Consider the following 57,671-nt stretch of genomic DNA (forward strand, 5'->3'; position numbering starts at 1 on the left):
AATCAGGTACATTTAATGGTCTGAAATATCTTGATTTTCAGCTCTTCATCCTCAAAAATCAGGTACAAGGAAGAAAGAAGAGGAAAAAAAAATTGTCAGCATTTGTGGAAAAAAAATGTAGGGGTTTGGTCTCCAAATCTCCCTATTTTTACTAGGAAATTGCTGATTAAATCTCAAAGCATTTACAATAAATCAGGTACATTTAATGGTCTGAAATATCTTGATTTTCAGCTCTTCATCCTCAAAAATCAGGTACAAGGAAGAAAGAAGAGGAAAAAAAAATTGTCAGCATTTGTGGAAAAAAAATGTAGGGGTTTGGTCTCCAAATCTCCCTATTTTTACTAGGAACTTGCTGATTAAATCTCAAAGCATTTACAATAAATCAGGTGAATTTAATGGTCTGAAATATCTTGATTTTCAGCTCTTCATCCTCAAAAAGAAGGAAGAAGGAAGAAAGAAGAGGAAAAAAAACTGTAGGGCTTTGGTCTCCAAATCTCCCTATTTTTACTAGGAAATTGCTGATTAAATCTCAAAGCATTTACAATAAATCAGGTGAATTTAATGGTCTGAAATATCTTGATTTTCAGCTCTTCATCCTCAAAAAGTTAGCATTTTAGCCAAGATTGGCAAAAAAATTACTCCCCTACTCCCCATTCCTTAAAAAAGACTTTTTCAGCAAACCCAAGTAGGGTTTGGAGACCAAACCCCTACAATAAAATATTACCGAAAAATTAAGGTATAAAGCCTTCTATTTCAAGAGAAAAAAGAAAAACAAATCCTTTTAGTCAATCCTTCTATTACAGAAGAGGTAATTATTAATTGTTGAAGACTTATTTAGAATTGCTATATTCGCCCTCACAAAATTCTCCTACTCTCATAAAATAGTTTGGTCTGTCTTCTAAAAATCTACAACCTTTACTCAAAAGCTCCTCCAAATTTTCCACAGACCTTAACCAAATTTGACCATTACTATCAGCTACAGCAATTTTTTTACCATCTAAACTAAAGGCTATATCAATCACATTTTCTGAAAATTCAAATTGGCTTATCTGTCGCCCTGATAAATTCCAAAGTCGCACAATACTATCAATTCCAACAGTACCTATTAATTCTCCATCAGGACTAAAATTAACTAGCTTAGTATCCAAATGTAAACTTTGAAAATTATTGACTAATCTACCTGTATAAATCTGCCACATTTCTACTACTCCATTTGATGTTGCTGTTAGTAACATCTGAGGTTTATTGATGCTAAAGTTCATACTAATAGCTTCTACATCTAGGGTTTGAAATTTATTTTCAGATATATCCCATAACCTAATAGTAGATTTGCCATCTAATGTTGCTAAAAAATTGCTATTAGGACTAAAACGAACACTTCTAATTAAACCATTATTATCCAAAATTTTATTAGAGGATATAGTTATGGGCGATGATGATAGGTTCCAAATTTGCACAGGAATATCTATACCAGCAGTTGCTAAATATTTACCATCAGGACTAAAGCTAATACTATTAACTTCGGTTTGAGATATTTCTAATACATATAATTTTTCTCCTAAACTTTTCTCTAATAGACTCCATATTTTTACCGTACCGTTACTACCAGCAGTTGCTAAATATTTACCATCAGGATGAAAAATGAGACTATTAACAGATTTTTGTTCTGTTTGCCATTCTGTAATTTTTTTGCCTTCCAGATTCCAAATAATTACTTTTCCATCTACTCCTGCTGAGGCTAAAAATTCTTGGTTCGGACTAAATTTTACACTGGTAACTGCACCCTGATGACCTTGCAAAATAATTTTTCTTTTCTGAAGTATACTATCTTGAAATTGTTTTTGTTCATCAAGTTTATCAAGAATCATTTGTAAAGCTAATATTGGTCGAGTAGCAGGATATTCTGCTAGAGGAGTATTTTTATTTACTAAAGATTTTAATCTTTGTCCAGCAGAAATAGCTTTGGGTAAAGCTTCTAATAATTCCTGATTTGTTGCCGATTGTTTGATAGCTAATAATAAAGCATCAGTGCCAGTTTGTTCAATTTCCCGACTAGATTTTGCTAGTTTAAATCTTTGATGAGCTAATAGTGAAAAACTTATGGAAAAAATCAAAGATATACCTAAAATAGTGGAACCTATTTGAATCCAACGTTTAGCTTTTTTTTGTGCTTTAACAACTTCTGCTTGAGCTTTTTTAGTTTCGATTTTTGTTGATTCTAAAGTTTCTGTCTGAGCATCTAATACTAATTTCTGGCTAGTAGTCAAAAATTGGAAATCTTGATTCCTTAAACTTTTTCCGGCTGCCCAAATTAAAGCTGATTGTAAATTTTTACCTTGCAATAAATAGCCATTATCTGCACAATTAGAATTGAGCCATGCTTTAATTTCCTCCGAATATGGAGGCAACTTTTCCAATTCCTCAATAATCATTTCTTGATGAAAAACCGTCCCATATATGGGATTAGCAACTATTAACTTACTATCTCGTTTAACTACTAATCCAGATAACCTAAGTTCCATTTGTTCCGGACTATTATCCCCTACTATTCCCGTCAAATTATTCTGTAAAATTTCCTGATATAATCCTAATCTCCTGACTATTCTTTCATCCTTTCTGAAGATTCGATCGCGAATAGTTTTTAAATGTTCTGGTATATCTTGTGCTTCCCAATTATGAATAATTTTCGACCTCACAATTTCTGCTACTCCCTCTGCCGAATTAATAATTAATTCTCCATTTTCAATTAATAGTTTACAGAGCTTTTGAGTTAAAAATGGTTGCCCTCCAGTCCAAGTTAAAACCTCTTGTAAAACTGCCTCCGGTTCCTGACAAATTTCGACTAATCCATCCATCAATGGTAAAGCTTCATCTAATTGAAAACCAGTTAGTTCAATTGCCCTGCCAATATTAAAAGGTGTACTACTTTTATCCTGACATAAATCTTGAGGTGTACTAACTCCCAACAAAGCAAAAGTTAGACGATTATATTCTTGATTATTAGCACGTTTGTTGTAACAAGCTCGAATAAACCCTAAAAAATCATCCACAGGGAAATCTAAAGCAAGAATACTATCAATTTCATCAATAAAAATCACAATATTATGATTAATTTGTGTCAGTAATACAGTTTCAATAAACTCACTTAATCTTTGTACAGGAGCCAGATAATCTCGTTCCCGCCACCAAGTACGAATATTCACATATTCTGATAGATCAAAATTATTTTCTAATATTCTGAGAATACCTGCATACCACTGTTCAATAGTAACACCCCGATTACCAATTTCTGAAATGTCGATCGCCACACAATAAATACCCTCTTTTTGTAATCTTTGAATTGTTCTAACTTGCAAACTAGATTTTCCCATTTGACGAGAATTAAGAACATAACAAAACTCACCCGCTTTTAGACCTTCATAGAAATCTGCATCTGCTCGTCGCTGAACATAATTAGGTGCATTTTTGGGAAGACAACCACCAACTTGATAATAAGATTTTTGAGTTGAAGTATTCATATTATGGAAGTATTTATCGTCTAAGTGAATAGTTATTTTGTAAGCATTCAGCTATTAGCTATCAGTTAGAGCAATCAGTTGTAATTTGTGATAATTTGTAATATTTTATCTAACGGGGTTTGGTTTCCAAACCCCTACATTTTTTTCTCACATCTCATTGCTGATTGCTATATCAGCTATTAGTTATTAACTCATTGTATTGGAAGGAATAATTAATCTCCAAGGAGAATTAAAAGTTACTAATACTATTACAATTATCCCGTGAGGAATTATTAGCAAGATTTAATAGTGAGAATTAATGCTGTTTTCCATAGTAACTTAGAATTAAGTTCAGAATTAGAAGTATAAGATGATTTAACTGAGTATTTCAAGCCTGCAACTAAACTCGGAGGTTCACTGATAACTGATAACTGATAACTGAAAAGAGTGATCGCTTTTTTATCCTCAACTAATTTATAGGTAAATTTATCTAGAAAAATTTGATTAGCATAATTGTAGCTAACATTTGTAAAGATTCTGTAAAGATTTTATCAAGTGAATATGAATAAGCTGATAAATTCATCTGATACTCTAATATTAAACTTATTAAACTTGATGTATTTACACAGATGTGATAAGGTGTTATAGTATAAACATCTAAACCATAAAACCGTAAACAACATTACTGCAGATAAAAAACAATCTTAAGTTGTAACGGTTGATTGGGAGTTTACAGGGTCATCTACATAGAGGAAAGCGATCGCTAACGCTAGCGGAACTTAATCTTGTTGCTTTCCAGAGTTGAACTATTCATATTTCATACCCCTGATAAAGTAGAAAAAGATGCCTAAAAAAGCCTATCTCAAATCCCACCTGAGCGAAGCAGAAATCAAAAATCGCTATCTCCAAATTAGAGATAGAGTAGAATCTCGACGCTGGCACCTGTTGTGGTTAGTGTCTCAAAAGTGGACTATTAAAGAAGCAGCTCAAGCTTTGGGTCTTAACTATGATTATGCTAAGGATATAGTAAAAAGTTATAATCAAAAAGGGCCGGATGCAATTTTAAATCGGCGGAAAACCCGGAAATTTTACCCTTCTCATGCTTTACTCAGTCCAGAACAACAAGAACAATTACGCATAGCACTGAAAAGTCCACCTCAAGACCAAGCAAGCTGGACTGGGCCAAAAGTAGCAGAATGGATTGCTAAGACAATTGGACGCGATCGCGTTTCTCCCCAGCGTGGTTGGGAATATATGAAAAAATGTAGTTCAAGTGTTTAAGAATTTAGAATTTAGAATTTATAATTCAGAATTCAGGAGTCAGAATTTAGAATTCAGTAGTCAGAATTGAGGTACGAAACCCAACTTACAAAACTGATAACTGATAACTGATAACTGATAACTGAAATGGCGCACCGATAAATCCTAAAAACCTAACCCCCCTGCCCCCCTACCCTACCAGGGAATGGGGGTGAATAAGCCTCTTTCCTCGCAGGAGAGAGGTTTTTATAAGTTTACAAACAGCTTCTAATGAGCATTCCTATTTTCTAATCGCTGCAATTTCTTTTTTGCCCACTCCCGCAGTTGTTCGTCTGCGTCATTTTCTGCTCTGTCTTGTAATAGTGGGAGGGTTTGCGGATGGTTTGGATATTGTTCGACTATTGCCTCTAGTGCTATTTGTCGAGGGTTATCTTGAAAATCATATTCACGTTGAAAGGGGTCATTGAGGGCGGTATGATAAAACAATTCAAAAATTCTCGGCTTGTGTTTCCAACCAGTAGCAATTTGTCGCACCGCTTCAACTCGCACATCCCAATTCTCATCAGACTCTACCCATTGTTTGAGTAATTCTAAAATTCCCGACTCGTGTTTCCAACCAGTAGCTATTTGTCGCACCGCTTCACCTCGCACATCCCAATTCTCATCAGACTCTACCCATTGTTTAAGTAAATCTAAAACACCGGGTTCATGTTTCCAACCAGTAGCAATTTGTCGCACTGCTTCAGCTCGCACATAGCAATTCTCATTAGATTCTACCCATTGTCTGAGTAAATCTAAAATTCCCGGTTTATCTTTCCAACCAGTAGCAATTTGTCGTATCGCTTCCCGCCGCACACTCGAACTTTCGTCAGACTCTGCCGATTGTTTGAGTAATTCAAAAATTCCCGGTTTATCTTTCCAATCAGTAGCTATTTGTTGCACTGCTTCAACTCGCAAATCCGAATCTACTCTTTGTTTAAGTAGTTCAAAAATTTCCGGTTTATCTTTCCAAGCAGCAGCTATTTGTAGTACCGCTTCAAGTTCTGCACTTGAACTATTACCAGACTTTACCCTTTGCTTGAGTAAATCTAAAATTCCTGGCTCATGTTTCCAACCAGTAGCTATTTGTAGCACCGCTTCAACTCTCACATCCCAATTCTCATTAAACTCTACCCATTGTTTGAGTAACTCTAAAATTTCTGGTTGCTCTTTCCAACCATTAGTAATTTGTCTCACCGCTTCAACTCTTACACTCAAACTATTGTGAGATTCTACCCATTGTTTGAGTAAATCTAAAATTCCTGGTTCATGTTTCCAACCACTTGCTATTTGTCGCACCGCTTCCTGTCGCACATCCCAATTCAGATTAGACTTTACCCATTGTTTGAATAATTCTAAAGTTTCTGGTTTTCCTTTGCCTAAAGTAGCAATTTGTTGCATCGCTTCCCGTCGTACATCCCAACCATCATCAGACAATATCTGTTGCTTGAGTAACTCTATAATTTCTAGTTTGTCTTTGTCTAAAGTAGCAATTTGTCGCACTGCTTCCTGTCGCACAATCCAATTATTACGAGATACTAGCAATTGTTTGAGCCAGGTGTAGGTTAAAGGATCATCTCTCCAGGTTGCAGCCACTACTTGCACAGCTTGACCACGAATTTTACGACCTAAGGCTACATTTTTCTGATAAATTTCTTCAGATTCACTGTTATAGAATTTATAAGAATAACCACGGATATACTCAGTCAAATCTTTTAACCTTTTTAATAACCGATTTCCCACATCACCAATACTCTGACGACTCCTAACTTCAAACAAACACTTGCCAGCCAAAAATAAATTCTTAAACTCTTCTTCTTCTCCATCTTGTTCCATTAAATAACTAATAATTTCTCCTACAAATCTTGGATCAATCATCCCCGCAATTAACCGCAAAACCTCATGCCATTTTTCATCCCGCCAATGCTTACCAAAAACATCATTTATCAAATCATCTTGAGAAATTTTCTGTTCCTTTTCAAACTGCCAAACAAAACTCGAAGCACAAAAATATTCCAAAAAAGTCCGATGCACAAAAGCATAATACCCAGCGCCGACAAAACATAAAATAAAATTCCGATGCCGTAACTGTTCCATCAACGCCCTAGCCACAGTTCTTGCATCATTAATACCCATAACTTTTAAAGAATTAATGATAGTTTTTTCCAAATCATCTCCATGAATCAAATTACCAGCTAAACCTTCCTTATTCCCCTGCATAAAAAAAGCTACCTGACGCAAAATTGCCTGCTTATCTTTATAATCAATAGTCTTCGGGTTAAGATTCGCATCAACCAGCGTCCGTTCCATATCCCACTGCTGTAATAAAATCCGCGAAGCTTGATTATAAAGTTCAGCCCTATCTCTCGGCAATTCTTGATGACGATTCAAAATAGCCATCATAGTTAATAACAGGGGATTTTCCGACAATTCTTTAATAGCTGAAGAATTTTTAATTGCCAGTTTCAACCTTTCTCTTTTCCTCTCCCTTTCCGCCTCATCTTGATAAGTTAAATTGTGCCAACGTTGAATAAAATCCTCAACTTGTTCCGCTTCTAAATCTTGCAACATAAAATGATAAAACTCAGCATCCCGGAGTTTTTGTGGTTTATAACCAATCACCCGCGAAGTAACAATTACCCGCACATTTTTATAATTATTAGTAAACCGATGAATATCATTTATTACATCCTCTCGCTTGCCAGGGTCAAAAACTTCATCTAACCCATCAAATATCACAATTGCATTGCCATTTTGTAATTTTTCATGGAGTTCTTGTTGAGGAAAATGACAAACAACTCCACTACCTTGTTCCAGAAAATCTAGAAAATTCTTGCACTTATTCCCATCATGGTTCCGCACATAAGTCCGCAGTTCAATTAACAGAGGAATTGGCTTTAACGATAAATCTTTTCGAGGTAATTCAGCCCATTGTAGAGCAATATATTGTAATAAAGTAGACTTACCAGAACCGGGGTCGCCCAGAATAACTAAATATTTATATTTGTTATCTTCTATTAATTCCAAAACCGAGCGAGTTTGCTGTTCAAAATATCTCCGATGGCGACCTTCCAATTGTTCTGGAGAAAAATCTGACTCAAGCTGACCGCTATCTTTTAATTGCTTCAAATATTCTTTAGGAATCTCATGTATTTGAGGCATAAATTCTTGAGATTCTCGGACATTTTGAGGGATAAACATTCGCCATAATTTCAAATTATTATAACCATAACCACTCGTATCTAAACTTTCTAATTTGAGATTTCCATATTGTTCTCGGATTCCCTCTTGATGTTTTCTGAGGTCAAAATCTGGTTTAATTTCCGAGTTTTGATTTGCTAGTTTATCCAGATTTTCAGCATTTAATATTTCCCGTAATTCATCAGACTGCCGGATAATATTTTTAACATTTCTCCGATATTGCTTGGCAAGAAATTCCCAGTCAAAATCATCTGGTAAAGGTGGATTAATTTCGTTCCAGGTAGTAGCCAATTTATTAGTCTCTAAAAGTTTGAGATTATTATCAAAAGCACTAACCAAAACCTCTAAAACAGACCGATTTTTAATAAACTGTTTTAAAGGTTTAATATATTCCTTTAACTCACTTTCACTCAATTCAGCATTTTTTAACTCTTGCTTTCCCAAATCTAAAAAATCTTTAATTGCTTCTGCCGTAGCTTTTTTTAAAGGTTCTTTGTTTGCTATCCTACCAACAATATTAGAAATACCTTCTTTGCCAAAATCTTTAACATAATCTTCAGCAGTACCCTTAGCTAATTCTCCAATAACTTCCTGAGCAATAAATTTAACCGCTTCACTACCCCCCCAAGCAATTAACAATTCAATCATAATTATTCAATCTCTTATATGTTAGTTATTTTTAATTATAGTCATTAAAACTGTTGCTTGTTTGTAGTTGCGCTTTAGCGCCAGTTCATTATTGTAGTGGGATGAAATACCTAAAAATGTAGGTTGGGTAGAAAGAAGTGAAACCCAACAAAGTGTCAGTCCAGTAGGGTGCGTTAGACATCTAAAATATCAGGTTTGACAGAGATTTAACAATTTGTCGTAACGCACCGTTCTAGTAAGTGTTCGCTCCACTTATCTTTAGAATAAACCCAACAAAGCTTTATTAGTGTTGGGTTTGCTACGTCAACCCAACCTACTACAGTGACATATCTAAAATGTTGTAATAGTTCGCAGCAAAACCTAGTAAGTGTTCGCTCCACTTATCCGTAGAATAAACCCAACAAAGCTTTATTAGTGTTGGGTTTCCTACGTCAACCCAACCTACTACAGTGACATATCTAAAATGTTGTAATAATTCGCATCAAAACCTAGTATAGTAAGATAGTTAACCTTATATCAATTCATTTGAGAGATGTCATTTCAGTTATCAGTTATCAGTTATCAGTTAACAGTTAACAGTTAACTGTACCTCTGGTTAAACCCAGAGGCTTGACATAAGGAATATTCTATTTTTTTATCCCCTTAAAAGGGGAGGCTTGATACCTTTTTTTTTGTCAGAAATAGTTCCAAACTTTAGATTTTCAATAATTTCCTGAAATTACTATATTGTCAAAATTTTGAGGCTATAAAATCTAACTTTTGACTTTTGACTTTTGACTTTTAACTTCCGTGAAACGGTTGAATTATCCCCAAAATATATGGCTTCTGATTACCCAAAAAGATTAATTTTAATCACAGCATTTTTATCACTAATTCCATTAAGCGCTGCTCAACATTTACCTAAAGTTAGTCATAATTTTATCTCTACATTTTGGCAAAATACAACACCAAATAATTCCACAAATAATTCAGTTAATACTCCCACTCCTTCCCCCTCACCCTCTAAACCGCTAAAACCACCATTACCAACTTATAAAAACTTTGATATCGTAATTTATGGAGATGAACTTCAAGGAATATGTGCTGCTATTTGGGCTAAAAAAACATTAGGAACTACAGGCAAAGTAGTATTAATCCGTTCTAATTCTGACCGTCAACCTTTAGGTGGTTTATTAACAAGAGGTGGGCTAGCTTATCTCGACTATGATAAAACCCCTGGTTGGCAAAATTAACCTTATTCTCAATGCTTTCGTAACTTTTTGAAAAAGGCAAAAGTTGTTGAAGCTTGTGTTACTCCAGACCTGGCAGCAAAAGCCATGAAAGAAATGTTAGAAGCGGCAGGAATTATGGTTATTTCTAACGCTTCTATTACTCCTTATGTAGAAAATAAAAAAATTAAATTTGTGCAGATAAATGACACAAATATTAGAGTCAAAGCTTCTGCATTTATAGACACAACTCAAGATGCAGAATTAGCCAGAAAAGCAGGTGTACCCTATTCTTTAGGATTTGCATCACAAAACCAGAAATTACAGAATGAAACTATCGCAACTTCTATTGTTCCGACTGTAACTGGTTTAAGTATTTACGATTTCCAAAAATTGGAATCAAAAATACTTTATAACCGCCAACTAATGGGAAAAATTAAGAATAAAATTCAATCTGAACAAACTCCTCTATATGCTAAATTTACCCTGGCTCAGTTTAGATTGCCAATAATTAAAACATATCAAGACGGCTATATAAATCGAAGTATTGCCTTAGCAGGAGCTTATCATCTTCATCGAAAACATTCATTTAATCTAGCTTTTTCATCAAGATTTTTATTTGATAAACTGAATATTTGTCGTCTAGGTAAACGTTCATTATCATTGAATGGATTTTTGTTTAAATATGACAGTAAAAAAGTCAGGCAAATAGAACTAAATGATTTTAAACCAACCCAAGAAATGATTACAGAAATGAAGGAACTTGAGGCTTGGTTAAGGAAAATTTCTGGAAAAGATATCAAAGTAGTTATTCCCTCAGAAGTTTATATTAGACATAGTTTAAATATTAGTGATGTTGTTGACCCATTGACAGGAAAATAAATTATTAAAGGTGGTACTTCAGCAGAGAATTATATTGGTACTTTTTCCTATGAATTTTATTTTCGGGGTGGTGTTAAAGATTTAGGTATCAACTCTTTGCCTCTACCTAAATACAACTTTGGTATTGAGAGTGCTTTAGCTAAAAATGTGAATAGTTTAGCAGTTGTCGGGCGATCGTCTGGATATTTAGGAATTGCTGTAGCAGTATCACGAATTCAAACAATTAGTATTTATCAAGGGCAAGCAATAGGAGTTGCTGCTGCTATGGCTAATCAAAAAGGTATAACTTTAAATCAAATGACCTCTGCTGAAGTTAGAAAAAAATTAGAAAATTTAACAGGTAGGAAGACAAAATTAAAAGGTATAAATAGAAGTGGAAATAGAGATTATAGTCATGTCAAATAATTTTAGGTTCTATAATTCAGGACTTACGCAAAAAATGAAATTATAAACCACCTGTAGGGGCGTTTTGCTATCGCACAACTCCGTTAACGCTGCGCGACATATAAAGCGGAGCTTTGCGTTAGCACATGGCTATTCGCCCCTACTAGATAGCGGTGCGACCCCGCCTTTTATCTCAGATATTTATTGAAAAATTAGGCGTTGCTGAAATTTGGGGATGAATATCAAGTGGGATAGGCATCCTGCCTGTCCGAAAATATCAGGAACGGGCAAGATGCCCATTCCACACAACTATTAAAATCATCCCGCATTTATGCAACGCCAAAAATAATGCTGCATTTTTTGATAATGATGTTTACTTTCTCTTCTTCAAAACACCACTGCCGCCTACAGCACCTAAAGCTAATAAACTGAAAACAGCAGTAGGTTCAGGTGTAGATACTGGGGTATCTTGACGTAAAGTGTATATGATATCTCCTGTACCAACTCCTTCTCCAAGAGTATCATATTCAAAGAAAGCATCTCCAAGGTCAAATAAACCTGGTATAAAAGAGAATACAGCATCTGTTGAAAAATCCAATCCTAGGAATTCACCATCCAAAAATACAACGTCACTAAATATGCCATCATTTTCAGTGTAGTTAACACCCAGAAAATCGAAACTGAGTTCTGATACAGATAACAATTCTTCACCACTTCCAGTTAATGCAGAACCGTCAAATTCAAAATATCCAGAGTATGTTTCGCCTGCTAAAGAACCGTCTAAATTATTAACTTCAAAATCATAAATAATTGAAGCTGCATTAACAGGGTTAGCATTAATTACAGTGATGCCAAGAACTGCACTTGTAGCAACGAAAGATAACTTTTGCAAAATATTAGTCATGGTTTTGTTTTTCGTAATAGAGAGGAAATGTTTGTTGTTTTTATGACAACTTCGGAGTGTTATAAGAAACCGGGTTTATGTAAAACATATATTAGTATGGTGGTATCTAATATAAACCCGGTTTCTGTTCTTCTTAAAAAATGAAATTGTCTGAATTATTTAGAGCTGTAGCCTCAACTCCTTCCACTAACAAGAAAGAGCGAGCGCGACCAGAAGCAGCAGCACCATCAAGATCGATAGTCAAGATAGTATCTGCTCCACGGGAGGTAAAGCCAACGTAACCATCACTAATGGGGTCAACAACTACAGAAATAACATCATCTAATACTTCAACTAAGTCAATTTGATCGCTACCAACTTCAAAGTCAGTGATGATATCACCTGCATCTCGGAGGCCAGTATATACAAATGTATCGTTACCAGCACCACCAGTAAGAGTATCTCGACGTCGCAAACCAGTAATAGTATCATCTCCATCGGTTCCAATCAAATTATCCCGACCAGCAGTACCCTCAATCACTTCTCCAGGAGTTGGTAAATTCAAACTAACAATTAATGGATCGTGGTCGCTTGCTCGTTGACTGGTTTCAGCAAATTCACTGTTCACATTAACAATGTCAAATTCAGCGCCTTCATTCAAGCTATCACTCACCAAAATATGATCCAAAGACTGAGAATTTCCTTGGAAGATGAAGGTATAACGCTCATCCTCATCTAGTATTTCTGTTTCTGTTAAGTTGGTCAGATTTTGTTCCAGGGTATCAAGTGGAGAAACAAACTCAAACTCGTTGAAATCTCCTAGCACTACAAGATTTGCATTGGGGTCAGCAGTTAGAGCATCTGCAACAAATCCCTGGACTGCGTTTGCTTGAGCTTGTCGCTCATCTAGACTACCGTTAACGGTTACGTCTTCCTGACGAGCATCAAAAGGTTGTTCAATACCGAGAATAGGCGCACTACCTCCCTTGGAGGAGAAATGGTTACTAACAACACTAACTTCTTGACCGTTAAATTTAAAGTCGGCAACCAATGGTAAACGAGCGCCTGCAAACGCACTACCAGGATTTTGATCTCCAATGGTTTGAACGGAACCGTCAACTAAATCAACACGAGCATGGTTATACAAGAAGGCATTTCGGATATTTCCACCCGGTTGACCTCCGCTAGCACCATCTGTAATAAAGGTATTGTCAATAAACTGGTAAGTTGGAACACCCGCAGCAGATATCGCATCGACCAAAGTCTGGAGTGTAAGACTTGCAGAAGTAACACCGTCGTTAATCTCGGCTCCTGTATTGTCTTGGATTTCCTGTAACCCAATAATGTCTGGGGCATTTAGGTTATTGACAACTTGATCAGCAATAGCATCAAAGCGACCATTTCCAATATCATCATCAACGTCACGCGGATCATTGTCGTCCACAAGATTAATATCTTCAACTACTGGATCGAGGTTGAGAACATTGTAGCTAGCAACTGTGAGTCGATCACTGCTTCCTACTATGGAACTGACTTCAGGTTGTAAGTTAGCAGAGGTAATGTTGCTAGTGAAGTCTTCAGTAGGCAGAATTTCAAAGTTACCAAAACCATAGCTGACAACCCCCGTTACGTTACCCAGACTATCTCCAACATTAACATTGGGGAAGTCGAAGTCAAAAACTCCTGAATCTTCATCAATTTGAACTTTTTCGGGGTTGAAGTCGTTAGGGCTGATGTTGAGCGTGCCGCGATCGCTAATTCCTGTAGCACCTACACCATCATCAACAACGGTAAAGATTTCACCGAAGCGGTTTGTCGGAGCAACGGCAACTACATTTTGAGCAGTGACTCGCATTCCTTCTAAAGACTCGAAGAAGTCAATACCATCAGTTATGGGATCAAAGCTGGCAAAAGCATCATCATCAATATTTTCTGTTGGAGGTACACGACCACCAGAACCTATTATGACTGCATCAGGAAGAGCATTACCACTGGAAAGATTCGTGACTGTAGCACCACTTATCTGAGTAGTTGATAGGTTGCGAGTAGAAGTACCACCAGGAGTAAACTCAGATACTGTACCATCAACTTGTAGTTCATCACCTACATTGACTCCAGGCGCTGAACCAGTGAATACAAACAAAGCATCAGAGGTAGCAATATCACCATCTCCTGTTGGATCTTGTAGATAGAAACCATTACTATCTACTGCTGTGACAATACCTGTGGTAGTAACTGCTTGACCTTCTAAAGCGGAGGTGTGACCTGCACCTTGAATGTCGTAGATAGCAGTTAAAGTTGGTTCTTCACCACCGCCACCATGATCAAAAGTTCCAGCAGTCGGAGTATTATCGGCACCCAAGAAGAAATCACTAATTACAAAGTCACTAACTGTATCTGTATCGACTCCATCAGTAACTCGGCGGGCACCAGCAGGGAAAAATGAACCATCGGGGCCGATAACAGGAGCATCAAAGAAGAAGGTATCCCCTGCATCACCATCTGTAAGAGCAACAGTATCAATAACAACTTCGTTGTCTGTAACTGAAGTACCAGAAATACTGCCAGTTTCAACTAAAGCAAAAGTCGAACTACTATTTTCTAGGAAATTACTACTAATCTCAACATTCGGAGCAACTGCATAGTTATTTGCTAAACCTGTGGGGTTTCCAATTAAGAAAAAGCCGTTATCGCCGATAGTATGGGTAGAGTCAAAGTCAAATTGAGCGTCAATTGTGCCTGGACCGAAACTATCCCCTTCTACGGCAATGAAACTTAAGCCATCCAATGATGTACCAGGTGTGCCAAATATTTCGATAAATTCAGTGTCATCTACTCCGGCATGACTAACGAATACTTCATTGATAACTGGGTTGGAGGCGCTACTACCAACGCTGAAAGCATCTGTAGGCATTGTTTGTCTGTTGCCATTGTCTCCAGACCAATTAGAGTTATCACTGATGGCTGCTAATAATTCTGCTTGGGTACCAGAAGTGATACCTGTATAAATAGCATTATCAATTTCGTCTAAAGCTACTGCTGTTTCACCATTGACTAAACCTGTGGGTAGGGCAGAAGTATTGGAACTGGTGGAGTCAGACTGCCATACTCCAGGGTTGCCTTCACTATTGAGAGCATAAATAAAAGTGGGGTTGCTACTGTCTCCTTGATAAGCGATAATTTGGTCGCCACTCGCTGAGAATAAAATACTACTGATAGTAGGATTAATTATTGTTCCAGCAGCAATATCTGTGGGTGCTGTCCAAGTAAAAGTGCCTTCAGTCGCTCTGAAAGTACCAGCAGCTTGCCAACCGTTATCGGTAAAATTAATTTCTGTACCTGCACCAATATCTACTAATGGTGTAAACGCAAATTCGTCGGGGTTGTCAAAGTTAAAGCCAACAATGGCTATATCACCTGCTGATAATGTTGTTGCAGCCATTTCTATTTCCTAATTAATTGGATGTATTTCTATTGGACAAAAATGTAAAAATTACCTGTGATTCTCTTTAATGTATGAGTAAGATCACACAAAACTAAGAAAGAATTGCTCAGAAGTTGAGCATCTTCTGAGTAACTACTTAAATTACTTAGTTAATCTAAACAAATCTATCTTGTCTTTTGGTTAAATTCAGGTTAAAATATCAGTATTTTTACAGAAGCTTCATTTGATCTATCAATATTTGTGAAGATTATGTAAAGTCAATAAATTATTGGAAATTATTGGTTGCAAAAACCTTATTGCCATGTTAAAATCAATTCCTTTGATCTGCCTATACAGTACAAAGAAACCGAATTTATTGCCCTAATTATTGGTTTTCTAACTAACTTTTATCAAGAAACCCTATTTCTACCCAAGTCCTCAGCTAGTTAAGACACACCGACTACCATTAACTAATATCGAACACATGATAACTCCATGCAGGCACATCCAAATACAGACCTCGTGAAATTAACTTATCTCCCAAGCGATCATAACTAATATCACTCATTAAATCCTGTAGTCGATACCTTTCACCTCTGAGACTCTCAAAAGGAAGTAAAACATAACATTGACTTTGTTGGGGAGCATAATTAACTGTTATTAATAAAAGTCGATCATCTTTTCCTTTCCAGACAAAACAAATAAAATTATTCCATGTGTAATTTCCTTCCCATGCAGCTATACATTCGAGTAACTGCCAATTTCCCTCACGGACAATATCTAAAGCTAAACAATCTAATAATTGATGATAAAATCTCTCTAGGTTGGGAACAGTAGCTTCTTGAGGAGCGTGACATAAGTGCATCGAAATTTTCTGAGACCAACCTTGTAACTGACCTTGATGGAAAAATTTTAAACCAGGGGTAAAATAACTCAAAATGGCAGCAGCTTGATGAACTCTTGGTGGAAAAGTTCCATTTGCCCTCGGTTCATCGTGATTTTCGATAAACCGTGCTAACTTACTTTGAAAATCAACAGCAGCATAAAGATGCAGTCTAACTGGAATTGCCTGCTGTTCCCGGAGGCGATCGTATAACAGTTTGTCATAAGTATAATCAAATCCTAACTGTTGTAGTTCCCATTCCAAATTCCAATACACTTCTGCCATAAAAGTAAAATCTGGATGTTGCTGTTTAACTTGGGAGATGGCATTAGACCAAAATGGTTCCACTGAAATACCCCAAGTCTTCTCAAAAATAGCTGGTAATATTAGCATTGCCATATCGCAGCGAACGCCATCGCACAAATGAGCAACATTGAATAACTCTGCTAACATCGCCTCCTGTAATTTAGGGTTGCTGTAGTTCAGTTGCAAAGTATCAGGCCAACCTGGAAAATAGAGGTCTCTTCCATGAGCAAATATTTGGCTACCTGCTGGCAATTCTACTTGTATATAATTCTGGGGTTCTCGTTCGATATCAGCTTGGGTTCCCTGAATATAAAAGTCAGGATTTGTTTGTACCCAAGGATGGTCGAGGGCAGTATGGTTGGGGACAAAATCAAGCATAAGTTTTAGCCCTCGTTGATGGAGGCGATCGCGCAGTCGCAGCATAGCTTCATTGTCACCCAGGTTTTCATGGATATGATAACCAGTTACCGCAAAACAAGACCCACAAATATAATCTTCTTGAAAGTCATCACCAAAAAGTTCTATAGCTTCTTTTCGCCAATCAGGATTTGCACGAGAAATATCTCGCCCCATTATTCCTGTTTGCCAAACTCCTAAAAAGTACACCCAGTCAAATCCTATGTTTGCTATTTTATCTAGTTCATCATCGGGAATATCATCTAAGGTGGCATGACGACCTAATTTTTGCGATATTTGGTTTAGCCAAACACGGGTGTTAACTTGATATAGGGAAGGATTAATCATATAATTTTATGTCCGGTTTAATAGACATCTCCAGAAAAGAGGGAACAGGGAGAATTCATTAATTGATAATGGATAATTGATAATTACCTCTGGTTAAAACCTTACGGGAATTGAAGGTCGATAAATATCCTAACACTTTTTTTCCCCTATCCAAGGGGAGGCTTCAAGGCGCGAATTATTTAATTATTAATTATTGATAATTCGGTAATTGATAATTTATGGATCAGAATTGATCTGAAAAAGAGGGAACAGGGAACAGGGAACATGGATGAGTCAGGACTCAGGGAGAAGGTATTAAGAGGAGAAATTTTTTTTATCACTAATTAAGCGGACATGATATAATATCAAGTTATCAAGTAGGGTTACAAATGTTAACTTCTCTTGTTGGGTAGCATTCAGCTATTAGTGGTTAGCAAGCAAGCCTCCTGGGTGGTAACTGCGTTAACAGCAAATAACGAATAATTCTTTCTCAGGTTAAAAGACTATACCTTTAGTCATAACTTTTAATTCTCCTTGAAGACTAATTTCTTCTGACAAGATCATCATATTAGTGAGTTAATAACTTATAGCTGATAGCTGTTTAGCGTTCCGCACAACTTTCCGTTCCGGAATGCTCCGCAAACGTTAACGCGGAGCAACATGGAAAGCGGAGCATTCCCTATACGAAAAAGCGCAGCTCTGACCCAGGAGGCAAGAGGCTAGCTGACAGCTGTTTGCGCAGCATTCCGTAGGAAATGCTTACCTTGTTGGAGATTTATGGGTATTGAAAACTATAGCAATATTTACTGTCATCCCTCACCTTGAGCAACAACATTTTCCTCTGACGCCAAAAATAGTTTCTGCACATTTACTTGGACTCCCAGAGTGAATATGAGGGTTAGCATATATAATGTCAGGGCAGCCCATAAGAGATGGGCACTCATAATACTCCAAGCATAGAGAGCTAATGGTAAAAATCCCAAACCAAAAGCAGTTAAAACAGAATTTCGTATTTGCCTTCCTTGTTTGAGACCTATAAAGTATCCTTCTAACATAAAAGCGATCGCTGTTGAGACCAGCAAAGGAAATAACCAAGGAGTATAACTATTGATTGAAGCACTAATCTCACTACTATTTGTGAGTAGTCCAAATACAGTTTCAGGAAAGAAGAAAGAAACTGAAGCAAAAATTAAGGCTATGGGAATACTGTGAAGTGTGGCAACAATGAACACGGGCAAGATTTTTTCTGTCTCACCTTTTCCTTTAAAGTTTCCGATCAATGTCTGTACAGTCATCCCAATACCCTGAATTGAAAATTGACTTAACAGAGCAATTTGTAGAAGTAAACCGTTTTCAACTAAAATATTTGTCCCTATAACTGCACTTAAATTTGTAAATATGGAATAAGTGGAAATTAGAACTAAAAATCGAATCAAGATATTACCTTTAAGAGCAATTGTTGCTTTTAACGCCTGACGATCAAAAAAATCGGCGATCGCTACAGGAATATCTTTCCAGTTAATACTAAGTCCAACGGCAATTAAGGCTACTAATAATGCTAAAATTTGACTTATTGCTGTTGCTAAACCTGCTCCGGTACTTGCCCATTGCCAACGATATATAAATACATAGTCTAGTGCTACATTAGAAATATTAGCGACTAACGACATTAGTAAAACAATGAAATTTTTTTCCCTTCCCAGAAACCAACCAATTAAAACAAAATTTAGTAAAACTGCTGGTGCGCCTAAAATACGAGCGTTGAAATACTCAATTCCTGATGCTTCAATAGTGCTAGAACCACCTAAAATTGCAAATCCCAGTTTTTGGATGGGATATTGCAACAGTAGAATGGTAAATCCTATGGCTAAGGCGATCGCTCCACTCCGCAAAGCTGCCAGCAAAATATCTTTATTATCCTCTCGTCCCACAGCTTCGGAGGTAATAGCATTTGTACTTGTCCGCAAAAATTTTAAAATTCGATACAGATAGTCAAATAAAATAGTAGCTAAAATTACCCCTGCCAAGTACCGTAGGTCGTTTAAATGACCTAGAAACGCACTATCACATAAACCAGCTAAGGGAACCATCATATTAGAAAAAACGCTAATACTGGCAAGTTTGTAAAAGCGGGGTAAGAAACTTTGATATTGAGATGGTAAAGTCAAGTTCATAGATTTCTTGTATATTTAGTTTAGCTATCACAAATAGGAAACCGCTTTAATCAGTTTTAGACTACATTCATTCTAGGGTAAGATTTAAGTTTATTTAAACCATTCAGGACTTACCCATGATGTAGGAAAAACTAGAATTTGAGATTGCTACCCTGTCTGTCGCAATGACAAAAATACTTTGTACTGCCTAAGTCTTACCATTAATTTTTGGGTCTGCATTTATCCAACTGCGGATATAGCAAAGTTATTTGGCATTCGTCAATTAATGTATGATTTTGTAAGACAATCAATAAATTTTATAGCTTTCCAGCATTTTTTCACACCCAAAATGAGCAACGCTACTTATTTATAGTATTTATTTTTTGGTCTACGTTCATCCAACTTCCGATACACATCTCGTAACTCAACATTATGATGTGCTAGAGCCACTAAAGTATGGTAAAATAAGTCGGCCGCTTCCGAAGCGATCGCCTCTTTCTCATCATCCTTACAAGCCATTACCACCTCTGCCGACTCTTCCCCAATTTTCTTAAGAATTTTATTATCTCCTCCAGCAAATAACTTACAAGTATAAGAACCCTCCTGGGGATGGTCACGGCGATCGCTAATTACATCAAAAACTTGAGATAACATATCTGCTGGTGGCTTCACAACCTCTCCATCCACCTGATGAAAACAACTCCTTTCCCCTTTATGACAAGCAATATCCCCCACCTGATCCACTCCTACTAATAAAGTATCGCTATCACAGTCGTAGCGCATCCATTTAATATTCTGAAGATGACCAGAAGTTGCACCCTTATGCCAAAATTCTTGCCGAGAACGACTCCAAAACCAAGTTTGCCCAGTTTCTAGAGTTTTTTGTAATGATTCCTGGTTCATCCAGGCCATCATCAAAACTGTACCATCTAAATAATCTTGAATAATAGCGGGTACAAGTCCCTGTTCATTATAACGAACCTGCTCCACTGGAATCAATTGACCTAAACCTACTGGTTGGGAGATAGACATTATGTGCCCCAAAAAATTTGTTTGTATATTCGGAGTTTAGGATATCTTTTAAGTATTTTCTGAATGTTTAATCTTAAATTTTAATTTGTTTTTGGCTTTTATCATAAAATAAATAAATTGTCAAAAAATCCCTTCATAATTCTCCAAAATTTACTGTAAATATACACTCACTCCAATGATACAATTAACCAAATTATAGATATAGGTTTATATTAATTTGGTGATAATATAAAATCCCCATATTGGGATTGAAATAAACACAAATTCAGGAGACTAAAATTGGTAGTTACTACACTTAATACCACTAAATCCGAAGAAATTTTTGCAGCAGCTCAAAAACTCATGCCAGGGGGAGTTAGTTCTCCGGTCAGAGCATTCAAATCTGTTGGTGGCCAACCAATTGTATTTGATCGGGTTAAGGGAGCTTACATTTGGGATGTTGATGGCAACCAATATATTGACTATGTTGGCACTTGGGGACCTGCTATCTGTGGTCATGCTCACCCAGAAGTATTAAATGCTCTGAAAGAAGTTTTGGAAAAAGGCACAAGTTTTGGCGCCCCCTGTGCTTTAGAAAATACTTTGGCTGAAATGGTTATTGATGCGGTACCAAGCATCGAAATGGTCCGCTTTGTCAACTCTGGTACAGAAGCTTGTATGGCTGTACTGCGTTTGATGCGAGCTTTTACAGGTAGAGATAAAGTAATTAAATTTGAAGGTTGTTATCATGGCCACGCTGATATGTTTCTTGTGAAAGCTGGCTCTGGTGTGGCAACTCTAGGTTTACCAGATTCTCCTGGAGTACCTAAGTCTGTAACTAGCAATACTTTAACTGCTCCTTACAATGATTTGGAGGCAGTTAAGCAACTATTTGCCGAGAACCCTGACCAAATTTCTGGTGTTATCCTGGAACCTGTAGTTGGTAACTCTGGATTTATTACACCAGATGCAGGTTTCTTGGAAGGGTTACGGATGATTACCCAGGATAACGGTGCGTTACTTGTGTTTGATGAAGTGATGACTGGATTTCGTATTGCTTATGGTGGCGCTCAGGAAAAATTTAATGTTACTCCAGATTTGACAACTTTAGGCAAAATTATTGGTGGTGGTCTACCTGTGGGAGCTTATGGCGGTCGTCAGGATATTATGTCGATGGTTGCTCCAGCAGGTCCGATGTATCAAGCGGGTACTCTTTCTGGTAATCCTCTGGCTATGACTGCTGGTATTAAGACTCTGGAATTGCTGCATAAACCAGGTACTTATGAGCAATTAAACAAGATTACTCAGAAACTTGCTGACGGGTTATTGGCTATTGGAAAAGAAATTGGTCTTCCTATTTGTGGCGGGCATATTAGTGCAATGTTTGGTATGTTTTTCCATCAAGGACCTGTTCACAATTATGATGATGCGAAAAAGTCGGATTTGAGTAAGTTTAGCAAGTTCCACCGAGGAATGTTGGAGCGTGGAATTTATTTGGCTCCTTCTCAGTTTGAGGCAGGGTTTACTTCTTTAGCGCATACTGAGGAGGATATTGACCGGACTTTGGCTGCTGCAAAAGAAGTGATGTCTAGTCTTTAAGAGTTTTTTAATGGGTAATGGATGATTTTTCAGTTTTCTATTACCCATCTAAAAGTTGGTTATTTCAGTTATGACCAATCAGTTATCAGTACATTGGGCTGAAGCCATGACCTTGAAATATTGAAGTTTATTCTTTTTTGATTAGATATTTAATCCACATACAGTGAGATAGATAGAAAAAAAACTATAGCGCTACAGTTATGAGTATTTTTCGAGATTTTTTCTGAAGATTTACTCTCGTGATTGAATTAAATATCTTTTCCTTTTTTGATTAGATATTTAATCCACATACAGTGAGATAGATAGAAAAAAACTATAGCGCTACAGTTATGAGTATTTTTCTGGAGGAATTATCAACATTTACCTGACTCAGTCAATTAAATATCCTTTCCTTTTTTGATTAGGAATTGAATCTGAAGTATAGATAAATCAAAACTATAGCGCTACAGTTCTAAGGAATTTTCTCAAATCCTTCTCAAAATCTAGCCTAGTAGGTGAATTAAATAGTGAATTAAATATATTTTCCTTTTTTGATTAGGGGCAAATATAGCCAATTATAAGTATTTTTTTACGAATTCTTGATAAATAGATACTTTATCTACTGCCTCTGATAAAGAGATATCATAGATTGCTGCCATCGTAGCTATTAACTGCCTATGAACACCTTCAACCAACTTCAAATTTTGCTCAAACTCACTAGCTGTGGACAACCAAAATTCTTCACGAGCTTTGAATAAAGGTGTATAATCATAGTCAACATCAAAATCTTTAATAAATTCTACTGTAGGAATAATAATAAATCTATCTCTGATATCATTAAATTTTGCCTCCTTCCAAATACGTTCTTTAGTAGACAAAATTTTAGGACATCCTACATCATACTCATACTTTTTCTTAGGCGTAAAAACCTTTCCTGTTTCATTAACGTCAACCTTTAGCATCTCAAACAACTCTTCTCTTTTCTTCTTTTCAGGTGGCTTTGTTACATCACCCAAAGGAATAAGAATATTGCGTTTTTCCGCAATATAGTTTCGGATGGCTACATAAGTAGAGGGATATAGATGAAAGCCAAGTGACATCATATAATCTTGAAGCCAGCAAAGTTATATTATTTGTAGCATCAGAATCATTTCCATAAACAACTGTAATAAAATATTTTGTCGTCAATGTGGAAGGTATCATCATGCTAGAAATTAATATGGGAAGTGTAATCTCCTCATTTTCTAGCCTAGTCATTTGTTGTACCAAGTTTTCGAGTTGTTGGGCTAAAAGCATTTTGCTGGCATTCTTCGTTTCCTTCCATACCATACTACAATATAATAAAAGTTTATACTTTGAAAGGAAGATTTTAATTAATCAAACCAATGGTTCGCAGAATTTGGCAATGGCTGAAAAGTTTATGGGAAAAATTTTTAGGATTATTCTCTCAAGTCCAAACTAACCCTTCAGAAACTCAACCACTATCTCAGTCTCTCCCACCTTTAACAGATACAGATTATGATTTTCTGTTCGGTCAACTTTTAGAAGGTATTGCTCAAGGTTGGTCTTCCGAAAGAGTAAAGAATTTTTTTGACGACCTGGGAGAACGAGGTAAACCTGAACTTTGGGAGGAATGGCTAAAACGATTTGGAGAAAGATTATTAGCATCCCCGAAACCTAATGATCAGTTAGCTCAGAGAATGGTTAGGTTTGCTCACTTGACTCGATCGCTCCCTTCTCTACAATCTCTAGGAAATCTGGCTAATAATATTGGTAGTGAACTTTTAAGTCGGGATGATAGTGGAGCAATTTGGGAATATGATGGACCTGATGCTGGTGTCTCCCCTCCTCCTCAACCATCTTTAACAGAAAATCAAGAAAATGAAGCTTTGGAAAATTTAGTAGTTAAGCTTCAGGAAAATCCTAATTTATTAGCAACTGTTGCGCAACAGTTAGGTATACAGACTAGCGACCCAAGAGTAGTTATTCAAGCAATGGTTAGTCAGCTTGGGGTGGGAGTGGAAAATCAACAACAGTCTGCCGAGCAAAGTTCGGAAATATTTGCTCAGTTAGGTTTGGAGCAAGCAAAAGCTGGAGATTTAGCTGGAGCAGTTGATAGTTGGGAAAGTGCTTTGGCTTTGAAGCCTAATTATCATCAAGTTTGGTACAATCGAGGCAAGGCATTGGTACAGTTAGAAAGATGGTCTGAAGCCATCGCCAGCCATGACAAGGCTTTAGAAATTAAGTCTGATGATTATTTGGCTTGGAATAACCGTGCTGAAGCTTTGGGAAAATTGGGGAGATGGGAGGAGGCGCTATCTAGTTGTGATAAAGCTTTAGAAATTAAGGGAAATTATTATTTAGCTTGGTATAATAAGGCTAATTTTTTGGTTAGTTTGGGAAATTTGACAGAAGCAGTTAATTGCTATGACAAGGCATTAGAAATTAAGTCTAATTTTTATGATGGTTGGAATGAGAAAGGAAATGTTTTGAGAGATTTGGGTTTGATGGAAGAGGCTAATAAAAGTTGGGAAAGGGCAAGGGAAATTAAATCTGGATAGGCAGAAAAAAAGGGCTTGCATATTTGCTGGATGAATTAGGGAGTGTGGGAGGAATTATATATATTTTATTTACCCATTGGAATTATAGTTTTAGAGAAAGAGGAAATACAAAGATTAATCCCTTAGTTCAGTAACGCTAAAAAAAGATTTGTGTTAAATGTATAAAAATGTCAAAAAATAACAAACAAGAAGATACTTCTCTATTGCAAGCCTGGCAGAAAAAAATTCAAGACGCTAATCTTAATAATATATTTTGTCATTGTCATAGCTGTGAATATGAATGGGTAGATTCATCCTGGGAAAAAATATGCCCTAATTGCAATAGTACCCATATTGAGCGTATTTCTTGTTGGCAATTTCCTGATGATTAATTAGAATTTATTCAAAAAATATTTTGGTAAGATTAGGACTCAGAAGTTAGAAGAAATTGGAATTTAGAGGAGAGTAAATATTTTTTGTTTGTTCCCTACTCCCCCACTCCCTTACTCCTCTACTCCCTTACTCCCTTACTCCCTATTCCCTATTCCCTATTCCCTATTCCCTACTCCCTACTCCCTACTCCCTACTCCCTCTTCTAACGATAATTAGTAAATTGTAATGGCATGGGAAAATCTTCTGCTTTTAACCTTTGCATTACTGTTTGTAATTCATCTTTAGACTTACCAGAAACTCTCACAGCATCACCTTGAATAGATGCTTGAATTTTTTTAAATTCATCCTTAATTAACTTAGTAATTTTTTTAGCATTTTCTTGACTAATACCTTTTTGCAGCTTAACTTCTTGTCTAACTCTACTGCCACTAGCAGATTCAACTTTACCAAAATCAAATATCTTTAACGATAAATTCCGTTTAGCTGCCTTAGTTTGTAAAACAGTATGAACCGCATCTAAACTAAATTGACTACTCGTATTAATCGTAATAGTATCTTCGCCTAATTCTAATGTTGTATTAGAATCTTTCAAGTCATAGCGAGCTTTAATTTCTCGCTCTGCTTGGTCTATAGCATTCACTAATTCTTGTCTATCAAAATCGCTAACTATATCAAATGATGATGTAGATGCCATAACTTTTATTAGATATTATTTTGATTGTACTTAATAAAAATTCCTAAGTTCCTATGCCAAATTAATTACAGATCCTATTGACTTCCTGTTCCCTATTCCCTGAGTTCTGGAAGAAGTCTAACTATTGACACTAATTAAACTTAGAATAAACAAAATAGCTGTACCAGAAGAACTAATAACAAACATGAGCGATCGCCCTATAGGTACATCCAAAATATAAAAGATCGAATAAAAAAATCGTCCAATCACAAAAGCTACTGCTGCTCCTATAGCTAACACAGAATCTTGTTCTGTCAAATAAGCCATAAAAGAAGCTGTTGCAAATAAAAGAAAAGTTTCAAAAGAATTTTGATGTGCCCAAGTTGCCCTCTTAGCATAATCAGGCAATTTCTCAAACAAAGCACGAGGCGCACCCAAATCATAGCCTACTTTAACACGACCGTAGGCTACTACTAAAAAAGGTGCGTAAACTAGGATTGCTCCTATTACGATGGCATCAAGTAAAATAGATGGTGCTGGTAACTCCAACAAACTCATTTTTTTAGGAAAATTAATCTAGGTAGAACAAAGTTACTACTTTACGTTGTTCTTCTGCATCTTGACAAGTCTTCAATAAAGTATGACTTTCGTGAAAAGCAAAACAAATCAACTGTTGGCATCGAGAAACAATTTCTTGGTTACAAATAGAACTTGCTTCAGCTAAAGATAATTGATCATTTTTAGGATTTTCCACCAAATGAATGACCTTCTCCAATTCTTGGCGAGATTCTCTTGGTTGCCGTTTCAGACTTTGAGGTAAAATAACCGTAACCAAATTAGGGTCACCCCTCATTGCACCTCGAACTGCTGCTAAATTAGTACCTGTTGCACCTGATGTAATAATATGATTTGAACCTAATACCAAAGCATAACTTACCAACTCAATTAATTGTTGATGAGTAATAGGAACATGACGAGAACCCAACACAGCAATTCTTTTAGAACCTGTTTGTTGGATTGCTAAAAGTTCCTGTAAAAAATCATCTACCTTGGGTATATCAATTGATTGACTCAAAGATTTTATCTATATGTAATAAAACTGCCAAAGGGATTATAGCAATTAAATATATTTTTGTACATTATATTTTGTAGGAAAAATCACAATTGAGTCCAAAAAATTAATCATATAGAAACATCAGGATGTGCAAAAGCTTTGGAACAACCAGCCTGAGAATTTCCCCTTACTCCCCTTCCCATTATTTCCGGTATAGTACCCCCTGGATTAAAAGGGTCTTTATATAGGAATGGACTTGCCAGATTATCACGCAATGGACAACAGGTAGGACATTGATTTGATAGAGATGGGGCTATCCTAGCTCTCAGTTCATAAACCAAGAGTAGATATTAGAAAATAAATGTTTGGGGTCATCAATCGTTTCGACTATCAAACCAATAGTCTCACTACAGTAAACTTATCATCTAACTGCTACCCAACTGAAGACCCCCAGAAAGCAAGGATCTTAACAGTTATATTTGACAGTCAGTATAACCGTAGTGAGGTTTGGATATTTGATGAAATGCCAATTAGATGCCAAACCTGTTTGTTGGTTAGCATTACCCAAGGTTATACCAATGGGTTTTCATGGTATCTGAAATCAAGACCAATAATTTCTTCGCTATGTTCCTAGCTGAAAATGATTGAACAAGCGTTCAAAATCAAAATTTTGTGCCATTAGTCTTTTAACACATTCTACTTTGACAGGTTCATGTAGACGAACACTACCAAAGGTTCGATCTATAATTTCCACAGTAGATAGGGTATCATAGTCCACTGACAAAACAGGTACTTCTACATCCTCCGCACGACGCAGCACTAACTCATCAGGTGGAAGTTGCCCAGTTAAAATTAGACAATGGGTTGAAGTTTCTAAAGCTGCTAGCTGAATGTCTGTCCGATCGCCCCCCGTAACTACTGCCATATTTGTAGCCTTACGGAAATATTTGATCGCTGCACTAACATTCATTGCACCAATAGTCAAGCTTTCTACCATTAAATTCAGGCGGTCAGGGCGACAAAGCACCTGAGCTTTTAATTGCTTAACTAATTCTTCAACTGTGACACTGCGTAGGAGACTGCTTCTAGGCAATATTCCTAATACAGGTATATTCCTTGCTTCCAGAAAAGGTTTTACTACTTTAGTTACTGTTTCTTGTGCTACTATTGGGACATCATTAATAACTACACCTAGAAGAGAACTACCTAAACGTTGTTTAGCTGAGAGTAAAGAGTCTATATAAGAATGTGAATTTGGACGAGTTACCAAAATTACAGAAGCATGAAGAACTTCGGCAACTTGTGGCAGTGATAATTCAAACAGACTACCCTCATCTAAGTTACTAGGTCCCTCTAATATTACTAAAGCTTCTCCCTTTACCTGTAAATATTGGGCTAGAGATTTTTGATAATCTGTTTTGTCTTCTCCCAGCAACCGCTTATCTATGGTACTTTCGTCCAGCATCAACAAAGTTGGTCGAATACCATTTTCTGAAAGCTTGAGAGTGTCAGTTATAAACTGCACATCAGCATCTGTCGGAATAGATGTTGGAGTTAAACAGTTTCCCACAGGTTTTCCATAGGCAATACTTATACCTTGCCCTTGTAACTCATGGGCTACTCCTAAAGTAATTGTAGACTTGCCACTGTAAGGTTCAGTCGATCCAATTAGCAAATAATTTGCAGATTTTGGCACATCCTCACTCCTGCAATTAATGAACTTTTGGAAATTATCGCATTTTTAGGGCAAGTATTCCTGTTTATATCTCCAACCTAGGATATATAGCGGTACGGGCAAGTCAAAAGTCATGCCTTCAAAAGTCAAAAATAATCCCTGACGCTCGTTTGAGCATTTATCAATGTCCTAACCATAATGGGTAGTGCTATAAAATCTTTTTTCAGGATATATAACAAACATTATAGTGGATTTAGTACAATAGGTCCAAAGTTAGGAGTAAGGTGAAATATTATTTTCAAGGGTTAGTCTTAGAAGTGACTCTCAAACCTCAATTACTCGTAGCGGAGTAACTTTCCGTAGAAAGTCTTAGAAAAATCAATTATGCGAGTTCTGTTATAATTCAGTAAGACATCGATTAAAAAATCAACAAACTCATAACTAGCCATCATAATTTCATAGCTGAGTTCTTGATTACCATCAAACTGCATTCTGCAACGAGTTATGTCTGCAGGTAATATAGAAACATTCCAGGTAATAACAAAAGGAATATTTTCGCCTCCTTCTATATTTCTTGCTCCTTCTAAATTTTTTTGTTTGTATAGGCTAATAGCATGACCTAAATATTTACGTCTTTTTTCTGTGTAATATGGAGCATAAACAGCTATTTCTCCCTTTTCGGCTGGCTTTAATTGATTAATTTGTGGCATCCTATTCTATAATCTCCGTAATAAATACTATCCATCAAAACCTAGTTTTTTTCTGTTTATATAACTAGGAAATTTAGCAAGTATATGTATAATGATTATATTTCAGATCTGAGCTGATATAGCTATCATCCTAGAATTCTCTTATGTTATTAAAGTCTGAGAATTCACCCCTTTAAATGAAAAAAAGCGGTCGTTTTGCACCAGCAAAACGCAAACCCACTTCGCCTTGTCGCCGACTTAAATTGCGGAGTGGATCTGCAAAAGAGTGTTAGAGCAGTATATCCAATCTACCAAGATAAAAGAAAAATTTTTCCTTTGCGTCAATCCTCTCTTTTTTAAGGATAGGGAATTGTTTTCCTGCTGAATGCTACCCAAACCACCGTCGCCGACATTAAAATTTTTAATTGCTGAACAAGTCAGATTAGACCTTCGATAAATTGTAAAAATTAAACCTTTTTTCGTCTCTTTTTTCCATACTTATATCACCTATAACCCAGAACCGATATTCTTTATTTCGTGACCGTAGCAATATTTTATGAAATTCCTATTATAGATTGAATTAAATAATGATAGCTGAAAATCAGGATATAGCAGATTTGGGGATAAAGATTAAAAAGAGTAACTATGTCTTATATAGCAATTCCCATCTTGGTGAAGTACAAAATTCTAGGTTTGAGGGAACACTTAACTGGGAATAGAAAAGAAATTAAAGAGCTTATGTACCTCATAAGCTTGAGAAACCCTATAGCAATTTCCAAAAAGAATATTAGACTTGATCAATACTTCAGTTATTAAGTAATAAGTAAGCTTCAGTCATTTTTTTAATGATTATCGGCATTAAGCCAAGATATCTTATGTCTAATAACCATACTTCCTCCGACCTACTCCCAAGGAGATTTAGCAACAATGCATGAGATTTGCTATTAGATCAAGCTATTGGATGAGAGTAACTTTCCCATTCCTAGAAATCAAATCATTCCAACAAATTTATCACTTAAGCACAACACTAGATATATGAAAAAATAACTATTAATCTGTAAAAATAGTTTTGACAACTAACCAATTGTCAAAAGAATTACCCCAGAATTACCCCTAAATCAAGCTTACAAAAATTTATCTATTATTTCCAAGTTGACAGACCCCTATAGCATCTAATATATAGATTAGCTTACAACTATAAAGAGATGTAAGTCCTGAAATTATCAAAAACTAAAATTCTCAACCCAAAACTCCTCTAAACCTAGACTCCAGAGGTAAAAAGACCATCTTTATAGTTTTTTAAGGCAGAATTAGGTTAGTCTCTTAAACATAAGAAAATTATTAGTGGTTGGATCTTTTAAGATTAGTTGAATTATGCCCGACAGTTCTTGGCCAAAAAACGATTACTATCAGGAAACCCAAATTTATCAAAACCATGACTCAGATAATGAACAGCAAAATTATCAGGCATCAGAACAACAGAAAAGTTCAGATACTAACCAAATAGAGCAAGAAACGGAAGTTGTCGAAACAAAGCTCAGTCATCAGAATATTTACGATGGTCGTGGTCGTAGACGTAAAGCAGCATTTATGCTATCGCTGATCTGGACTACTACTATCATCCTGCATTTGCTGTCCTGGGGATACTGGATAATTCTGGGTTTGACAGGTTTACTATCAGTTCAACTTTTGAGAATACTATTTGCTAAACCAAAACTAGCTCCAAAACCTCTATCAGAAGAAAATTTAGCACAATGGCCTTATATATCTCTGTTAGTAGCAGCTAAAAACGAAGAAGCTGTAATTAGCAAATTGGTAAAAAATATCTGTGCTTTGGATTATCCTACTAATAATTATGAGCTGTGGGTAATAGATGACAATAGTACAGATAGTACCCCTGTATTGTTAGAAAAGTTGTCTCAGGAATATCAACAGCTAAAAGTGATTAGAAGAGGTCCAGATGCTGGGGGTGGTAAGTCAGGCGCTCTAAATACTGCTGTACCTTTTGTGAGGGGAGAAATTGTAGGAGTATTTGATGCAGATGCAGAGGTAACACCCGATTTACTCCGAAAGGTAGCACCACTTTTTGATAGGGAAAAAGTAGGAGCAGTACAAGTAAGAAAAGCGATCGCTAATTCAGGTCTAAATTTTTGGACAAAGGGACAATCTTCAGAAATGGTCCTAGATGGTTTTTTTCAGGAACAGCGAATTGCCATTGGTGGGATTGGAGAACTGAGAGGAAATGGCCAGTTCGTGCGTCTGAATGCTTTAGAAGAATGTGGTGGGTGGAATGAAGAAACTATTACTGATGATTTAGATTTAACTATTCGTCTACATCTAAATCAATGGGATATAGATTTTATGGCTTTTCCAGCGGTAATGGAAGAAGGAGTGACTAACTCTATAGCTTTGTGGCATCAACGTTCCCGATGGGCCGAAGGAGGATATCAGCGCTATCTAGACTACTGGAAATTGATTTTGCGTAACCGGATGAGATTTGGTAAAACTTGGGACTTATGGCAATTTTTGGTAACACAATATCTAATATCAGTTGCTGCTGTCCCTGATTTTTTGATGTCAATAATCTTACGTCGTTTACCAATAACCAGTCCCTTAGCTGTGTTTACTGTGATGGTGTCCTTGTTAGGAATGTTTATTGGTTTACGTCGAACTCGGAAACGAGAAAGAAGTTTAGCACAAGAGGAAAAGGGAATGGAGTTGGCTTTGAGAAAAGAACATCCATTGTCTTTATTTGTGACTTTCCTAGAAAGTGTGCGGGGAACTTTTTATATGTTGCATTGGTTTGTGGTTATGGGTGTTACGATTGGTCGAATGTCTATATTACCTAAGCGACTAAAATGGGTAAAAACGGTTCATAGAGGTGATGGGGAAAGTTAACAGTTGGGGATAGTACCGTTTCATGGAAGTCAGAAGTCGGAAGTTATAAGTCAGAAGTTATATTTGCGATTACTAAAAATTTTGACAATACAATAGTTTCAGGCAATTATTTGACATTTTAAAGTTTGAAACTGTTTGTGACATCCTTAAAATAAATCGGTATAACTACTAAAGCATATAGATTTTACCCAAGTTCTCAAATATTTTCTCACTGTGGGCATAAATAGAAAATGCTTTTTTAGTTGAGGCTTTATAAATTTGCAGAATGTGATTTTTAAATGGACATAGACTTTAATGCTGTTCTTAATTTAGAAAACAATGTGGATCAATAGGTAGAGTTCCCAAGCAGAATTAGCCTAGGTCATTTCAGTTATCAGTTATCAGTTAACAGTTAACAGTTATCAATTAACAGTACCTCTGGCTAAACCCAGAGGCTTGAAATACTGAAGTTTATTTTTTTCATCCCCTTAAAAGGGGAGGCTTGAGACCTTATTTTTTGGTCAATAATAACTTTACAGAGTGTAGTCTTTGGGTCTCATAGAAGCAGGAATGGAGTTGCTAAAGCTCAAAATTGTATTTTGGGAGATTGCTGTCCTAAAGAGATACTCTGCAAATGCTTCCCTGGCAACCTTAGGGTTGGGGTAAGTTTAGAGCTGCTTTGTTAACTTAGCTGTTAACTCTCCATTCCACAGGAAAAGTCGGATTTTATAGCAGTCGAAGCAAAGTTTAGGACACTACTAAATTCTCTCTCCTCAGTTTAGAAATGACTTCTGACTTATAATTTCTGAGTTGCGTGTAGCGCTATACCTAGCTCTCAGGAATTTATGCTCCAATGAAGCATAACTCACAAAACCAAAATCTAGCAAGGGATTAAACTTTTTAATATTTACTTAATAAATCAACTATTAGTAGAACGCTTATTATTTATTATCAAACAGGATTGGGTCGCGCAACCCCCCCCCTTGATTGGCGAAATGTTTTTGGAGGGTTGCTCAAAATTCCTATTACCAAAACAACTCCTGACTCCTAACTTATGACTTCTGACTTGTTTTGATAGTGATTTTACAAGTGGCTATAGCTATTGATAATGTCTTTAACAGATTAATATGGCAGTTTATATAGCAATTATAGTAGTTTAACTTAAAAATGAGACGTTTTTTCGTCTGAAACTCCCTCATAGCAAGGAAGCTTTGTCTCAATCTAAAGTGAAATGACTATATATTTCTAAGTTGTGAAATTTCAGTTTTCTGTTACAAAAATTAGATTAAACAATGCTACAAAACTGTAGTTATTAGGAACAGCTTAACTAGGAAAAGGGAACAGAGACATAAAAAATAGAGAAAATAGAGAAAATAAAGATTTAATTGTGATAATTACTTCTCTATTTGTAGCAAATATGCCCGCAAATTGCTATGATTGAATAAAAATAGTTGTAGTCAAAGTTATAGGCATAACAATTGTTAAGGTTAAGAATTGCTATACTTGAATGATGTTTATTTTTTGATGTCCATAACAAAAATGAGTTATAAAAATTCAATTGCTAGAAAAAGCTCAAAGGATCAAAAAAAATTGGAAAAACTGGATGATTGATGGAGCAATTTATGGGTGATAGGAATTATTATACTCCTTCAATAATATTAAGAAACTTAGCATTATTAATGACTATTTTATCTGCAAGTATTTGGTAATTTCAGTTATCAGTTATCAGTTGTCAAGTATAGCTGCAAAATTTATCAAAATCTTGGGAATGCTCAAATGAAATCTCCCAAAAAATTATGAACTAGAGCAAATCAAAGATTAAGTGGATATGGATTTATTAGAATATCAAGCAAAGGCATTGTTTAGTGAGATGGGAATACCTGTTTTGCCATCTCAAAGAATAGATTATCCTAAAGATTTAAAAAGATTAAAAATACCCTATCCAGTGGTACTTAAGTCTCAAGTTCATACTGGGGAAAGAAATAGTTTAGGCGGAATTAAATTTGTTGAAAATACAATTGATGCTGTGGCAGCAGCTCAGACAATTTTTAATTTGCCAATTAAAGATGAGTATCCAGAAGTTTTGTTGGCAGAGGCAAAATATAATGCTGACCAGGAATTATATTTGGCAGTTGTTTTAGACCCAATAGTACGTCGCCCTGTACTTCTTGGTTCAGCACAAGGGGGTATTGATACAGAAACAGCTATGAAAAATATGCAGCAGGTGGTTGTTAATCAAGAATTTTCCCCTTTTTATGCACGTCGTTTAATGGTAAAAATTGGACTGCAAGGAAAACTGATAGAATCAGTGAGCCATATAGTAGAAAAAATGTATCAATTATTTGTTGAAAAGGATTTAGATTTGGTAGAAATTAATCCTCTTGGTATTAGTCCGAGAGGAGAAGTAATGGCTTTAGATGGTAAGGTTAGTGTTAATGATTATGCTCTAGGTCGTCATCCAGATTTGGTGAGTTTAGTTGGCAAAAATATTAGTAATAATCATGAAATTCAACAGGAACAATTAAAGGGAATAGATAACAATTCGGCTTTGGTGACGAGTAATATTAATGGTCTTAGTAGTGAAAAAATAATTCCAGATTATCGACTGAAATTGACAGAATTACAGGGGAATATAGGGATTTTATGCAATGGTGAAGGTTTAACAATGACTACTGTTGATTTGGTCATGCAAGCTCAGGGAAAACCAGCTAATTTTCTTAATATTAAGTTGGGTGATTATTTGGAAGTAAAGGATAGTTTGCGATCGCAAATGTTTACTGCTTTGGATTTAGTTAGTAAAAAAGAAAATGTTAAGGTAGTTTTGATAAATGTTATAGGTATAGTTCAGACAAGCGATGAGTTGATTACTATAATATATGAATATTTGAATAATTTCAAAAGTATAGACCAGAAAAAAAATTCGTTTGTACTGCGTTTATTAGGAGGTAGAATTAGCAGAGCTAGGGAACGTTTATCAGGTCTACCAGTAGAGGTTATGGAAAACTTAGAGGATGCAGTTAATAAGGCTGTTTCTCTATCGAAAGAAGGGAGTAGGGAGTAGGGAGTAGGGAAGTAGAAAATAAGAAAAATAACTGTACTTCATAACTGTGGGAATTGCTATATCAATTATCAATTATCCATTATCAATTATCAATTATTTAAGATGAATTTAACTCAAGATAGCAAAGTCATAGTTCAGGGTGTGACAGAAAAAATATCTACCCAGATAGCCTTAATGATGAAGTCTTGTGGCACAAATGTGGTAGCGGGTATTAGTCCTGGAGAAGGGGGAAAAGAATGGCATGGTATTCCTGTTTTTAGTTTGGTAGAGCAAGCAGTGGCAAAGGTGGGTATAATTGATACCACGGTGATAGTTATGCCTGCTTATCAGGTATTGGATGCTGCTTTAGAGGCGATCGCTTCGGGTCTTAAACAAATTGTGATTGTTACAGAAGGGGTGCCTCCCCTAGATATGGTCAAGCTATTGAGAAAAGCTGAGGCTACAGAAACTCTGATTGTTGGACCTAACTGTGCGGGTATTATTGTACCAGATCGGTTGTTAGTAGGTACTCATCCGACTCAGTTTTATACTCCAGGTCCAATTGGTATTATCAGTCGCAGTAATACTCTTACTTATGAAGTTGCCTGGGAACTAACAAAGTCAAGGTTGGGGCAGTCTATTTCTGTGAGTCTTGGTTGCGATCCAATTGTTGGTTCTTCTTTTCTCCAGTGGTTACAAATATTAGATGAGGATGAGCGTACAGAGTTAATTGTTTTGATAGGAGAGGTTGAGGGTGCAAGTGAAGAAATAGCAGCTTCTTATATTTCAGAAACAATTGATAAACCTGTAGTTGCTTATATTTCTGGTACTTATTCTCCCATAAATCAGAATTATAGTCATGCTAATAGTTTAATTAGTGCTAGGGTTGCTGGTGAAAAATATGATTATAATGGTGAGATTGAAAGTAAAATTGCAGCTTTTGAAGCAGTTAAAATACCAGTAGCAAAACGACCTTCTGACATCCCAAGTTTAGTGAGAAATTCACTGCAAAAGAAGTATATTTAATTTCTATTTTGATAAATTGATACGATAAATATTTGGAATTAAGTTGAGATTTTCCCGAAATAGGGGGCGGGTTTAATACCATTTCTCAAAAACTTTTCTACACTTTCTTGAGTAGGGGAGTGGGGGAGTGGGCGAGAAGTAAAAACATAAATAATTAACACGCTCCTGGGGTGCTAATTATCAAAAAGGTTCCATGGGCCTGTGTTAATGACTTAATAATTGAAGTTTCACCTAAGTATAGCATTACTTTTGGTAATTGGTATAAGCACAAGTATTCAGAGGAAAAAGTGTATTTTGTTGTCTATTTTTTGGTAATAGAACCCGCCCCAGATTTCAATTTTTTCTCAGTCATATAAAATCCGGTAGTATCGGTTGAAAAAAAATATAGAAACCGGGTTTATATTAAATGCTCCACCATACTAACATCTACCTTCGATAAACCCGGTTTCTTATCACACTTCCATTCCAAACTAATTGAATATTATTCAATTTTTTTGACCTGTCAATAATTTCTGAGAATCAGATGCACCTAATTTTTGGATTTTTCCAGTCAGTTGTAAAGTTAATAGTGTCAAGACACTCCAATGAGCAATAATTGTAATTAACATTGGGGTTATTGCTAGAGAATTATTAGGAAAGGAGAGCCAGGGAAAAGTTGACAATAACCATAAGTTAGGGGAGTTTCCAGGTGTAATTGAAAGTAACGATAAAGCAATAGGTGGTAAAGTAATCAAACTACCTAATATTCCCACAGCCCAATTTTTAGGATTTTTCACCTTCATCAACAGTACAAGCTGAGTAATTGCGGCATAAATCAAGATTAAATTTAGACTGAGAATTAAAGTCAAAATAGCTGATAGTATAATTCCATTAATTTCGCTGTTATTCAAAAGTAAAATTCCGGAAATCAAAATTACAGCAGTAATGACTAAATTAATTGCTATTGCTACTAAAGGCGGACTTTTTTCACCCCAGATTAAATCTTCTTTTAAACTAATAGTTAACCCTTTCAAAATCGCAGTTTCATCATTATTAACTTGTAGATGTCTGTATCTTGCCCAATCTTGTAAAGTTTGTTGTTGGGGTGATAAGAAAGCAATGAGTAACAAAAAACTGAATAAATTAATAGTGCAGCAGAACAACAATGATGCTTCTAAAATCTCAGTTAAATTTTCACCAATAATATTGAAGCAAAACAGTAGTAGAATAACTTGGAAACATCCCATTAACCAATAGCTTTGTTTTTTGCTAATAACTGTGGCATTAGGATTTCGATAACGACGATTTACAGCTTGCCAAATCCAGTAATTTCCCAAAAGCAAACCCAAAATTATTACATGCATTACATTGATTATTTCTGGAGATACATCTTCGACGAAGAAAACATAATGATCGGAATAGGGATAATTAACCTCACAACAATAGTCTATATAAAAATAGTTTAGACCATTAACCATAATCACCCAGAAAAATATCCCAACTATCGTAGTAGCTAACCAAGCTTGAGTACCTCCTAAAAAGACGAAAAGGAATGAAGCATTGTAGAAAAAATAACAAACTATAATTAAGATTCCATAAAATGCAAAAAACCAAGATAAAGACAACCCTGATGATATATTTGCCCACAAATTTAGAGGCAAATAAATAGCTGCTGCTAAGTAAATTAAAATTGGCACTCCTAATAGTTTGCCAAGCAAAATATTCTGACTAGACTGGGGGCTCAGACGAATAAAATTGAGAGTACCAAGACGTTCCTCTTTAGCCAAATCAGCTACTAACATATAGACTCCACCAAGTAAGGTCAAAGCAAACAAAATCCAGCTAAAAGTGAGAAAGATATCTGCCCACCAACCTGACCAGTTAATACCAGTACAATATTTTTCTGCTTTTATACAATACTGGTTATAGCTAACAATATCTGCACCATATTTTTCTGGAAGTTGTGCTAGAAAAGTCATCATAACAAGAAATTGGCAGAGGAGAGATGCAGATATGGCGATCGCTACATTTCTGGTTTTGAGGCGACCTTTAATTTCTCGGAATAATTGAGGATTCCAATTGAATAAATTGACTAATGGTTTAGATAACATAAGTTATAACTCCAATGAGAAATTTTCCATGGTGAATTCTTCAATTTTTTTGACCTATCAGTAATTTCTGAGAATCAGATACACCTAATTTTTGGATTTTTCGAGTCAGTTGTAAAGTTAATAGTGTCAAGACACTCCAATGAGCAATAATTGTAATTAACATTGGGGTTATTGCTAGAGAATTATTAGGAAAGGAGAGCCAGGGAAAAGTTGACAATAACCATAAGTTAGGGGAGTTTCCAGGTGTAATTGAAAGTAACGATAAAGCAATAGGTGGTAAAGTAATCAAACTACCTAATATTCCCACAGCCCAATTTTTAGGATTTTTCACCTTCATCAACAGTACAAGCTGAGTAATTGCGGCATAAATCAAGATTAAATTTAGACTGAGAATTAAAGTCAAAATAGCTGGTAGTATAATTCCGTTAATTTCGTTGTTATTCAAAAGTAAAATCCCGGAAATCAAAATTACAGCAGTAATGACTACATTAATTGCTATTGCTACTAAAGGCGGACTTTTTTCACCCCAGATTAAATCTTGTTTTAAACTAATACCTAATCCCTTGACAATCGCAGTTTCATCATTATTAACTTGTAGATGTCTGTATCTTGCCCAATCTTGGACAGTTTGTCGTTGAGGTGATAAGAAAGCAATTAGTAACAAAAAAATGAACAAGTTAATAGTGCAGCAGAACAACAATGATGCTTCTAAAATCTCAGTTAAATTTTCACCAATAATATTGAAGCAAAACAGTAGTAGAATAACTTGGAAACATCCCATTAACCAATAGCTTTGTTTTTTGCTAATAACTGTGGCATTAGGATTTCGATAACGACGATTTACAGCTTGCCAAAGCCAGTAATTTCCTAACAAAACTAAAATTACTAGAATTATAATTTCTGGATAATATTCAATGCGGTTAAGACTACTATCATAACTAACAGAGGCAAAAGACATAATGACTGGCAAAAATAGACCTGCTATTGCAGAAATCAACCAAGCTTGAGTACCCCCCAAAAACACGAATAGTAGTGAGGCATTGTAGAAAAAACAACAAACTATAATTAAGATTCCATAAAATGCAAAAAAACAAGATAAAGAGAAATATGATGAGATATTTGCCCACAAATGTAGAGGCAAAGAAATAGCTGCTGCTAAGTAAATTAAAATTGGCACTCCTAATAGTTTGCCAAGCAAAATATTCTGACTAGACTGGGGACTTAGACGAAGAAAATTGAGAGTACCAAGACGTTCCTCTTTAGCTAAATCAGCTACTAACATATAGACACCGCCAACCAAGATCAAAGGAAACAAAATCCGATTAAAAGTGATAAAGATATCTGCCCACCAATATGACCAGTTAATACCAGTATCATATTTTTCTGGAAGTTTTGCTAGAAAAGTCATCATAACAAGAAATTGGCAGAGGAGAGATGCAGAGATAGCGATCGCTACATTTCTGGTTTTGAGGCGACCTTTAATTTCTCGGAATAATTGAGGATTCCAATTGAATAAATTGACTAATGGTTTAGATAACATAAGTAATGACTCCAACGAAATAAGGAAGAAGTAGTTTATGGGTAGCAGTAGTTGCGTGACACGCCTAAAATGTTGCAATAGTAGGGGCGGGTTCTCCAACAATTAATGAAGCTCAACCACCAGATGAGATGAACCCTGGGGGGCGGGTTCTCCAATTTTTGACTTTAACTAGCTTGCTGATGTCCGAGTTTGAGAAAAATTGCTTCCAAATCTTCTTGAGTACAATGGAAATTTGTGACTGGGATATTGGCAAGAATGAGCGATCGCAACAAACTAGCAGCATCTTCGGGAGTTCCCGAAAATTGAACTTGTACTTGTTGACCTTCTGGCAAAACTTCCCAAGCTTCCACCCAGGGAGAATTTTTAATTTCCGCAATTAACTCTGATAACCCACTCATCACAGAAATCAAAATTTGCTGAGTGCTAAGACGTTGATAAAGTTCTTGGAGAGAAGCACTTTCTACCAAATAACCTAATTCCATTATTCCCACCGAAGTGCAAAGTTCTGCCAAGTCACTCAGAATATGGGAAGAAATTACTATTGTCATTCCTGCTTCCTGCAAAGCTTTGATAATTTCCCGAAACTGCATTCTGGCAATGGGGTCTAAACCAGAAACAGGTTCATCTAATAATAGTAGTAGGGGTTCGTGAATAATAGTTCTCCCCAAACTCAGACGTTGTTTCATACCCCGCGACAGAGTAGAAATTAAACTATTGCGTTTATTCACCAATTGCACCAATTCCAAGACAGTAAACAGTCGGCGCGAACGGTGGGGTTCGCGCAAATTGTAAAGTCTGGCAAAATAGTCGAGATAATCCCACACAGTTAGGTCGTCATATACCGGAAAATCGTCTGGCAAAAAACCGAGGCGTTGTTTAAGGGTGGGGTTGGTATGGTCGCGCAGTAGACGTTCTCCACTGATATATATTTCCCCAATTGTGGGTTCTTCGGCGGTAGCTAACATTCGTAATAGGGTAGTTTTGCCAGCGCCATTTGGTCCGATAACTCCATAAACTTCCCCGGTTGCTACCTGTAAATAGAGGTCATTCACCGCTATGTTGCGATCGAATTGTTTAGTTAATCCACGGGTTTCAATTGCTAGTTCTTTTAGCATGGCTGTTGTATAAAATAAGATAGGTTGATCTAGAAATTTCCCAAAAGACTGTTTTGACAGAAAAAGTATGGATATTTTATAGTGCTGAAGAGCCTAACGGACATTGGTCAAAAGATTGAAAATTATCGGGTGCTGTTAATGAGGGTTCGTCAGTTGCACAAATCATTGATCTGCTAGTTCTGCTAGTACCGTCTTTAATATATACTATATATACTATGCCAGAATAACTTTTTAAAGCATCTTCAGATATACGTATCCGCCGAGAAAAAGGTAATCTTGTCCTAAAAAAAGGCAAGCGTATAGGTTCATAATAATAAGGTAAGTTATTTTTAGTAGTAGCAGTAGTTATAACCCTCAGACTATTAACTCGTTTGGTTTTGTATGAGTAATTTGATGTTTCTAACTTGATACCTAATCCTAAATCAGAAATATTATCGCTAAACTCACCATTTTCAGCATAATAAGCTTGTTGTCCTTTATTAATTGAACTTATGTATTGTTTTCCTTCGTTTTGTTTGTATACCTGGGCTTGGTTTAAAAACGAGGGCAAAGCCATGATAAATACCAAAGCAAATACAAATAACGTGATAAAATCAACCAAAGATATTGTTCTAAAATTAGCAGATTGTTTTGTTGACATGATTTACCTCCTATTTTCCCCTGTGTAGTTAAATTTCTATCAAGGCATCGCCAACTCACATCACACCCACAAAATATCTAAGATTAAGTCTGATTAATTAATAATCGACTCCTCCAAACCAGACAGTAAAATAAACACCAAAAATCTGAGTAAAGTACAGATATTTTATAGTGCTGAAGAACCTAATGGACATTGGTCAAAAGATTGAAAATTATCAGGTGCTGTTAATGAGGGTTCGTCAGTTTCACAAATCATTGATTGAGGAGTACCGTCTTTAATATATACTATGCCAGAATAACTTTTTAAATAACTTTTACCTAGAGGTATCCGCTGAGAAAAAGGTAATCTTAATCTTGTCCCAAAAAATCGCAGGTGTATAGGTTTATAATAATAAGGTGAGTTTTTATGTTTAGTAGTAGCAGTCGCTATCACTGTCAGACTATTAATTCGTTTAATTTTGTATGAGTAATTTGATGTTTCTAACTTGATACCTATTCCTAAATCAGGGATGTTATCGCTCAACTTACCTTTTTCAAAATAATAAGCTTGTTGTCCTTTATTAATAAAACCTATATATGCTTTTGCTTCGTTTCGTGGTAAGCAGGAGCAGGCTATTTTGACTGTGGGTTTTAAAAATGAGAGTAGAGGAATACCAAATACAACCACAAATATTAACCCAATAAAATTAGCCAAAGATATATTCCTAAAATTAGCAGATTGTTTTGTTGACATGATTTACCTCCTAGTTTTCCCTGTGTAGTTAAATTTCTATCAAGGTATTGCCGACTCACATCACACCCCAAAAATATCTAAGATTAAGTCTGATTAATTAACAATCGACTCTACTGTTATTGTACCCAGATACCTACTCTCTCCACTATCTCTAAAAATTACAAATTATTTCTAATAATAAACTTAGGTAAATCATAAAATAAGTAGGTAAGCATTAAAAATTATTGTGATGATAAGGCAGAACTCAGAGACCAAAAAGAAACAGGTTTTTCACTAACTTTATTTTTGGTTACATACTTGTTTTTTTTTGCGCCTGCTTACTTATTAGTAAATAGGTAGAGTTGCTGCCTATGAGATAAACAAAAATTTGGGCACTAATACACGGATTAATCGTTTTTCATCATCTGTACAGACCTTTGAAAAACCCGTGTCGTGCCCAATTTTTTTCTATTATTAGTATTCAACTGTGTAGAAGTATTTGTCCACCATATGGGAATTTTATAGATACTTTCTACTTATCTAAAGGATGATGATCTGCCAGTAATTTTTCAACTTTTGCTTCATCAAGTCTGGCACTAATTCTTTCAGATTCGTGATTATCTCTAATTGTTTTTGCTAGGGTAAAAGCGGAACCTACTGAGAATGTTAAACCCATCCCCATAAAACTTTTAATCCAAATATCTACAGGTAGATAAATAATGCCTATCGCTGTGCCACCAGTGGCAAGAATAAAGGAAGCCCAAACTTGAAGTATCCATGCAGCAGTATCTTTTTGTTGAACATATTTGTTGGTCATAAAATTACTACCTCAATCAAAGTTTTTAGCTGATTTATTTTGATTTTAGGTGTATAAATTTATAGGAATGATAATAGAGTGACAGTTTGTATAGATGCACAAGCGATCGCTGACTGAAGTCAGAAGTTAGAAGTCAGAAGTTAGAAGTTATAATTGATCCATGAGTGAGTTTTAGAAGCTATAAATATCTGCCCTTTCCACCTCAATAGTGCTATATTTTTGATTTTCTATAACGATACAAATAAAGTTTGATATTTATAGATAAAATTTATAGGTAGACAGTTCAAAAACTGTACTATCTAATTATCTGAATATAATAAAAGTGAATATAATAGTACAATTTAAAAAAAAGAATGTGACAAAATAAATAATTAGGCTAATTAAAATAATTTAATGAGATTTCTCTTTAATTAAAAAGAGGTATTCAAGCCAATAAATACAGAGTCTAGTAGTGGATTGACACATCTAAAATGGTGCGTTACGACGGATTGCTAAATGACTTTCATTGTCTTAATTTAAGCCGTCTAACACACCCTACAATTTTGGACTAAATTGGTTGTGTCAGTTCAGTAGTAGACTGACACACCTTAAATAGTGCAATGGTAGGGGCGGGTTTTAGTAGAAATTTTCATGCTTACCCTTAGATTAAGTAAACCCGCCCTAATGCACAACCATTAGATATGTTACGCCATTAATTTTATTATAAATTAATTTTTCTTTTGCTGATTCTTTTGTTCTAAAACAATTTCTTTCATCGCTTGAAATGAACGAGAATTTGATGCACCTTCAATTGCTTTAACTGCTAAATCTTGAACTTGAATTAAAGTCGAATCTAATTGTTGAGATAGGTTTTTAATCCGCTGTTCTTGATTTTGAATTGTCTGTTGTAAAGATTGAATGCGTAGTTCATAATATTGCTTTTCTCCGTCTACTTCTTTTGCTAATAAATCGGATTTAACTTTCGCCTGATAAGTGCCAATATTTCGCCCATTTTCCTTACCATTATTAATATTAGCTTGTAGTTGTTTTTGAAAGTCTTGTACCTTCAATTCTACTTCGGCTAATTCTTTTTCCCGCTCAGAAATAGACTGCTCTCTTTCCGACCAAAGTTTCTCCTGTTGTTTTTGAGATTCTTCTAATTCTTGATACAAATTTTTCTTGTTTTGTTCATATTCGTCAATATCTAAATCTCGTTGCAACTGCAAATCATATTCATAATTTTCAGCATCCCGTTGATGAGTTTTATTTTGCTGCTCATTTCGTTCTTTTATACTACTTTGATGTTCCTGTTGTTCCTTCTCCCAAGCTTTTTTGCCTGACTCCATTTCTTGTTGTAAATTTTCCTGGCGATCGCTAAATTCTGTTTCAAATTCTTTAGCACTTTGTTCATACTGTTGAATCAAATTATCTAAAGTATTTTCCTCAATATTTTCTAAACTGTGCAAATCATTTAATTGCTTAATTTCTTCTGCCACTTTTTGTCGAACTTCTTCTAATTTAGTAGCTTCTGAAGTCAGCTTTTCTGATAATTCACTAATAGCTCCACCAAAACCACTTTGTATTGCAAGTAAATTGTCAATTGTATATTGCATAGTTTGTTTGTTCTGAGTTTGATTTGATTTCATAGATTTTTTGCCTTCTTTTTCTGGTTGTTTTGATATTGAATTTCCAGAGGTTTGAGTTATAGTTGTGCCTCCCTGACTTAACTCCTTCATTTCTGCTTCTAGGGCAGATTTTTCCTTTTTTAGTTCTGCAAAGGCTTCTAAAATTTCAGCTTTAGTATTGTTAGCACTAACTCTTTTAACCATTTGTTTTTTCTCCTGTTAAGTTTGTAAGTAATAAAATCGAAATTTGAATCATAGTTACAAGCAAGATGCTTGTGCTACTTATATAGAAACCGGGTTTTTCAGCAAAAGTTCGTAATTTAAAAATAATCAACTAAATAAACCCGGTTTCTTAGTCATACTTTTGAATTTTGACTTTTGAATTTTGACTTTAATTTCTATATTTGAACCATAGTTACAAGCAAGATGCTTGTGCTACTGATACAGAAACCGGGTTTTTCAGCAAAAGTTCGTAATTTAAAAATAATCAACTAAATAAACCCAGTTTCTTAGTCATACTTTTGAATTTTAACTTTTGAATTTTGATTTAATTTCTATATTTGAACCATAGTTACAAGCAAGATGCTTGTGTTACTTATAAAGAAACCGGGTTGTTCAATAAAATTTCGTAATTTAAAAATAATCAATTCAAGAAACCCGGTTTCTTAGTCATACTTTTGAATTTTGACTTTTGAATTTTGAATTGAACTTCTATTTAGCTTGAGAACCATTATTAGAACTAGCAAAAGCTCTCATTGCTAAATCTTGCGCTTGCTGCATTGCAGCTTGTAACTGAGTAGAAATATCGCTAATTTGTTCAGTTTGTCGCTCAATTGTTTCCTCCAAAGATTGAATCTTTAACTCATAACCATTCTTCATTCCTTCCCACTCTTTAGCAAACAAATCTGCTTTAACTTTTGCCTCCCGGTTTGCTTCTTGAATTGCCTCCTCTTTAGCTTTAACATAAGCCTTTTTCAACTCTTCATCAAAACCATTAACCTTCTCTCTGTTTTCTTCAAATTCAACTTGATTTTCTGCCAGATAACTTTCTCTTTCTTGCCATTGTTTTTCCTTTTGTTGACCTAAATCTCGTAATTCTCGTTCCATATTTCGTTTCATTTCTTGATAGTCATCTGTTTCAATTTTACGTTGACGTTCTAATTCATATTGATAATCTGAAACTTCTTGTTCCCGTTGTTTAACTAACAATTGATTTTCTTCTTCGACTACTAATTGATACTCCTGTTGTTCCTTTTGCCAAGCCTTTCGCTTAGTCGTCATATCTTTTGTAATATTTTCTTGATGTTCATTAAAATTATGTTCTAGGAATCCTAACTTTTCTTGATGTTCTTGAGTTAAAATATGCAGTGCATCAGCAACAATACGAATTTTTTGTAACTCTTGTAAATGTTGATTTTCTATTTCAATGCCTAGTTTTAATTCGTCAAGTTTTGCCGATTCTTGGTGTAAATTTTCTAATAATTGATTCACAATACCACCAAAATCTAATTGTAAATCAGCCAAACCTTTAACAATACTATCAGTAGTATAAGTAGCAGCAGTTTCTAAGATTTGTTTACCTTTTTCTTTTTCTGCTTCTTCCTCCTTAGTTGCTACTTTTGATGTGATATTTTTGCGAGCAGATAAAATTTGCTCAAATGATTTCATTACTTGATTTTTGCTGTTTTCAGATGTAGTAGTTGTCATTTTTTTTCCTCTATTAGTAATCTGAATTTAATTGCGACTTAACCTAGTGAACTGACACATCTAACTTTGTGCATTAGGGCGGGTTTGTATAAATCTTAGAGTAAAGATAAAAATTCTAGCTAAAACCCGCCCCTACTATAGATAATGAATAATTAATAATTATTCATTATTCATTATTCATTATTCATTAATTTCCCACCCTCCCCACACTTTCTGCTTAACCTAATTTCCGAAGCTGTGTCAAAATAGCTTCATATTCTTGGGGAGTATTAATTTTTTTCTTAGCTATTTCTGGAGCTAATGATTTGAGAATTTTCTGGCATTTTTCACAACGATTACCTTTCCAACAATAACAATCATCTACTAACTGTAAAAGAGTCGATTTTAAATGATGATTTTCTGTTAGTAATGCTTGGTAATTCTTGTGAATAGTTTCTCCCCACCCTTCCCCACCCTTCCTAAACTCAGCAAGACAAATATTCCTGCTTATCCCAATTTCCGAAGCTGTGTCAAAATAGCTTTATATTCTTGGGTAATATTAATTTTTTATTCACTGTTTCTGGAGCTAATGATTTGAGAATTTTCTGACATTTTTCACAACGATTACCTTTCCAACAATAACAATCATCTACTAACTGTAAAAGAGTCGATTTTAAATGATGATTTTCTGTTAGTAATGCCTGGTAATTATTGTGAATAGATTCAACAACTAAACTAATATGTTGTAAATCTTGACTGAAATTTTCCAAGTCATTAATAGTATCAGCTCGAATTTGATGCTTTACTTCTATTTTTCCTCGCAAATTATCTTCCCACTGTTGCTTTTGTGGTGTTTTTGCACCGTGATGAATCGTGAATTTAGCGATTTTACTCATTTGTTTTGCTTTGAGTTTTCAGATGTTTTTCTAATTAAGAAAGACGTAATATTAGGACTTAAGCAGAAACCGGGTTTATCGACAAAATTTTCTGATTTAAACAACAAGGTAATAAACCCGGTTTCTTGTTTGGGTGCGTAGTTAATATTACGTCTCTACATTTTTATGAAGATAATGCAGTAACTACAGTCTCATTTCCAGATGTTAAAGCTGTATCATTACTAGCATTTAAACTCAGCACCGAAGCCTCAGAATTACTATTAGTATGAGCAGCCATCAAATTAGCAATTTCATGGGGAGATAAATTATCTAAACAAACCATTTTTCTAGTTCCTTCTAAGTCAATCATTCTTGATAAATTAGTTTCCTCAGAAAGCACTGCCGCAGCCTGATGAATAATTGACCAGTCTGTCCGTTCTTGCCAACGCCATTTTAAACTGTAATAATTAATAGGTTTTACCACACCATTTTCATCTGGTTTTTGACCGCTATGTTTCAAAAAATATGGAAGAAAAATTCCTGTTGCTGGTTCAACTCCATTGGCTTGAACTGAAGCAATTAAACGATTAAAATCATTCAATGAACGACTTTTAATATATGTCACCATCAACACTCCTTGAGGTAATTCTCCTGACTCAGCGACAAACCAAAGTTGACCCCACAAAGTATTAGTTGTTTGACCTAAATTACCAAAAAATTTGCTGAATTTGAGGATTGTCATTGATACTTTAGAGCCGTAATCTGTGTCTCCAATTACCCATTGTCCTGACTGACAATTATTACGAACTGCTATAGGAATTTCTGGTACTAATAAGGCTTGTTTTGGTTTGGCTCCAAAAACATTAATTTTTGCTTTTGTATTAGTGTTAGACATTTTTTTGTTTCCTTTGAATTTGATTTATTTCTAATCAGTAGCATTCAGCAGTCAGCTATCAGCTATCAGCTTATTAAGGTGTATAATTGTCAAACCTATTTTGGTGTGATAATGAGTTAATAACTCATAGTTGAATGCTTACTTTTGAGCTACTTGAATGACAAAGATTTGAGATTAATTTTTGAGAAGTCTAATGGGTAGTCGTGCGTAGTAATGGGAGATGGGGATAAACAACCACTAGCAAGGGAGCAAGATGCTCCCACTGTTCCCTTGAGCAGAATAATTACAATAGACTACTAGACTGAAACATCTAAAATGGTGCGTTACGACGGATTGTTAAATAGCTTGCACAGTCTAAATTTTAGCCGTCACACCCTACTGGACTGTTTCATCTTAAATGGTGCAATAGAAAAGTGTCTGGAGATTGCTTTCCTAACGGAATGCTCCGCAAACACTGTAGTTTGCTATCGCAAAGCTGCGCTTTTTCCTAACGGAATGCTCCGCAAACATGTCGGCGACAGCCGAAACGCAATGACAAATCTAATGCACAGTTTTAGCTGAAATAATCCACTACAAGGTTTGCTTCCTCCTTTTTCCTTCTTCCTTCTTCCCTCTTCCCTCTTCCTTCTAATTAATTAAATGTGACAATTTTGCTGGTTCTGGATATTTGTAATCTGTGGTTGCTTCTTCCTGAGCTTTAATAATTCGCAATGCTCCCAGTAAATGCTCTAACATTTCTATGTGAGCAGGAGTAAAGTGAATGCTGAAACCTTCTCCATCCCTGGCGTATCCTGGGCAAACAAGAGAGGCAGAACTCTGTTCTTCATGGGTGGCAATATACAGCCAGTCTTCGTCTTCTAGTTTGTAGTGGGTGTCTGTCCAGGTTCTTAGCATGATGGTATCCTCCAGGTGGACTATGCTTGTGAACACTAAGGGTAAATTTACAATTAGCCAATTTCAGCATGACACTATATATAGAGCATGATTTGAATTGACTGACTGTTCAACCTTACCAGTAGTGTGTTTTTGATTGATTTTTTTATCAACTAAATTTATTGTAGCGCTCGTTGATTTAATCGTCAAGGGTGAAGTTGAAATTTTCGTCAAAGTAGTCTAAAATACTTACCAGGAGGTAAAAAGACGTGGCAAAAAGTTTTGGAAAGCTAATTAGAAAGGCCCGCAAGGACAAAGGATACTCCCAAAGGGAATTGGCCAAACACCTAGGAGTGGACTTCACCTATTTGTCCAAGCTAGAAAACGATCGCGCAGACTATGCGCCAAAAGAAGAAGTGATTCGTGGATTAGCGAAGCATCTCAATTTGAACCCAGAGGAATTAATTTTCCTTGCTGGTAGAATTCCTCACCAGTACGAGGAAATTCTCAAGGAGAACCCCCAAGAGATGGTTGCATTGTTTAGACGAATACGAGAATCTCCAGAGTTTGCTCAAAAAATATCTCAAGCGGCAAGGGAGAACGAGTTATGAGTATCCTGAAACCCTATAGCTTTTATCGCAAAGACTCGATTGAGCATAGGGCAAACGATCTGCTCAGGCGAATGCACAAAACCGGAAATTTTGCTCCAAAATGGCCTTTTGATGCTTCTTTAGTAGCTGATTTTTTGGATTTGGGAGTAGTTTGGGATTACATTCCGCCTGATGCAGAAGGAGCGATCGCTGCTCGAATATTGCCAACCGAACGACTTATTGAAATCAATGAGGAAACTTTAGATAAACCTCAAGGGTTTCAAGAATCTACCCTTGCTCACGAAATTGGTCATTGGGTGCTACATATTAACCAAGACGAAGCAGATGGAGTTGTCAAACAGTTAGAACTCGATCTCGGTAATTATGGAAAACCAAAAGAGTCAGAAGAACCTTTTGTGTGTCGGGGTGCAGGTAGCAGTAAAATTGACTCCATTGAGTGGCAAGCACAATATTTTGCAGGTTGTTTATTGATGCCAAAGTCTATTCTGGAAGAGAAAAGACAAGGGAGGGATTTAACTAAGTGGTCAAATCTTTATAAAATCAAAGATGAGTTAGGTGTGAGTATTTCTAATTTAACTTATCGCCTGCAAGAGTTTGGTTGGATTTCTATTCCTAAAGGTAGTCGCACAATTTATCGGGGACCTGCTGAAGTCAAGGGGCAAACACAATTATTTGGATAAAGTTCTAATACCAATTTGTTAAAGATATGGAAGATTAAAACCTTCCAAATTCCCCTTTTTAAGGGGTTAGGGTGGATAGCAAGGTCAGGTTTTACCCATAATTTTAGTCTAGACGAGCTAGTAGGATAAGTGGCAATAATGAATCAGTTTATAAGTGTCAAAATCTTTATATAGCTCTAGCTCTAACACACATTATGGTGAGCAAATATTGAGTAATATAGACTTCTGATAACTCAAGTAATATTTACTCACCTGACTTTATTCTATCTAAATTTTTTCAATTTTTAGCTAACTTTTTTGGCTGCTAAGTTAGGTACTTGAGTAAAAGAGTTAATGAAATTTTTAATCTGGTTAATGTTATTTGTCCAGAGTCCAGTTTCTTCATAGTATTTATTAGTTTTTCCAGGTTGAGAACATAGAATATTTGCGCTAGTCACTACAGCAAATTTATCATCACATACCCAATATTTAGAGTGGGTTCCCATTAATTTGAGTTGAAAATCTTCAGGGTAGAGTCGCTTAAGTTCTTGTAGCTTAAACATAGCATTATATTTCCAAGTATTAGCAGGTTTTAATTCCCACCAACCATTACCAGGAATAATTATATTACCAATATCTTTTTGCCATCCCCAACCAATCTCTATTTTGACTTGGCGGTTAAGGGTGTTTTTGAATTCTTGAATCATATTATTGTCGAGACTATGACGAGTTAACCAAGGGCAAACAATAATGATTTTTTCTTGAGCTTGGCGTAGGGTTTTGAGGAGTAAATAACGATGTTGAACTTTGCCAAGAATAACTCCTTGACAGTTAAAGGGGTCAGTATTTTCCCAATGGGAATTAGTGGTTGAAAACATTTGAATATCTCCTATTTATTTAGGTTATGAGACTATTCTGCTGACAATTTCATAATTTGTCGGTAAGATAAATTAAGGAGTTTAGTAATCTGACTAAGTACGGAAAAGTCAGGTTAAACTAAAAAGTAGGTTTTATAAATAAGAGAGAAATGGATGAGCAGGAAGCATTAGAAATTGTCAATGAGGCAATTTTTCAAAAAGAAAAAAGAAAATTGAAGGATATTGAAGAGCTTATTTTTAAGGGTTCTTTACAAAAACATACTTATGGAAAAATTGCTGACAATAGTGGTTATGATGAGCAACATATTAAAAATGAAGGTGCATCTTTTTGGAAGATATTATCAAAAGTATTGGGAGAAAAAGTCGGTAAGAATAATTTTTTAGGAGCATTAGAAAGAAGGCAATCTCCTGATACAACCCAGACTCAAGATTTTCATAAATCTAATAATTTAGAAGAAAAAATTAATGATTTAGTAGCCAAAGTACGTCTAAATATTCGAGAAATTATTTTAGACAACTGTGGCACTATGAAAGTATTAGATATGACTCAACCTATCGGCTTAAATGATATTTATACAAACGTTAATATCTTGAAAAAAATCACGAGTCGGATAGGAAAAGATATTTCTCAATTTGAGAAAAAGTACAATGCTGAAAATTTTGAACGTTTTGAAATTGGCGAAGTTAGTCAGGAAAGAATACCGGGAATAGAAATTGTTAAACGTTATTCAAAATTGATGGTTTTAGGTAAACCAGGAGCAGGAAAAAGCACATTTTTAAAATATTTAGGCATTCAATGTATTGACGGAGATTTACTTACACATCTTGTGCCAATTTTTATTACTCTCAGACAATTTGCAGAAGCAGAAAACCAACCTACTCTACTAGAATATATAACTCAAATATTTTCTGATGATACTGTTTCTGCTCTAGAAATAGATAGCATTTTAAAAAATAGCAGAGCATTAATTTTACTTGATGGTTTGGATGAAGTTAGAGAAGCAGATAATAATCGTGTATTCAAACAAATTAACAATATTCCTACTCAATATTCTCACAACCAATTTGTGATAAGTTGTCGCATCGCTGCAAGGGAAAATGACTTTAATAAATTTACAGATGTAGAAGTAGCTGACTTTGATGATGAGCAAATAAACAATTTTGCTAATAATTGGTTTAAATCTAAAAATCCAGAGATAGCTAAGAAATTTATTTCTAAACTTGAGGAAAATCCACCAGTTAAAGAATTAGCTACAAATCCTTTATTGTTAACTCTTTTATGTTTAGAATTTGAAGATTATTTGGATTTTCCCACAAATCGTTCAGAACTTTATGAAAGAGGAGTAGGTATACTTTTGAGTAAGTGGGATGCTAAACGTGGTATTGAACGAGACCAAGTTTATAAAAGGTTATCTCTGAGGCGAAAAGAAGATTTGCTTAGTCAGGTTGCTGTGAAAACTTTTGAACGAGGTGATTACTTTTTTAAGAAAAGAGAATTAAAGGAAAATATTGCTGATTATATTAAAAATTTACCTGATGCTAAAACCGATCCAGAAGCTTTGTTGATAGATGGTGAAGCAGTGTTGAAATCTATTGAAGCACAGCATGGATTATTTGTAGAAAGAGCGCGTGAGATTTATTCTTTTTCTCATTTGACTTTTCACGAGTATTTTACAGCTCGAGGAATTTATACAAGTTTAGATGATTTAAAAAAATTGGTAAATCATATTAGTGAAACTCGCTGGCGTGAGGTGTTTCTATTAGTAGCTGGTATGCTCCAAAATGCTGATGAATTTTTGTTGTTAATGAAAGAAAAAATTGATAATTTATTAGCTTCAGATGAAATATTACAAAGCTTTTTAAACTGGGGTCATCAAAAAGCTAGTTCAATTAAGCTGCCATTAAAAGCTATTGATATCCGTACTTTTTACTTAGAACTAGAGAAAGACTCTGCTTCTGATGATACTATGAGAGCTAGAATAGACTTAAATTTTTTTCATCATTTCTTAGAATTTAGGTATCTAGAACTTGATGATTTAGCAGAAGACCTTCTCAACAATTATTCACCAGCAGATTATCATACTTTTAACAATTATATTGTGCTAGATAAAAAGTTTCAAAGCCTGTTTACTCATGCTTATTATGGGGATTATCATGTTCTTTCCAAAGATATTGAAAGTATTTTTAATTTTGACCTGGAACCAAATTTCGAATATTCACTTCAACACCTCAAAAATAAACTACCTAATTACCAACAAGACGAACCAAATATGAAGGAGTGGTGGAAGATAAATGGTTATAATTGGATTCAAGAATTAAGAGCTATAATGATGGCATATAGAAATATTGGTCACGACTGGCAACTTACCCAAGAAGAAATGCAATTTAATGAAGAACAAATAGAACTACTGCAAAAATATTATGATGCGAATGGACTGCTAATAGAATGCTTAATGAGTGATTGTTTCGTTACCCTTGAAGTGCGTGATAAAATCGAAGACGAATTATTTTTACCCATCGCTGAAATCGAAAAAAGGAAAGAGCAAAAATGACATATAAAACCCAAGCAGCAGATACAACTTACGATAGCTTATAATTATAACTATTCAACCCGACATAATATTACCTATTCCCTATTCCCAACAAAATTATAAATTCAGTTCCTTTTCCTTCTGTCGAATTAACCAGAATTTCTCCACCATGTTTTTCGACAATAATTTGACGGGCGATCGCTAACCCTAAACCTGTTCCTTTACCCACGGCTTTTGTAGTAAATAAATGCTCAAAAATCTTTTGTTTAACTTCTTCACTTATTCCCTGACCATTATCAGCAATTGAGATTTTTACCTGGTTATTTTCAAGTGATGTTGTCACAGTAATTTGGTTGGGATTTACTTTAATTTCAGCAAAAGTTTTTCCTTCATTACTTTCTTCTAAAGCATCAATAGCATTACTCAAAATATTCATAAATACCTGATTCAACTGTCCCGCATAACATTTAATTTCTGGCAAGTTACCAGAGTTTTTAATCACTTTTATTTCGGGGCGTTTTTCGTTCGCTTTGAGACGGTGTTTTAGCATCATAATTGTACTATTAATACCATCCTGAATATTGGCAAGAACCGGATGATATTTATCAGCACGGGAGAAAGTTCTGAGACTGTTGCTAATATCTTTAATTCGCTTAACTCCCTCCAACATCGAATCAACTAACTTTGGTAAATCTTCCCGGATATAATCTAGTTCAATGGCTTCTATTTCCTCCTCAACTTCTGCGTCTAATTTCGGATATTTTTCTTGAATTAGATCCAGCAATTCAAATAAATCGTTGATATAATCTAACGCTAGTGGAATATTACCGCCGATAAAACCAACGGGATTATTAATTTCGTGAGCAACTCCAGCAACTAAATTACCCAGTGCTGACATTTTTTCACTTTGTACGACTTGAAGATGAGCTTGTTGTAATTCTTTAAATGCTTGTGTTAACTGTTCGGAATACTTTAGCGATCGCTCATATAGTTGAGCATTTTCTAGGGAAATAGCAACTTGGGAAGACAGGAGCTTAATCACACTGAGGCGATCGTGATTAAACACCCCACTCGTCAATTTATTTTCTAAATAAATAATCCCTACCAAATGACCTTGATTAATAATTGGGTTACACGATACACTCTGGGGGCGATGAGAGAGCATATAATGCCTGATTAAACCAGGAATACCTGTTTGACAATTATTTATAACAATTGTTTTTTTGGTGTTTTTGACGTAATGAATTATCCTTACAGGAATATCTTGAGAATCAGAGATACATTGCTGAGTCAGCATAGTTTGAATTCCCTCTCGATCGCTCCAGGTAATTGCTTTAACTTCCCAACTATTTTCTGCGGGAAGAATTAGTACAACTTTGTTCGCACCTGAGTTTTCTAAGATAATCCGAGTCATGCTACTAATGAGTGTATCTAATTCCAGAGAGCTGGAAATAGATTGAGCTGCTTTGAGTAAACTGGTAAAATCTAGAACATCAGAAATATTAGTGCTGGTTGTGTTAGCAGTGTAAGTCTGAGCCAGAGTTGCAACACTTTCTTTTAGATTTAGGTTCAGTCGTTCTTGTTGCAGGATAGGTTGCAGTAGTAGAGGGTAGCGTTTTTCTAAATCGTTGGTTTTGGTTTTGGCTGCCCAACGAGCATAATCATAATACGCTTCAATCATATATTCCTGAGCAATGCGTTCTTTCCCCCAGTCTAGGTAAAACTTAGCTGCTAGTTCATTGGCGAGGGCTTCTTCCTGGAGGAATGCGTTGGCTTGGGCACCAGCAATGGCGCGATCGTAAAAATCCACTGCACTGAGCTTGTTATTCAATACACGACACCTTTCCGCCTCAACCAAATCAAATTTATGTTGACAGTTCATTGGTGCATGAGTTGCCCAATGCTCCATTTTTTTCTGATTCATTTCCACTCTCTTGAGAATAGACTTTTGTTCTCCATCTAACGAAGAATAAACTGCCAAATGTGCCAACGAATCATAGAAATAGTACACAGGCGTAAACAACAACCCCGGAGCGCCCTCTAAATAAGATTCTACTTGCAAAGCATTTTCATAAGCTTGTTGAGGTTCTGAAAATAGGCAACTGAGTATTAATTTATTGAAATAAATATAGTAAAGTGCAAGTATATCATTATTTGTTTTCAGTTGCGGTAATGATGTTTCTTCATCATATACTTTGCCGTTCAACTCCCAAGGCTTTTTACAGGGATTAATTAAATTCAAGACTGCTTGTTGAAATATTTGATTAGACTTTAATGTTCCATCTTGTTTTAGTCGCTTCAAGGCATCGCTACTCGTTACCATCTCTCGCTCAACTATCGTTAGTTCTTGCCCCGTACAGTAGGAATGGCTGGAAATGTGCATGGTAGCATACCCACCAAATTCAAAATTGCCACTCTCTAAACAACTTTGGTATGCCTTAGTAAGAATAGGCAATGTTTCTCTGAAATGTGCTTTGCCATGAACTGTACAAGCTCCTACCATGTGAAGTACACACGCTTTTATTTCTGGCGCATTGAACTCTTCCACTAAACGGGAACCTAATTTGCCAAATTGATATGTTGCTTCTACATCTCCAAATAGCCCGTTTAAGAGAAGACCATAAAAAGTATAGCCATAGCTAGAAAAAGAAGAAGTACCATGAAGCACTGATAAATTTATCAATTCGCACACCACTAAGGGTAACAAAGGTGATGCAGTTTGATAGCATGGTGTAAATAGACTTGCTAATATTCTTGCAGTCGCCAGTTTTTCTTCATCTACCATTAACGGTAGTTTTATCAATTCTTCAATGCTTCTCCCGTCTATATTTTTTTTCGCTTGTGCAAATGCTTTGTCAATATCTGAAGAGTCAACAGATTTTGGAAAATTGACTCCTACTAAACTTAGAGCTTCTAATCCAATTTCGAGAGCTTCTTGCTTTTTGATTTGTGCCATATAAGCTTGCACTTTGACAGCATAAACCTTTATTTTGTCAACTGCAGTTTTAGCCTGAGACAAAACAAGGTTTATCCATTCTTCCATTTCCTGAAAATTGCCATTCAGAGATGCGACTTCAGCAGCTAAGTCAAATAGATTTAGAGTCAGATCGTAGCGCTCCTGCCAACTATTGCTCGGTAATAATTCTAAACCCACATTTAAGTAGCGAAATGCTGCTTCGTAGGCAGCAGATGTTTTAGCTTTTTGTCCGGCAACAAGATTTAGTTCTGCCAGTTCGTAATGTTCTGACTCTGAGGTGAGTAGCTTAACGCCATAGTTCAGTTGATTAACAATTGAGAAGATAATTTCTTGATAAGTTTCCGGGGTTTTACCTTGCAGTAACAATCTCCCAATTCTTAAATGAGTGAGTTTTTTTTCATCTTCTGGAATTAGAGAATAAGCCGCTTGTTGGACGCGATCGTGCAGAAACTTGTAGCTAACTGTTATCTGTGCTTGAGTTGTGCCTGATATAGCTGATTTTGGATTCCCGAATGATGAGTCTTGATAAAACTTGTAAACTTCATTAATTGGAATTACAAATCCCTCTTTTAATGCTTTCCACAAGTCAGTAGCAGTTTCTGTAGACAAGCGATCGCTCACAGTTGCCAATGTTTGCAAATCAAACTGGTTGCCAATACAGGCAGCTAATTTCAAGATATCTTGAGTCTCTATTGGCAATTTCTGTAATTGGGTTGCCATGAATTCAACAACATCTTCTGTCAGGGTGAGAGTTCGCACTGTCACCATATCACACTCCCAATGCCCCACCTGAATATCAAAGGTAATATAACCTTCCTCATGCAAGGCTTTGAGAAATTGTGTAGTAAAAAAGGGATTGCCCTGAGTTTTTTGGTAAACCAGTTCAGTCAGCGGTTTTGCCGACATCACCGAACAACTGAGGGTATCAGCAATCAACTGATTCACATCCGTCAAGCTCAACGCTGTCAGACTCAGAGTATTGAGGGTAGCTCCAGTTTTTTTCAGTTCCTCCAGACTCAACATCAGAGGATGAGCGGGGAACACTTCATTATCACGATAAGCTCCGATGATGAACAAATAACCGATATTACTCTCGCTCATCAATAGCTGCATCAGATTCAG

The 57,671-nt window shown here is 35.6% G+C and carries 39 protein-coding genes (1 of these 39 running past the window's edge); 13 read left to right on the forward strand and 26 right to left on the reverse strand.

The genetic code is table 11. From position 1 onward, the window contains the following. Positions 1–830 precede the first annotated feature (830 nt). Positions 831–3,518, reverse strand: coding sequence for an AAA-like domain-containing protein (locus ACP6PK_RS01645; protein WP_426557197.1), 2,688 nt, complete (start codon positions 3,516–3,518; stop codon positions 831–833). Between the two features lie 822 nt (positions 3,519–4,340). Between ACP6PK_RS01645 and ACP6PK_RS01650 the strand changes: the two genes are divergently transcribed. Continuing rightward, positions 4,341–4,778, forward strand: a complete 438-nt coding sequence (locus ACP6PK_RS01650) for a helix-turn-helix domain-containing protein (protein ID WP_426557199.1) — start codon at positions 4,341–4,343, stop codon at positions 4,776–4,778. A gap of 246 nt (positions 4,779–5,024) precedes the next feature. On the opposite strand, the gene ACP6PK_RS01655 is transcribed toward ACP6PK_RS01650, so the two are convergent. Then, complete coding sequence (locus ACP6PK_RS01655; RefSeq protein ID WP_426557201.1) at positions 5,025–8,645, reverse strand: HEAT repeat domain-containing protein; 3,621 nt, start codon at positions 8,643–8,645, stop codon at positions 5,025–5,027. Between the two features lie 818 nt (positions 8,646–9,463). Here ACP6PK_RS01655 and ACP6PK_RS01660 point away from each other — a divergent pair. From ACP6PK_RS01660 to ACP6PK_RS01670, 3 genes are all read left to right on the forward strand, one after another. Continuing rightward, positions 9,464–9,877: a hypothetical protein gene (locus ACP6PK_RS01660; protein WP_426557203.1), complete on the forward strand. Its 414-nt coding sequence runs from the start codon at positions 9,464–9,466 to the stop codon at positions 9,875–9,877. A gap of 27 nt (positions 9,878–9,904) precedes the next feature. Then, positions 9,905–10,735, forward strand: a complete 831-nt coding sequence (locus tag ACP6PK_RS01665; RefSeq protein WP_426557205.1) for an FAD-dependent oxidoreductase — start codon at positions 9,905–9,907, stop codon at positions 10,733–10,735. A gap of 96 nt (positions 10,736–10,831) precedes the next feature. After that, entirely contained in the window at positions 10,832–11,140 is a 309-nt protein-coding gene (locus tag ACP6PK_RS01670; RefSeq protein WP_426557207.1) for an FAD-dependent oxidoreductase, read from the forward strand. Positions 11,141–11,492: 352 nt separating this feature from the next. Here ACP6PK_RS01670 and ACP6PK_RS01675 read toward each other — a convergent pair whose 3' ends face one another. The 5 genes from ACP6PK_RS01675 to hisIE form a co-directional block, all read right to left on the reverse strand. After that, complete coding sequence (locus tag ACP6PK_RS01675) at positions 11,493–12,023, reverse strand: PEP-CTERM sorting domain-containing protein (RefSeq protein ID WP_426557209.1); 531 nt, start codon at positions 12,021–12,023, stop codon at positions 11,493–11,495. Positions 12,024–12,156: 133 nt separating this feature from the next. Then, a complete protein-coding gene (locus tag ACP6PK_RS01680; RefSeq protein WP_426557211.1) occupies positions 12,157–15,444 on the reverse strand; it encodes an endonuclease/exonuclease/phosphatase family protein in 3,288 nt (1,095 codons plus the stop codon). A 448-nt stretch (positions 15,445–15,892) separates the two neighbouring features. After that, positions 15,893–17,359 carry an alpha-amylase family glycosyl hydrolase gene (locus ACP6PK_RS01685; protein ID WP_094678479.1) on the reverse strand — a complete coding sequence of 489 codons (1,467 nt, stop codon included), beginning with the start codon at positions 17,357–17,359 and terminating at the stop codon, positions 15,893–15,895. 788 nt (positions 17,360–18,147) lie between these two features. Then, positions 18,148–19,512, reverse strand: coding sequence for a guanitoxin biosynthesis MATE family efflux transporter GntT (gene gntT / locus ACP6PK_RS01690; RefSeq protein WP_426557213.1), 1,365 nt, complete (start codon positions 19,510–19,512; stop codon positions 18,148–18,150). 342 nt (positions 19,513–19,854) lie between these two features. After that, the gene (gene hisIE / locus ACP6PK_RS01695; RefSeq protein WP_426557215.1) at positions 19,855–20,523 is read right to left on the reverse strand and encodes a bifunctional phosphoribosyl-AMP cyclohydrolase/phosphoribosyl-ATP diphosphatase HisIE; all 669 of its coding nucleotides are present in this window, start codon (positions 20,521–20,523) and stop codon (positions 19,855–19,857) included. 279 nt (positions 20,524–20,802) lie between these two features. Between hisIE and hemL the strand changes: the two genes are divergently transcribed. Continuing rightward, positions 20,803–22,101, forward strand: coding sequence for a glutamate-1-semialdehyde 2,1-aminomutase (hemL, locus tag ACP6PK_RS01700; RefSeq protein WP_094678485.1), 1,299 nt, complete (start codon positions 20,803–20,805; stop codon positions 22,099–22,101). A gap of 554 nt (positions 22,102–22,655) precedes the next feature. Here hemL and ACP6PK_RS01705 read toward each other — a convergent pair. Continuing rightward, a complete protein-coding gene (locus tag ACP6PK_RS01705) occupies positions 22,656–23,183 on the reverse strand; it encodes a hypothetical protein (RefSeq protein ID WP_426557217.1) in 528 nt (175 codons plus the stop codon). Between the two features lie 282 nt (positions 23,184–23,465). Between ACP6PK_RS01705 and ACP6PK_RS01710 the strand changes: the two genes are divergently transcribed. Together ACP6PK_RS01710 and ACP6PK_RS01715 are read left to right on the forward strand one after the other, a co-directional pair. Further along, a complete protein-coding gene (locus tag ACP6PK_RS01710; protein WP_426557219.1) occupies positions 23,466–24,641 on the forward strand; it encodes a tetratricopeptide repeat protein in 1,176 nt (391 codons plus the stop codon). 167 nt (positions 24,642–24,808) lie between these two features. Beyond that, a complete protein-coding gene (locus ACP6PK_RS01715; protein ID WP_426557221.1) occupies positions 24,809–25,012 on the forward strand; it encodes a hypothetical protein in 204 nt (67 codons plus the stop codon). Between the two features lie 203 nt (positions 25,013–25,215). Here ACP6PK_RS01715 and ACP6PK_RS01720 read toward each other — a convergent pair whose 3' ends face one another. From ACP6PK_RS01720 to ebsA, 5 genes are all read right to left on the reverse strand, one after another. Next, the gene (locus tag ACP6PK_RS01720; RefSeq protein WP_426557223.1) at positions 25,216–25,707 is read right to left on the reverse strand and encodes a YajQ family cyclic di-GMP-binding protein; all 492 of its coding nucleotides are present in this window, start codon (positions 25,705–25,707) and stop codon (positions 25,216–25,218) included. Between the two features lie 117 nt (positions 25,708–25,824). Further along, positions 25,825–26,244, reverse strand: a complete 420-nt coding sequence (locus ACP6PK_RS01725; RefSeq protein ID WP_210407749.1) for an MAPEG family protein — start codon at positions 26,242–26,244, stop codon at positions 25,825–25,827. Between the two features lie 13 nt (positions 26,245–26,257). Next, entirely contained in the window at positions 26,258–26,761 is a 504-nt protein-coding gene (locus ACP6PK_RS01730; protein WP_094678509.1) for a DNA recombination-mediator protein A, read from the reverse strand. 601 nt (positions 26,762–27,362) lie between these two features. Continuing rightward, entirely contained in the window at positions 27,363–28,436 is a 1,074-nt protein-coding gene (locus ACP6PK_RS01735) for a phosphotransacetylase family protein (protein WP_094678505.1), read from the reverse strand. Between the two features lie 314 nt (positions 28,437–28,750). Beyond that, on the reverse strand, positions 28,751–29,125 hold the full coding sequence (ebsA, locus tag ACP6PK_RS01740) for a type IV pilus biogenesis protein EbsA (RefSeq protein WP_094678503.1): 375 nt from the start codon (positions 29,123–29,125) through the stop codon (positions 28,751–28,753). 1,353 nt (positions 29,126–30,478) lie between these two features. Between ebsA and ACP6PK_RS01745 the strand changes: the two genes are divergently transcribed. From ACP6PK_RS01745 to ACP6PK_RS01755, 3 genes are all read left to right on the forward strand, one after another. Beyond that, a complete protein-coding gene (locus tag ACP6PK_RS01745; RefSeq protein ID WP_426557226.1) occupies positions 30,479–32,002 on the forward strand; it encodes a glycosyltransferase family 2 protein in 1,524 nt (507 codons plus the stop codon). Positions 32,003–33,809: 1,807 nt separating this feature from the next. Then, a complete protein-coding gene (locus ACP6PK_RS01750; RefSeq protein WP_426557228.1) occupies positions 33,810–35,042 on the forward strand; it encodes an ATP-grasp domain-containing protein in 1,233 nt (410 codons plus the stop codon). A gap of 102 nt (positions 35,043–35,144) precedes the next feature. Next, the gene (locus ACP6PK_RS01755) at positions 35,145–36,047 is read left to right on the forward strand and encodes a succinate--CoA ligase subunit alpha (protein ID WP_426557230.1); all 903 of its coding nucleotides are present in this window, start codon (positions 35,145–35,147) and stop codon (positions 36,045–36,047) included. A 485-nt stretch (positions 36,048–36,532) separates the two neighbouring features. On the opposite strand, the gene ACP6PK_RS01760 is transcribed toward ACP6PK_RS01755, so the two are convergent. The 11 genes from ACP6PK_RS01760 to ACP6PK_RS01810 all read right to left on the reverse strand — a co-directional run bounded on the left by ACP6PK_RS01760 (position 36,533) and on the right by ACP6PK_RS01810 (position 48,914). Further along, positions 36,533–38,137 (reverse strand): hypothetical protein, encoded by a 1,605-nt coding sequence (locus ACP6PK_RS01760; protein WP_426557232.1) that lies wholly within the window; start codon positions 38,135–38,137, stop codon positions 36,533–36,535. 40 nt (positions 38,138–38,177) lie between these two features. Then, positions 38,178–39,677 carry a hypothetical protein gene (locus ACP6PK_RS01765; RefSeq protein WP_426557234.1) on the reverse strand — a complete coding sequence of 500 codons (1,500 nt, stop codon included), beginning with the start codon at positions 39,675–39,677 and terminating at the stop codon, positions 38,178–38,180. A gap of 164 nt (positions 39,678–39,841) precedes the next feature. Continuing rightward, entirely contained in the window at positions 39,842–40,792 is a 951-nt protein-coding gene (locus ACP6PK_RS01770) for an ABC transporter ATP-binding protein (RefSeq protein ID WP_426557236.1), read from the reverse strand. 76 nt (positions 40,793–40,868) lie between these two features. Next, positions 40,869–41,432, reverse strand: coding sequence for a type IV pilin-like G/H family protein (locus tag ACP6PK_RS01775; RefSeq protein WP_094677126.1), 564 nt, complete (start codon positions 41,430–41,432; stop codon positions 40,869–40,871). Between the two features lie 165 nt (positions 41,433–41,597). Further along, on the reverse strand, positions 41,598–42,164 hold the full coding sequence (locus ACP6PK_RS01780) for a type IV pilin-like G/H family protein (RefSeq protein ID WP_426557238.1): 567 nt from the start codon (positions 42,162–42,164) through the stop codon (positions 41,598–41,600). A 511-nt stretch (positions 42,165–42,675) separates the two neighbouring features. Continuing rightward, complete coding sequence (locus ACP6PK_RS01785; RefSeq protein ID WP_094677132.1) at positions 42,676–42,960, reverse strand: YiaA/YiaB family inner membrane protein; 285 nt, start codon at positions 42,958–42,960, stop codon at positions 42,676–42,678. 707 nt (positions 42,961–43,667) lie between these two features. Beyond that, entirely contained in the window at positions 43,668–44,768 is a 1,101-nt protein-coding gene (locus tag ACP6PK_RS01790) for a coiled-coil domain-containing protein (protein ID WP_426557241.1), read from the reverse strand. 507 nt (positions 44,769–45,275) lie between these two features. Then, positions 45,276–46,271 carry a hypothetical protein gene (locus tag ACP6PK_RS01795; protein WP_426557243.1) on the reverse strand — a complete coding sequence of 332 codons (996 nt, stop codon included), beginning with the start codon at positions 46,269–46,271 and terminating at the stop codon, positions 45,276–45,278. A 509-nt stretch (positions 46,272–46,780) separates the two neighbouring features. Beyond that, complete coding sequence (locus ACP6PK_RS01800; RefSeq protein WP_426557245.1) at positions 46,781–47,146, reverse strand: hypothetical protein; 366 nt, start codon at positions 47,144–47,146, stop codon at positions 46,781–46,783. Positions 47,147–47,309: 163 nt separating this feature from the next. Continuing rightward, positions 47,310–48,020, reverse strand: coding sequence for a hypothetical protein (locus tag ACP6PK_RS01805; protein ID WP_426557247.1), 711 nt, complete (start codon positions 48,018–48,020; stop codon positions 47,310–47,312). A gap of 627 nt (positions 48,021–48,647) precedes the next feature. Continuing rightward, complete coding sequence (locus ACP6PK_RS01810; RefSeq protein WP_094677776.1) at positions 48,648–48,914, reverse strand: hypothetical protein; 267 nt, start codon at positions 48,912–48,914, stop codon at positions 48,648–48,650. Between the two features lie 248 nt (positions 48,915–49,162). On the opposite strand from ACP6PK_RS01810, the gene ACP6PK_RS01815 reads away from it, so the two are divergent. Beyond that, a complete protein-coding gene (locus ACP6PK_RS01815; RefSeq protein ID WP_426557249.1) occupies positions 49,163–49,504 on the forward strand; it encodes a helix-turn-helix domain-containing protein in 342 nt (113 codons plus the stop codon). Then, entirely contained in the window at positions 49,501–50,184 is a 684-nt protein-coding gene (locus ACP6PK_RS01820; protein WP_426557251.1) for an ImmA/IrrE family metallo-endopeptidase, read from the forward strand. Before ACP6PK_RS01815 ends, ACP6PK_RS01820 begins: the two co-directional genes overlap by 4 nt. Positions 50,185–50,468: 284 nt before the next feature. On the opposite strand, the gene ACP6PK_RS01825 is transcribed toward ACP6PK_RS01820, so the two are convergent. Then, on the reverse strand, positions 50,469–51,041 hold the full coding sequence (locus tag ACP6PK_RS01825; protein ID WP_426557253.1) for a phospholipase D-like domain-containing protein: 573 nt from the start codon (positions 51,039–51,041) through the stop codon (positions 50,469–50,471). Positions 51,042–51,190: 149 nt separating this feature from the next. On the opposite strand from ACP6PK_RS01825, the gene ACP6PK_RS01830 reads away from it, so the two are divergent. Continuing rightward, on the forward strand, positions 51,191–53,593 hold the full coding sequence (locus ACP6PK_RS01830; protein WP_426557254.1) for an NACHT domain-containing protein: 2,403 nt from the start codon (positions 51,191–51,193) through the stop codon (positions 53,591–53,593). Positions 53,594–53,663: 70 nt separating this feature from the next. On the opposite strand, the gene ACP6PK_RS01835 is transcribed toward ACP6PK_RS01830, so the two are convergent. Continuing rightward, a protein-coding gene (locus tag ACP6PK_RS01835) for an ATP-binding sensor histidine kinase (RefSeq protein ID WP_426557257.1) crosses the window boundary here: on the reverse strand, positions 53,664–57,671 show its 3' portion. 1,446 nt of this gene lie beyond the right edge of the window; the window shows 4,008 of its 5,454 coding nt (coding positions 1,447–5,454); its start codon lies beyond the right edge, outside the window; its stop codon occupies positions 53,664–53,666.

It is taken from the genome of Dapis hubbardiae BLCC-M172 (assembly GCF_050016015.1).
Lineage (GTDB): Bacteria > Cyanobacteriota > Cyanobacteriia > Cyanobacteriales > Microcoleaceae > Trichodesmium.

Excerpts from the sequence above, each read along its gene's own strand:
- ACP6PK_RS01810 (WP_094677776.1), bottom strand. The coding sequence starts at position 48,914 with ATGCTAAGAACCTGGACAGACACCCACTACAAACTAGAAGACGAAGAC.
- ebsA (WP_094678503.1), bottom strand. The coding sequence starts at position 29,125 with ATGCCACAAATTAATCAATTAAAGCCAGCCGAAAAGGGAGAAATAGCT.
- ACP6PK_RS01785 (WP_094677132.1), bottom strand. The coding sequence starts at position 42,960 with ATGACCAACAAATATGTTCAACAAAAAGATACTGCTGCATGGATACTT.
- ACP6PK_RS01715 (WP_426557221.1), top strand. The coding sequence starts at position 24,809 with ATGTCAAAAAATAACAAACAAGAAGATACTTCTCTATTGCAAGCCTGG.
- ACP6PK_RS01800 (WP_426557245.1), bottom strand. The coding sequence starts at position 47,146 with ATGAGTAAAATCGCTAAATTCACGATTCATCACGGTGCAAAAACACCA.
- ACP6PK_RS01755 (WP_426557230.1), top strand. The coding sequence starts at position 35,145 with ATGAATTTAACTCAAGATAGCAAAGTCATAGTTCAGGGTGTGACAGAA.
- ACP6PK_RS01750 (WP_426557228.1), top strand. The coding sequence starts at position 33,810 with ATGGATTTATTAGAATATCAAGCAAAGGCATTGTTTAGTGAGATGGGA.
- ACP6PK_RS01780 (WP_426557238.1), bottom strand. The coding sequence starts at position 42,164 with ATGTCAACAAAACAATCTGCTAATTTTAGGAATATATCTTTGGCTAAT.
- ACP6PK_RS01775 (WP_094677126.1), bottom strand. The coding sequence starts at position 41,432 with ATGTCAACAAAACAATCTGCTAATTTTAGAACAATATCTTTGGTTGAT.
- ACP6PK_RS01710 (WP_426557219.1), top strand. The coding sequence starts at position 23,466 with ATGGTTCGCAGAATTTGGCAATGGCTGAAAAGTTTATGGGAAAAATTT.
- ACP6PK_RS01765 (WP_426557234.1), bottom strand. The coding sequence starts at position 39,677 with ATGTTATCTAAACCATTAGTCAATTTATTCAATTGGAATCCTCAATTA.
- ACP6PK_RS01820 (WP_426557251.1), top strand. The coding sequence starts at position 49,501 with ATGAGTATCCTGAAACCCTATAGCTTTTATCGCAAAGACTCGATTGAG.
- ACP6PK_RS01745 (WP_426557226.1), top strand. The coding sequence starts at position 30,479 with ATGCCCGACAGTTCTTGGCCAAAAAACGATTACTATCAGGAAACCCAA.
- ACP6PK_RS01645 (WP_426557197.1), bottom strand. The coding sequence starts at position 3,518 with ATGAATACTTCAACTCAAAAATCTTATTATCAAGTTGGTGGTTGTCTT.
- ACP6PK_RS01675 (WP_426557209.1), bottom strand. The coding sequence starts at position 12,023 with ATGACTAATATTTTGCAAAAGTTATCTTTCGTTGCTACAAGTGCAGTT.
- ACP6PK_RS01660 (WP_426557203.1), top strand. The coding sequence starts at position 9,464 with ATGGCTTCTGATTACCCAAAAAGATTAATTTTAATCACAGCATTTTTA.
- ACP6PK_RS01795 (WP_426557243.1), bottom strand. The coding sequence starts at position 46,271 with ATGACAACTACTACATCTGAAAACAGCAAAAATCAAGTAATGAAATCA.
- ACP6PK_RS01685 (WP_094678479.1), bottom strand. The coding sequence starts at position 17,359 with ATGATTAATCCTTCCCTATATCAAGTTAACACCCGTGTTTGGCTAAAC.
- ACP6PK_RS01805 (WP_426557247.1), bottom strand. The coding sequence starts at position 48,020 with ATGTCTAACACTAATACAAAAGCAAAAATTAATGTTTTTGGAGCCAAA.
- ACP6PK_RS01830 (WP_426557254.1), top strand. The coding sequence starts at position 51,191 with ATGGATGAGCAGGAAGCATTAGAAATTGTCAATGAGGCAATTTTTCAA.
- ACP6PK_RS01680 (WP_426557211.1), bottom strand. The coding sequence starts at position 15,444 with ATGGCTGCAACAACATTATCAGCAGGTGATATAGCCATTGTTGGCTTT.
- ACP6PK_RS01655 (WP_426557201.1), bottom strand. The coding sequence starts at position 8,645 with ATGATTGAATTGTTAATTGCTTGGGGGGGTAGTGAAGCGGTTAAATTT.
- ACP6PK_RS01825 (WP_426557253.1), bottom strand. The coding sequence starts at position 51,041 with ATGTTTTCAACCACTAATTCCCATTGGGAAAATACTGACCCCTTTAAC.
- ACP6PK_RS01720 (WP_426557223.1), bottom strand. The coding sequence starts at position 25,707 with ATGGCATCTACATCATCATTTGATATAGTTAGCGATTTTGATAGACAA.
- ACP6PK_RS01650 (WP_426557199.1), top strand. The coding sequence starts at position 4,341 with ATGCCTAAAAAAGCCTATCTCAAATCCCACCTGAGCGAAGCAGAAATC.
- ACP6PK_RS01725 (WP_210407749.1), bottom strand. The coding sequence starts at position 26,244 with ATGAGTTTGTTGGAGTTACCAGCACCATCTATTTTACTTGATGCCATC.
- ACP6PK_RS01760 (WP_426557232.1), bottom strand. The coding sequence starts at position 38,137 with ATGTTATCTAAACCATTAGTCAATTTATTCAATTGGAATCCTCAATTA.
- ACP6PK_RS01770 (WP_426557236.1), bottom strand. The coding sequence starts at position 40,792 with ATGCTAAAAGAACTAGCAATTGAAACCCGTGGATTAACTAAACAATTC.
- ACP6PK_RS01790 (WP_426557241.1), bottom strand. The coding sequence starts at position 44,768 with ATGGTTAAAAGAGTTAGTGCTAACAATACTAAAGCTGAAATTTTAGAA.
- gntT (WP_426557213.1), bottom strand. The coding sequence starts at position 19,512 with ATGAACTTGACTTTACCATCTCAATATCAAAGTTTCTTACCCCGCTTT.
- hisIE (WP_426557215.1), bottom strand. The coding sequence starts at position 20,523 with ATGTCTATCTCCCAACCAGTAGGTTTAGGTCAATTGATTCCAGTGGAG.
- ACP6PK_RS01705 (WP_426557217.1), bottom strand. The coding sequence starts at position 23,183 with ATGATGTCACTTGGCTTTCATCTATATCCCTCTACTTATGTAGCCATC.